Below are 57,671 nucleotides of genomic sequence, written 5' to 3'. Positions count from 1 at the left end.
AAATAGGGCACATTTATCTTGCTATTTGCTTGTCTTTGTATCCTGTAACAGCCTTATTTTTCTTGATTGTTAAGCTACTACCCGAAGCATATCAAACTCAAAAAATGAGCATTTTATACACTTGGTTTTTTGTTGTTTGGTTATTAGCAACCCTCTTTTTTAGATTTAAACGAGATAATTATTTCACAAATAAAACTACTTTGTTAGCAGGCGCTATCCTTGGATTTTTAATTCCTATTGTTAATGGTGTTGTTTCTAACAACTGGGTTTGGAACACCTACAAAGCTAAGCAGTTTGACATTCTTACAGTTGATTTATTATGGATAGCCATCTCAATTACTGCATTATTTATATACCTTAAAATTAAACCTGAAGTAAAGACTAAAAGTGCTTTTACAAAACATCCTATAGATTATAAAAACCGTAAAAAACTGTTAGCTGAGGAGGCTAAAAAAACGGCTCAAACTACAGAAAAAAATAAATTATTAAAAGATAAAAACCACATACCGATGAGAACAAAAATTAGTATCCTTTGGATATTTTTAGCAATTGGCTGGATAGTTCACCATATATATGGGCTATTCAATATATACTACAATGAAACTTTAGTAATGGAGGGTGCAACAGGTGAAGCTCCTATTGTACATCACTTATATCGTATTTTATTTGAAGGAATGTGCTTACTTTTTGGTTTGCTAACTATTGAGCTTTCTAAAAAATGGTTCAAGATAACTTCACTGGTTTGGGCGAGTATTGCCGGTTTATATAATGTGTACCATTTCTTTGAAGCTATTCTTCATGAAGCTAATAATATATCTGAGATATTTATGCTTCTTTTGGTAGCAATAGCTAGTATATTTTTAATTATTAATATTTATAAGTGGATTAAAGATTAATTCCTTCTTAGTATAGGCTCATTCCCCATTTCCTATATCCCCCGTATTTATGGAAATAGTTACTGCCAACAATAAAAAGTCACAGTTAAAAAAATTTCTGTGCCTTAAAATAAAAAGTATGGACTGTGGTATAAAAACTTCAGTCTATACTATTAATTCTCTTTATGGTAAAGGGACGATAATAAGTTATTATTTTGATGGCTTATTAATCAATTTGATTAACGCTAAACTCAAAGAAGATTTTCTTTTTATCTCTGGCAACAATAATAATCGTTTTAATACTTTAGAACTTTCTGTTTTAATAGATGGAGAAAAAATTATTCGTTTTTCTAATCTAGAAAATGATCTTATTATCGAAAAAAGTGAAAGTTATTTATTACATGATAATGGTGATGATAAAATTGTTTTTTACAGAAATAAGCATATAAATGAAGTTAAAATTAAGATGCATGATTCATTTATTAAAAAACATAAAATGCAAGCACTTTTTTCTAGTAACAAAGTTTCTAACTTAAGTACTACACAGCAGCTAACTTCAAATATGGAAAGAATAGTTAATGATATGCTCACTAACTCGCAAAAAGGATTGTTAAAACGTCTTTTTTTAGAATCAAAAGTATTAGAATTAACACATTTACAACTAAACATTCATTCTAAAAAAGGAAATAGTTCTAATGAAAAAGTTCTTAAAAAAATATATAAAGTAGAAGCTATACTTCAAACCAATATTCATGAGCAAATATCAATTCAGCAACTTGCTCGTAAAGTACTATTGAATCAAAATGTTTTAAAAAATGAATTTAAGAAATTGTTTGGTGAAACTATTTTTAATTACACCAAAAATTTAAGAATGAATAAGGCAAAAGACTTATTAGCTTATACTCAAAAACCTATTTATGAAATAGCTGACATAGTTGGATATAAAAACCCTACACATTTTACAGCTGCTTTTAAAAAATTTGAAAAAACAACGCCAAAAGAATTTCGGAAAAATTATACTTACAAATCCTAAATTAGGGTTTTAACTCATACTTTAACTTTCTTAATTGTGCATTTATAACTAATTCCATTCTACGTAAACTCTTACTTTCTAAATTCAAACAAGCATCTACCCACATGGCAGTAATGTCTTTCAACTCTTTCTTTTGTAAAGGAAAAACTCTTTTTATACATTTATAGTGATTGTATTGAAAGCTAAAGTTTGATTTTTTCATATAATTTATAACAGATGATATTCCCGTTTCTTCATTAAAAACACAATCTACCAAACCCATTTCTTCTAATTCTTCGGCCTTGTATATGTTTCCTGTGTATAACACTTTAAGAGCTGCTTTTATATTTAGTTTTCTACATAAAAAACTATAAGCTCCCATACCTGGAAAAAGATGAAACTTGTTTTCTGGTAAACAAAATTTAGCTGACTTATGAGATAGTATAATATCATGTGCCATTACACATTCAAAACCTCCTCCGTAAGCATTTCCCTCAACCAAAGCAATACTTAGTACAGGCAGCCCAAAAGTATTATAGATGTTGTAAATAGCATCTATACATAAATTAGCATATTCTGATAATACTTCTTTATTTTCAGATTTGATGTTTTTTAAAAAATAGGGTAAATCTCCTCCTAAATTATATATCTCTTTATGTGTAGAGGCAGATACAATATATTTTAATGGATAAACCTTGTCTGCAAACATCATTTTTAAATCTTTAGCAAAGTCTTTAAATTCCCATAATATTTCTGGTGAAAAATTAGGAACACCTTTTGACTTAATACTCCAAACAATCATCTCATGTTCTGGATAATAGTCTACTTTAAAATTTTCATATTGCTTTATCATCCTTTTTTATTTTTAGCGTGTACTTAATGAGTTCTTTTTAATCCTAAATTTCCATGCTTCGTCTCTATATTCTTTTGCTTTTTTTCCTCCATCAATGTGATTCCAGCCTGGGGGCATAAAAAGGTATTTTACTTTATCTAGTAAGGTAGGAGCTTTTTTTATATCCAACCATAATTCTTTCCATAGTAAAAACTGCACATGCCATAAGTTCTCACTATTAAGTTTCTCATGCATGATTCCGTAGACTATTTTTTCATTATCCAATTCTTTTTGAAACGTTTTAAATAAACGATCCCAAATACTAAAGGTTTCACCATAATTTCTATCTAAATAAATATGATTTTTTGCATGATGTACTCTATGGACTGAAGGTGTTATTAATAGTTTATCTAACCATTTTTGCTTTCCTATAACTTTTTCATTTACATGTGTTAGTGTTGCATAAAGGCGTGCAATGGGTTCAATTACAAAAATCATTAATGGGTGAAAACCTAATATTGGAAGCCATATAAAGTTGAACGGAGTGAAAAACACATCAAAAATTGATCCTCTAGCAACCACGGTTAAATTCATTTCTTCAGCCGTATGGTGTACTCCATGAACACACCATAAAACTCGAACTTTATGTCCTAAAAAATGAATAAAAAACACTGTAAAATCATACAACAAATATGCTGCAATCCATATATACCATTGAAAACCTAGAGTAAAAATTCTGTTTTCATACAACCAAAACATAGTGCCAACAATAAATATTTTTGATAATAAGAAGTAAGGAATACTTTGTATTAGATACGAAACAATACTTACGACTCCTTCTTTATTTTTTTCAACATAACTTGTTACAATTAGTATTCCCCATTCAACAAGCATTAAAACGAGTACTATTAGACTCATATGTTCTAGTTTTCCTGCAAGTATTTCTATAGATGATAAATTCATATTTAAACTATTTTTTAGAAAAATTCTTTTTTAAAAACGTAGCTATTTGTGCTACTGCTGCCTTTGATGCTACTGTTTCTCGCAAGGAGTTTAGTACAATAAAATCATGTATTGTTCCCCCATATCTAGTTGAAACTACTGGTACACCTGCCATTCTTAGTTTTCTTGCATAGGCTTCTCCTTCATCTCTTAAAACATCATATTCTGCAGTTATTAAAAGTGTTTTAGGTAAGTTTTTAAGCTCTTCTAAAGTTGCTTTTAACGGAGCTACAGTTGCTAATGAGTATAATTTTTTTTCTGGTACGTAAACATTCCAAAACCATTTCATTGTTGCTCTCGTTAAATAATGCCCTTTTGAGAATTGTTCATACGACTTCGTATTTAAATTGGTATCGGTAACTGGGTACAATAATAGTTGTCCTAGCAACTTAGAAGTTCCTTTTTGTTTTGCCATCATAGCTACAACTGTTGCCATATTTCCTCCCACACTATCTCCACCAACAATAATTCTATTTGTATCTAACCCATATTGTTTTCCATATTTTGAAATGAACAAAGTTGCCGCATATCCTTCTTCATTTGCTATGGGGTATTTAACCTCTGGTGCTCTTGAATACTCTACAAAAACAATTGCTACATTTGCTTTTAAAGCTAAGTCTCGCATTAATCGTTTATGCGTTTTAAAACTATTAAACACCCATCCACCTCCATGAAAATAAAGTAATACAGGTAATAATTTTTTTGTTTTTTTTGGCTTTACAATTACTGTATTTACTTGTTTATCTTGTTCTTTAAAAGAAACCTTAGTAAAGGTTACTTTATCGTAGGTTAATGTGGAATCTTTTTGTATGTTTTCCATGGCATTCCTTCCTATCTCTAAAGGTAAGTCCTGCAACGGTGGACCTTGATAAGAATGAATAACTTCTAAAAATTCCTGAACATATAAATCTAAGCCATCGCTTCCTGCTAAGTTTACTTGTGTATACGTTTTTACTCCTATAAACAAGCTTAGTATCATAACTATTTTTTTCATAACTATGTAATTGCTTGTTTTACTCTTTTTGTAGATGAAGATTGTTTTTGCTTTGCTATTAGTTTAATTGCTCTTTTCTTTGTCCAAAGAACACCAAATGTTAGCAATGTAATTCCTATAATAATTGCTAATAGTTTTAACTGACTTGTTTGTGATGAATATCCAAAAAACAATACTCCCCAGTATATAAGTACCCACTGTACTAAATAAAATGTTGTTACATTTTTACTTGAGTAATAAATTACATCGTACAGTTTATTGTGTGGAATACAGGTTACTAATATATGCCCAAACCAAACTAAAAATAAATTCACTCCAATAAAAGCTATGGTTCCTCCTGGCCCTAAATGATAGTAATCACCAAAATGATATTCATAATTATAATAGCATAATACTACACCTATACACATAAATAAAACACCTGAAACTAGCATTCTTTTATATGTTAAAACAATATTATTATTACTTTCTTGATACCACATTCCAAAGAATAATCCTATTAAAATAAACGACATCCATGGAAATACAGGAAAGTAAACATTGTAGGTTTTTCCCCATAATAAATCACATATATAATCTACCCCAACAATGTTAGGTTTATAACCACTTAATTCTCCTGTGAAAAAAACAATAAGTAATGCTAAGGTTAAAGCTGCATACTTGTTTTTAATAAACTTGATTATAACTCCCATTATAATCAAGGAAATCCCAGCTAACTGCAAGATATCTCCCAATAAAATAAAAAACAGATAATTATATGAATCTCCTAGAGTTAGCCCATTACCTTCTATAAAAGCTCTAGGGAATCCTCCAAATAACAACATGGGTACTGCAAATCTTAAAATATTAAGTAAATACCCTTTTGCTAAAATGTTTATTCCTCTTTTAAAGATTTTAAACATGCTTAACTTACTTGAAAACACAAAAGAAAACCCCATCACGACTAAAAACATAGGAGTTCCTTTTTCTAATACTTGAGCTACCTTTCCTAAAAAAGAATTATTCCAAGTATCCATTGTCGAATATATAATCATGGAATGAACAGGTATCATAGATAAAACACTAATTCCTCTTGCCATATCTATGGCTAATACTCTCTTTTTTTGTTCCATTTTTTATTCTTTAAAATGCCAGCTTAATTTTTTAGATAGTGGCTTTCGTTTTCTATTTACTTTAGGAAGATTTTCTTTTACATGTCCTATAAAAAAAACACCTAAAAATTGTTCATTTTCTTCTAAGCTAATTTCTTTTTCACCATACTTTATAGTTGCTATACTGGTATCCCAATAGCTTCCTAAATTTAGACTTGTACAGCTTAACCACATGTTTTGTACTGCGCTTGAAATAGCTGCAATTTCTTCCCATTCCGGGAGTTGTGCTCTCTTACTAGGTTTAAAAATCACTCCTATCATGCTGGCTTTACTGGCATACCTTTTTGTTTCTTTATAACGTTCGTTAGAAAATTCTTCTTCTGAATATATTTTTCGATAATAATTAGCCATAAACTCACCTAATGCTTCTCTATGTTTTCCTTCTAACACTACAAACTTCCAGGGTTGGGTTAATTTATGAGTTGGTGCCCATAGCGCATTGGTTACAATTGCTTCAATCGTTTCCTTCTCTATTTTTCTATCCGAAAAATCATACGCGTAGGTGGTTTTTCGTTCTTGTATAATTTTAGTTATCTGTTTAAAACTCATATTAAATACTTTCTAAAGATTGTACCGTTTTTACTGTTTCTTTTTTAAACCTTGCAAGTGGGTTTTTTAATACTCCTTCTAACTTTAGACTTTCAATCGGATTAGCTAAACTGAGCATTTGCTTGGTATTACTTAACTGCAACCTGTTCAAACAACAGCGATCAAATTCTTTAACAAATAAATCGTATTGCTTATATTTTTCTGAAAACTCAGGATGTTGTTCTTGATATTCATACACACAATCTGCCACTAATTGCCAAAAATTATCCTCTGAAAAACTTGAATAACAATCTAACTGTTGAGCCATAAAACGGAAGAAGCAATCAAACACATCAGTAAAAATTGAAAGCACTTTCATTTTATCTGAAGTCTTAACAAACAATCTTTTAGCATGCTCAGGTAAGTGCATTGTTTCGTTAAAAACAATAACCTCTTCTGTAATATCTTTCATTAACACATGCACTGGTGTATTTTCTTCTAGCACTAGAATTAGGTTTTCTCCATGTGGCATAAACACAAATTCGTACTTATAAAAACAGTGTAATAAAGGTGCTAAATAGGCTTTTAAATAACGTTGAATCCAGGTAGTTGTGTTATAAGGTGAAATTTCTATTAAAGCCGCTAACAATGATTTGTCTTGGTAATCTATATGCAATAAAGCAGCCATCGTAAACACGCGTTGATTAGAGCTTATTTTTGTAAACGGGCTCTCACGCCACAAAGCTGATAACATTTTGTTATGCGGATTCGTTTTCCCTAAAGTTTCATAATAATGATTGTGATACCCCGCTGTTGCCACTTCTCCTAACATGGTAAACCCATTGTTTTGTAGGTAAATATCATCTGCTAACAAATCTGTTATCCATTGAGTAATATGCGGCGTACTTTGCATGTAATATGGAGAAAGTCCACGCATAAAGCCCATGTTTAAAATAGACAGAGCTGTTTTTGTGTATAACTTTTCTGGATGTGACGCATTAAAAAGTGTTCTAATAGATTGCTGCGCAGAGAATTCATCATCACTTTCTCCTACTAAGATGATATTTTTTTGAGCAATATCTGCTCCAAAAACAGCTACAATTTTGTTTTTCCATTGCCATGGATGCACAGGCATAAAAATGTAATTTTCAGTAGCTACATTTTGCTTCTTTACAACTTCTTTAAATGATGCTAATTTTTCTTTTCCTAATTCGCTCTCTAAAAGTTTTTCATATTCATAATTTTTAACAGCCGTGTAGGTAGCATATTTTTTATGAGCTGCTATCCATAAAAGTTTAAACGATTGATTACTTTCTGGTGCATATTTTTGATAATCTTTAATATTGAACCCTATTCTCCCATTGTTCGCTACAAAACAGGGGTGACCTTCAGTCATCGCGTGTTCAATTTCTTGAAAGGTTTTTTCAGCCAATGAATTAGCTGAAAATTTCTCGTTAACATACTTATATGCTGCTCCTGAAAGTATACTTGTTATTTCCTCTAAATAAGTTGCTAAAAACTCATCAGGAATACCAAGAGTATTTTGAAACTCTGTTATAAAATGTAGTGCATCTAAATAAACTTCATTCGATATATTATTTTTTTTAATAATGCTTTTTTCATCAACCAACCAATGATCGAGAGCATACTTTTTTGCTTTAAATTGATACGTGAACTCATTATTATCTGAGGTAATCAGGTATATACAGCCATCTGTTTCTTCTAAAATAAACTCAGGAGTTAAAATAAGCTCATGTGAAAATTCACTGATTGCTTTTTTTATTAATTGACGATTTACAAAACTCCATACCTTTGGTTGTAAATGGGCTATATTATTTGTCATGTTGTTCTAGTTTAATTAAAGCTGATTGATACGTCTCTCTTGTACAAAAAGCTAAGGCTGCTTTTTTATGAGGTAACTCAATTTCTTTTTGGTATTTAAAACCAGCTTTTTTATTTAGCGCATGAATTTTTTCATTATTCACATCGGGTTCTACAACAATTCTTTCCACTTGTGGTAAACTGAAAAAATAATCGATAATAGTTGAAAACACATGCCATGTAAACTGTGGTATTCTTTTTTCTACAGGCGCTACTAAAACATGCATACCATAATCATTTTCTTGTACATCGTAATAGTCTGCTATGTTATCTTTTGAAGCTTTGTAACGCTCCATTAAAAACACTGGGGTACTCCCTATCATTCCTACATAACTATAATGATGCGGATTATTTTCTATTTCTTGGTATTCAGCATGTACTTCTTCTACAGACTTATTTAACATTCCCCAGTATTTTGCATAGGGTTGAGTTACCCAACGATGTAACATTGGTGTATCTGTTTCTAATTGAAATGGACGAATGTTGATTACCCCCAACCCAATAATTTCTTTACTAAATATTTTTTGATACGTTTGAACCATAATTATACTTCTTGGTTTTTAAATACCGCTATAGGGTTTTTTAACTTTCCTGCAAATTGGAGTAGGGCAACAGGGTCATCTAAATCAATCATTTGTTTATGATTATTTAATTGCAACCTATTTAAACACGAAAGTTTAAAATCTTCAGCAAACAAATCATACTGTTTAAACTTGCCTGACAGTTCAGGAAACTGCTCTTGATATTCATGAATATTTTCTGCTACGAGTTCCCAAAAACGATGCTCTCCATAATTCGCATGTTTTTCTAAAATTGGAGCTAAAAAGCGAAAGAACCCATCAAACATATCTGTAAAAATGGATAGTAATTTGACATCTTCTGGTACTGGCGCATACATTCTTTTTAACTCTTCTGGTAGCTCAACTTCAGGATTTAAAATACATGCTTCTTCCGTAATATCCTTTAGTAAAGCATATACAGGAATGTTATTTTCTAATACCAAAATAATGTTTTCCCCATGTGGCATAAATACTAAATCGTAATAGTAAAAACAGTGTAACATTGGGCTTAAGTACGCTTTTAAATAGCTACGTAACCAATTATCTATTGAAATACCTGAGTCTTTAATCATTTCCAGCAACAATGCTTTTCCGTAATAATCTACATGTAATAATGCTGCCATCGTTAGTGGTTTTTGGTTTTCTTTAACCACGGAATACGGACTTTCTCTCCATAATGAAGCTAGCATTTTATTGTAATCGTTATGTGGTCCAAACTCTTCAAAATATGGATTCACATAGCTAACCGAACCTATTTCACTTAACATTCTAAATCCATTTGTCTTTATATAAGCATCGTTATATAATAGGTTTTCTAACCAAACTGCCATTTTTGGAGCTGTTCCTAAGTAGTATAAAGGCAATCCTCTCATAAAGCCCATGTTTAAAATAGATAATGCCGATTTGGTGTAAAATTTCTGCGGATTGCTTATATTGAATAACGTTCTAATTGATTGTTGTGCTAAGTATTGATCTGGTCCGTATCCTAAGCAAATTAAATCTCCTTTGGCTACTTCTGAAGCAAAAATTGTAGCTAGTTTGTTAAACCATTGCCATGGATGAACAGGTATAAACAAGTAGTCTTTTGGACTGAAGCCTTTTTCTTCAATTATTTTGTTGAATTGTGCTATGGTATCAACATCTAATTCCTGATGTATTAGGCTTTCATAAGGCAATGCTTCTATCGCTGAAAAAACTGCTTTTAACCTATGTCCTGCCAACCATAATAACGAAAAAGAATTTCCCGCTTCTGGTGCATAAGAACGATAATCGCTGCTGTCAAACCCTATTCTACCATTATTTGCTACAAACCCTGGATGCCCTTCGGTCATAGATTGTTCTATCGTTTGAAAATCGGCCGTTGCTAATTCTTCTACAGTAGGGTTTCCTTTGGTAATTTTAAATGCACTTCCGTATAGTGTACTTATAACTTCTTCTAAATACACAGGCATTTTTTCATCAGCAATTCCTAACGCTTTTCTAAATTCTTTTATAAATGTAATTGCATCAATTTCTTCTTCAACTTCTTTTATATATTTTCTTATGGAGTTTTCATCAATCATCAAATGATTCAAAGCCATTGGTTTTGCTTTAAACTCATATTGAATTTCTGTGTCATCTGCATAAACTTTATACAGTTTATATCCGTTATCTACTTCTTGAATTATTACTGGTTGTATTAATAGTTCATGCGAAAACTCACACAATGCTTTTTTCACTAGTAATAAGTTGGCTTTTTGCCACACTTTTGGTTGTATATGTTGTGTTGATTGTTGTGGAGAAACCACATTATCTAAGGTATTCATGGCACTTCTTTTAAATGGTGAAAAGGATTGGATTTTTTGTTGGTAATTGGTCTTGGTTAAAAATGCTAATTGTGCTGTTTTGTTAGGAAGTTCTATCACCTTTCCCAGTTGAAAACCTATGCGTTGACACAGCGCAAACATTTTTTTGTTTCGAATATCTGGCTCTACTACTATTCTGTTAATAGTTGGGTTTGTAAAAACAAAATCCATAATTGCTCGAAACATAAACCACGTAAAGTTTGGTGTTTTAGTGATTTTTGGCGGTGCTACAATAATATGTACACCACAATCGGATATTTTAGCTTTATAAAAACCATTAATAATATCTAATTGCGGGTTGTAACGTTCTACTATAAATGCCGGTTCACCATTAAACATTCCTACAAAAACATCGTAATGTTCTGGGGCTATAAGTTGAGTATATTCTTCTTCAACTTCTTTTACTGTTGCGTTTTGCATCCCCCAAAAAAAAGCATATTCTTGAGTTACCCATTGCTGTAAAAAAACACTGTCTTTTTTTATTTGAAAAGGACGAATGGTTATTGTTCCTAAACCTTTATACTCTTTTGAAAAAACTATGGCATCAGTTGTTATCATAATTTAGGTTTTAGCTAGTTGTTTATGTACTTTTCTTACCGATTTAAATACAATAAAGCACAAGACCAATGTGAGTGTAAATCCGCCTAATGCAATGATAAAAGGCATTCGTAAATCGAAACTATCGACTATAACTCCTACATTTAAAGAAGCTAGTAATACACCTAAGTTTTGGAAGAAATGTATTTTACTATAATCAACCGAGTATGATTCTGGCGTGCTTAATTCAAATAATAAAATGTCGAATTTCACAACTCCTTGAAAAATTGCCCAGCCATAAATAATTCGCCCTAAAACAACTACTAATTCATTGGGTATTCCTTGTAGCATAAGTCCAATTAGCCCTATAAACAAGGCATTTATAATTCCTTCATGCCCTTTTGATTTTCGCTTATTATTAATCCACAAGGCTACTAAGGCTACAAAGCCCGGGATAGCGTATATAGTGCCTGAAACCAATTTGCTTTTGTACGTTGAAAAACTTTCCCAATATGATGAAAAGAAAGGCCTAATTAAAAAGTCGCTGAAGTATAATATCAACGTAATTAGTCCTAATTTCAAGATAAATCCTTTCGGAATTATCTTTTTATCAGTAGCGGTAGATTCTTCTGAAATGATTAAATCGGTAGCATACTTTTTACTTTTTAATAAATAACCACTCATAGCCATTTGAATAAAATCTCCTGCTGCCATTATTAAAAAAATGCTACTTGGGTTTATATAATCTACCGTTATACCTCCCAGCACAGCTCCTAAAATACCTCCTAAATGTACCACTACTGAAAGCAATCCGATTGTACTTGGATGTTCTTCTTTTGTAATGATTTTTAAAATGTACGGATATACCAGTAAATAACTTCCTTTAAATAGTACCATGATAAGAGATACTACCCAAAAATTAATGTACGATGTAGTGTAGTAACAATACAATGCTAATACGCCTGCAACTGCTTGGGTGTACACTAGAATATTTAATTCTGATATTTTTTTAGAAATATATGCCCAAAATGGAAATGCAATCATTACCATAAAACAGATGGCTGCAAAGTAATATCCTACATTTTTAGGGTTTGTCATTCCAAAACGAAGCTCAAAAAATTGTGGATAAAATGGATGCAGTAAATAATCACTTACTACTGCAACCAACGTCATTACTATTAAAAATGTTTTTAACTTCATACCTTTATGCAAAGACATTGAGCTCTATTTCTTCCTCTTGTGTAACCTCAAACTGCTGAAATGCTATCTTTTGCTCAATAGGATAATGCTCTACTCCTGTTATTTCTTTGATTATATAAGAATTTCTGTAAGCAGCCATCCCTAAATCTGGTGTAACAAATCCATGTGTATATAATTCTACATTTTGAACAAAAATTTCATTATGATTTTCATCAATTGAATAGTTACGCTGTACATCAAATCGATTTTTAACATCCCATAGAATTCTATTTGAAATTCCTTCAATAAACTCTGGTAATTTATATTCATATCCTGTAGCAAGGACAAGTCCATCTGTTTCATGTTCAAAATATTTGTCTTGTTCTACTTGGTGAAGTTCTAGTTTAATGCCTTCATCTGATACCTTGGTAGTTTTCAATTCAGAGTTAGTACGTAATGAAATTTTTAATGGTTCTTTTGATAGGACTCTTTTTGCGTATAATGTATCGTGAATAGCTCCTATTAAATCTTGATTTATCCCTTTGTATAAATGCTTTTGATTTTTAATGAGTGCATCTCTTTTGGATGCTGGTAAGTTGTAAAAGTAATCTACATACTCTGGAGAAGTCATTTCTAATGTTAGCTTAGCATACTCTAAAGGAAAGAAACGTGGTGAGCGGGTAATCCAATTCAATTCATATCCTTTAGTATCTATTTCTTGTAATAAATCAAAAAATATTTCAGCAGCACTTTGTCCGCTTCCCAATACTGTTATCCTTTTTTTATTTTGTAGTTGTTCTTTGTTAGGTAAGTATTGTGATGAATGAACAGCAATATCTTTTAACTTTTTACAACAAGCAGGAGTGTAAGGTTGTGTTCCTGTTCCTAGAACCAGTTTTTTTGCTTTATAAATTTTAATTTCTTGTGTTTTTGTGCAAACACTAGTAACTACATAAATGCCGTCTTTTTGATCGTAGTCTATATTCGTTACTTCTGTATTAAAATATATATTAGAAAGTTTACTAATTACCCACTGACAATAATGATTGTATTCGTTTCTAAGTAACAAGAAATTTTCTCGTATGTAAAAAGAATATATTCTGCCCTGTTCTTTAATATAATTTAAAAAACTAAAAGGATTTGTAGGATCAGCAAGAGTTACTAGATCTGCCATGAAAGGAACTTGTAAAGTTGTATCTTCTAATAACATTCCTGGATGCCAATCAAATTTTTCTTTTTTATCAAGAAACACTCCATTTAAATCTTCAATTGGTTCTGATAAGCAAGCTAAACCTAAGTTAAAAGGTCCTACACCTATGGCTATAAAATCAACTGTATTATTCTTCATTTTTTCTAGTTTGTTATTTTGTATTGTTCTCCTGTAGTTTGAATCATTTCTATAATGTATAGGAGATTGTTAATTGTATTTTTAGGGTTTAGTAGCGTAAATTTTAGGTATATGTTACCATTTAATTTGGTACTTGCTATGGATGCTTTTCCTGCTTTGTATAAAGTGTTCTTTATATATAAATTTATAGCATCATGAATCCTGTTCTCTTTAATACCTTGTGCTTTATACCTAAATACTAGTGTGCTTAATTCTGGTTCATGTACAGTTTCAAAACAGTCTTTATCTTTAATTTCTAAGTATACATTTTTAGCTAGGTAATGTACTTCTTCTAAGTAGTTAGCAATTGTTTTTGTTCCTAGAGTTTTTAAAGTTAACCAAACTTTTAAGGCATCGAAACGACGTGTCGTTTGAATAGATTTTTCTATAAGATTTGGTCTTTGAGAATCTTTCTCTTCAATAGGGTTTAAATAATCTGCATAATATGATACGTACTTAAAATATTGTTTATTATTTACCAAAAAAGCACTACAACTTACTGGTTGAAACAGAGTTTTATGAAAATCAACCGTTATTGAATTAACCATTTCAATACCATTAAAATATTCTTTATGCGTGTTCGTTAGTGCATAGGCTCCTCCATATGCTCCATCTGCATGTAGCCACATTTGATTTTCTTTAGCAATTTTCCCTATGATTTTAATTGAATCAAAACTACCGTAATCGGTAGTTCCTAATGTAGCTACTATTGCAATTGGAATATTATCTTCTTGTTTTGTTTTTTCTATAGCCAAGACTAACTCGTTAGTATCCATTTGCATTCTTTCATCTACTCTTACTGGAATAACAGCATCATATCCCATACCTAAAAGAGCTGCACTCTTTTGAATACTAAAGTGGGCTTTTTCAGAACAAAAAATTCTAAACTTACTTATTTCATTACTCCACCCATGTTGCTTAATGTTTATGCCAAAATGTTTGAAAGCATAATCGTCTCTGGCCATTAACATTGCCATAAAGTTAGACTGTGTTCCTCCACTTGTGAATACTCCATCTGAATTATCAGACATATTAAATACTTTTGAAGTCCATTGAATTACTTCTTCTTCTATAAAAGTTGCCGAAGTACTCTGATCCCATGTTTCAACGGCTGTATTAATTGTAGTTGCAATCATTTCTGCTACAATAGAAGGGAGTGTAATTGGACAATTTAGGTGTGCTACATAAGTTGGATTGTGAAAAGCAATAGCATTTTTTATATATAAATTGTTTAGCTCTTCTAAAACACTATCTATCGCTTGTGTTTCCTCAATATTTATTAGCTTAGCTTGTTCTTTGTTTTTTAGAATTTCTGCAAGCTCATCTCCTTTATAAAAAGTTCTGTTAGATAAAAACCGCTCTATATAAGAAAATGTTTTTTGAATGTATTCTTCATATAACTTTACAGACTCATCACTAAACAAATAACTATTTAATGACAATTCTTTTAATGAAGGGGGAGTTTTTAGAATCATTTATTTTTATTTAGTCTTAATAATTTGAAGCAAAAATATATTTAGACCAAACAAATTAAATGACGCAAATGGAATTTAAAATGACGTAAGTGGTATATTTTATAAAAAGAAAGCGCAGTATTTAGTGTACACTAAATACTGCGCTTTAAAAATTTTATTCTTTTGTTCTTAACTCTCTGGAGCTAACTCAACTTCTAAACCATCTAAATCTGGGGTCATTTGTATTTGACACCCTAATCGGCTATTATCTTCTACATAAAAAGCCTCTGCTAACATTGCTTCTTCATCATCTCCCATTTCTGGCAATTCATGATCTGATTTTACATAGCATTGACAAGAAGCACACATTGCCATTCCACCACAAATTCCAATAGTTCCTTCAGGAGCTAATTCGTACGAACGAACCACTTCCATCAAATTCATTGCCATATCTGTGGGTGCTTGTATCTCATGCGTTACCCCGTCACGATCAGTAATTTTTATAGTAATATCTTGTTCCATTTTATTTTACAGGTTCATTTTTTTTCGAAGTGTTTTTGCTCTTTTATCTTCGCCATCATGTGTCCAACCGGGTGAGTTAAAGATATAATTTAGCTTATCACTCCATGTATCAGCTCTTTTAACATCCTTCCAAATTGCAGCATATTCATGAGTAGCCACTTTTACTGGATTAAACGTTTCAATATTTACGGTTAATCCATATACTGGTTTATCAATTTCTTTTAATTCTTCAGAGAAAGTACCAAAGATACGATCCCAAATAATTAAAATTCCTGCATGATTACAATCTAAATAACGAATATTAGATGCGTGATGTACTCTATGATGTGATGGTGTATTGAAAATTAACTCAATAGGCTTTGGAAGTTTATCTACCAATTCTGTATGCACAAAAAACTGATAAATTAAACTGATTCCCATCATAGTAAACATCATTAATGGATCAAATCCTAATAAAGGAATCCACATCCAAAAGAAAAATTTATGGATACGTTCACCGACTCCTTGACGCAATGCTGTTCCTAAATTCATATGCACCGATGAATGATGTGGTACATGACCTGCCCAAAACAAACGTACTTCGTGATTTAATCGGTGAAACCAGTAATAAGCAAAATCATCAGCCAATAACAATAAAATCCATGCCCACCATTGACGTTGAACTATACCTTTTAACGGACTCATCTCATACAAATAGAAAAACGCTATGAAGGCTAAAATTTTCGGAATAAACTCAACAATAGCAGAAAATACCATCATTAGCATTGATACTCCAGTGTCTTTACCATGGTATTTTTCTTTTGCTATTCGGTATTCTACCAACATGCAAATGAAAAATACAGGTAAGGCGAAGTACAATAATTTATCTTCTGATAACTGCTGTATATATTCAGTTAATGTCATGCTTAATTAATCGCTTTAACTACTGCTTTTGGGGCTTCTTTTCTAGTACCATCAAATCCATCAACACCACCTACCGTCGTATACTTCATCACATATTTTTTATCTGGATGAATACGTTTGTAAGCACTCTGGCACATTAAGGTTGCTTCATGGAATCCGCATAGAATTAATTTTAACTTTCCTGGATATGTATTTACATCTCCAATTGCATAAATTCCTTCTACATTTGTTTGATAGTCTAATGCATTATTTACTTTTATGGCATTCTTCTCAATTTCTAATCCCCAATTTGCAATAGGGCCTAATTTTGGAGACAATCCAAATAACGGAATAAAATGTTCACAAGGTAATGTAAATGGTTCTTGATCTTTTTGCTCTACTACTACGCCTTCTACCTTTTCTTCTCCTACAATACCTTTAACTTCTGCTGGTGTAATTAACATTAGTTTACCTTCATTTTTTAACTCTTGTACTTTATCAACAGAGTCTAAAGCTCCACGGAATTCATTTCTTCTGTGAATTAACGTTACAGATTTTGCCACATCTGTTAAGAAGATAGACCAATCTAAAGCAGAGTCTCCTCCTCCAGCAATTACCACGTTTTTGTCACGATAAATTTCTGGTTCTTTAATCATGTATTCTACTCCTTTGTCTTCAAAATCTGTAATATTAGGAATCGGTGGTTTACGTGGTTCAAAGCTTCCTAAGCCTCCTGCAATTGCTACTACGGGTGCTTGGTGCTTTGTTCCTTTATTAGTAGTTACAATAAACGTTCCGTCTTCTTGCTTTTCAATAGTATCAGCACGTTCACCTAGTGTAAAACCTGGTTCAAATTGTTTAATTTGTTCCATTAATTTATCGGTTAAATCACCTGCTAAAATTTCTGGATATGCTGGAATATCGTAAATTGGCTTTTTGGGATAAATTTCTGAACATTGCCCTCCTGGTTGCGGTAAGGCATCAATTAAATGGCAACGTAATTTTAACAACCCTGCTTCAAAAACAGTAAAAAGCCCAGTAGGCCCTGCTCCAATAATAAGTATATCTGTATTTATCATTTTGTAACAAAATTTTCTTTTTATATTGAGATTCCCACCTTAAAAATAAGGCAGGAATTGTATGTGTTAATAATTGAAAGGCCTGTTTAAGTGTTACTTATTGTATAAAAAAATAAGTAAAGGAAACGCTTAAAACTCAAAAATATGATACTTTTGTTAATCAAAACCTGATATAAATCAGGTTATTCAACATTAATTACCTCTTTAATTTCTGGTGCGTATTTTTTTATTGTTGCCTCTACTCCATTTTTCAGAGTCATTTGATTAACAGAACATCCACTACAAGCTCCTTCTAATTGTACTTTTACTGTACTGTTTTCTATAGATAATAATTTTATATTACCTCCATCACTTACTAAAAAAGGGCGGATTTCTTCCAACGCTTTTTCTACGTTATTTCTTATGTCTTCTGTTGCCATAACTGCTTATTTTGAGCTACAACCACTCATAGTAGTAATTCGTACTACTTCTGTTGGTGGTAAGTTTGCATTTCTTTTTAATAGTTGCGAAACCATTTCTTTAGTTACCTCTGTAAAAGCTTCTGCTAGTGGTGTATTTTCTTGTAACGCTACTGGGTGTCCAACATCACCTGCTTCTCGTATGCTTTGTACTAATGGTATTTCTCCTAAGAAACTAGTTTCAATATCTTCTGCTAAATTTTTAGCACCTCCTTCTCCAAAAATATAATATTTATTGTTAGGAAGTTCTGCTGGTGTAAAATACGCCATATTTTCAACGATACCTAATACTGGTACGTTAATACTTTCTTGTTTAAACATTGCCACTCCTTTTTTAGCATCTGCTAAGGCAATGTTTTGAGGTGTACTTACCACGACCGCACCGTTAATTGGTACTGCTTGCACTATTGATAAATGTACATCTCCTGTTCCTGGAGGTAAATCTATTAATAAGAAATCTAACTCTCCCCAATCTGCATCAAAAATTAATTGATTTAACGCTTTTGAAGCCATTGGTCCACGCCAAATCACTGCCTGACTTGGATCTGTAAAGAAACCTAATGATAATAGTTTTACTCCATAACTTTCAATCGGCTTCATTTTTGAACGCCCATTTACGTTTACCGCTAATGGTTTTTCTCTTTCTACATCAAACATTAAGTGCTGTGATGGTCCATAAACATCGGCATCTAACACTCCTACTTTAAAGCCCATTTTTGCTAATGAAACTGCCATGTTTGAGGTAATGGTAGATTTTCCTACTCCACCTTTACCTGAAGCTATAGCTATGATATTTTGAATATTGGGAATTTCTTTCCCTCTAATTTGATTTGGATTTTCTTTTTGTTGAACTTCCACCTTCACATTCACTTTTACATCGATTTTTTGATCAACGTGTTGGTGAATTGCTTTCATTATCTCAACTTCTACCTTCTTTTTTGCTTGTAATGATGGATTTGAAATAGTAACATCTACAATAACCTCATCTCCAAATGTAACTACATTTGTTATATTTTCGTTTTCTACTAAACTTTTACCTTCTCCTGGTGCCGTTATGGTTTCTAACGCTTTGTATATATCTTGTTTTTTAAAACTCATGTTTTATGCTATATGCTTTAAACAGCAAGCGACAAGCTTGTTGCTTATTTTTATTTAATCTTAACTGCAAAGATACGTTTTAGCCCTCAGAAAATAAAGTCTTTAGATTGGTAATATTTATAGGTTGATAAGTTGGTTTTATAGATGATTTTAAACTTGATTTTTTTAGAAAAAATCAAGAAATATAACCTTTCTCAAACCCGTATGTTAATAACACTTCATACGGATTACCCTCTAGACCTAAAAGTTGCGCAAACGCTGGTTCAGTTTTAAATCCTTGTTGTTTTAGAGCTATAATTTTAGACCTGAATTCTTTTCCTTCTTTTAACAATACTTGATATTCGATAAGCATATGTAGATATGAGTCTTGCTTTTCTGGCTGTTTATTCTGCACAAAAATCTCTATTGGAAAGGTTTTATACTCAAGTGTAATGATTGTTGTTTTTAAGTTTTTGTATGATGGTATCGTCTTTATTTCAAACCTTGAAAACTCTCCATAGTTTTCGCTCACAACTTTTACAAACTCTTCATGATTATCACTTTGACAAATAATATCTAAATCACTTGAGTCTACATCAATATTTATGGGTATAGTACCCACTAAAATAGGATTGAAGTGTTTTAATAGTTCAAAAATATTCAGCTCTAATAATACTTTATGAGCTTCTTTTTGACGGACAGTTCCTTCTTTTAAGTATGTTATATCTCTGAAGTTTATCACAATTCTTCACTTGGATTCCAAAATACCTTTTCAAAATCTTGAATTTGATTCTCAACCACCTCTATTCCTTCACTTTCTAACAATTGTTGCATAAGATTTGTTCCGTCAAAATGATGTTTTCCTGTTAATAATCCTTTTCTATTAACTACTCGATGCGCTGGTACTTCTTTTTCTGAAGAGTTATTCATTGCCCAGCCAACCATTCTTGCTGAACGAGCTGCTCCTAAATAGGTAGCTATGGCTCCATAACTTGTAACTCTTCCATGTGGTATTAAACGTGCTACTTCGTACACTTTTTCGAAGAAATTTTTATCTGCCATGTGGTAAAGATAGGATTCTTTTAAAAAATATACGAATATGGTTCTCGATACAATTTTCACTCATTTCAATCTTGAAAATCACTCGAACGGACATTTATCAAAAAATCAATACGTTAGCGGTTACAGCAAGCTACCATGTAACTCGGAAAGCACGACCCAAAAGGAAACGTCCGAGGCAAAAAATCCTGCAAAAAGCAGGATTAGTAATTAAGTTTAAATTTTATATAAGTAATCGGTTTTCCGATTTCTAAATATTGTTTTTCGTAGAATGTTTGCGTACCGGTTACCTCTTCTGGACTGTACACATTTTTATACACATCGTGATTAGCGTGCAAAATTTCGTGACCTTCTCCATGCAATAAACCTAAAGTGTAACCATGCATGAATTCACTATCAGTTTTTAGATTAACTGTTCCTTCTGAATTTAAAATACCATGGTATTTCTTTAAAAACTCAGAATTCGTCATACGATGTTTAGTACGCTTATATTTTATTTGAGGATCTGGGAAAGTAATCCAAATTTCAGAAACTTCATTTTCAGCAAAAATATAATCTACTAACTCTATTTGTGTTCTAATAAAAGCTACATTTTCCATGTTATTTTCTAGTGCTGTTTTAGCTCCACGCCAAAATCGTGCGCCTTTAATATCAATTCCAATAAAGTTTTTATCAGGATTTTTTTCTGCTAAAGCAATCGTGTACTCACCTTTACCACAACCTAGCTCTAAAACTATTGGATTGTCGTTTTTAAAAAAAGTATTCCATTTTCCTTTATAAGAAAAATCGTTAATTACTTCTTCGCGTGTTGGTTGAATAACGTTAACAAACGTTTCATTTTCTTTGAAACGTTTTAATTTATTTTTGCTTCCCAAAGTGTGTAGAAATTAGGCTCTATCTTCTGTTCCTTCTCTTTTAAAACGAGCAGCTTCTTTCATCCAATATGCAAATAACACTAATAACACTAATAAAAAGAACCAGTTTACAGCGTTTGAAGTCCACCAACCTGCATCTGATTTAGCTAACGTTAAGCGTAACCAATTGAATGGTGCAAATAAAAAGTCGGTAAATAAACTACCAATCCATCTAAAAATATTGCCTGCTATCATATCTTAAGTATCTTTACAGCTGCAAAAATATAAAAAGAAACAATGTTAGCCAATTTTTTCGGTAAATCTAAGCCTATAAATTTTATTGTACTGTTTGTACTGTTTTTAGGGTATTTTGTTTTAAGTATTTTTTCTAAGCAATTATCTTTTAATTTAATTAAAGAACTTGGTTTGTTTTTAGTTGTTTTTTCTGTATACAACTTTATTCTTGCCAAGAATTTATTGACTTATGATAATTCTTTTGCTTTTTTGTTTTTTGTTATACTAATAGGTTTTTTTCCTGATACTATACAGATAAATAAAACTTTTTATGCTAACTTAACTATACTTCTTTTTTTACGAAAAGTATACAGTTTACAGTCTTCAAAAAACATGCTGCATAAATTGTTTGATGGTGGTTTATGGCTTGGAGTATCGTTTTTAATAGAACCTTATGCTCCTTTATTATTAATATTACTTTACCTATCTATATTTTTGCATCAACGATTTACTTATCAAACATTATTAACTCCTATAATTGCTTTTTGCTCTCCTGTTTTTTTATACTTCACCTACTATTTTTGGTATGATAACCTTGAAAAATTTTGGTTACTTTTTGATTGGGATTTTTACCCTGATTTAAGCTTTTATTCTCATGAAAAGTATTTGTTCCCTATTCTTTTCATAAGCTTTTTTTTAATAGCTTCTATTTTTTTAAAAAGCCCAAAGGCACTTGCTATTAAAAATAAATTTAGAAAAAACTGGATATTAATTCTTACTCATCTTGTAATAACTACAGCTATTTTACTTTTAGTTCAAGACGGTTCTGGAAGTGAGTTTTTATATGTATTATTCCCTGTTTCTGTTATTTTAGCTAATGGAATTGAGTTTTTTCAAAAAAAATGGTATGCTGATGTTATTATTCTCTTATTCTTAATAGTATCTTTTACAATGAGTGCTATTGCATAAACTACATTTTTGCTCCATAAGCTAAATCACCTGCATCTCCTAAACCTGGCACTATATAGCCTTTATCATTTAGTTTTTCATCAATATCACCAATCCATAAAGTAGTGCTCTCTGGTAAGTGTTTAGCTACATATTCTACACCTTGAACTGAACCAATAACCGAAGCTATTATTATTTCTTTTGGCGTTCCATACTTTTTTATGCCCTCATAAACCTCAACCATTGAACGGCCTGTTGCCAACATAGGATCTATAAGTAATAATGTTTTTCCATCTATTGAAGGCGAAGCAAAATACCCTACCACGATTTCAAACTCTTCGTCATTGTTTGGGTGATGGCGATATGCTGATATAAATGCATTCTCTGCATCATCAAAATAGTTTAAAACTCCATTGTGTAGTGGTAACCCTGCTCTAAGAATAGAACACAATACTATATCATTTTCTGGCAATTCTACCTTTTTTGTTCCTAAAGGCGTTGTTATTTCTTTAACCTTATAGTTTAACTCTTTACTTAACTCGTATCCTATCACTTCACCTATTCGTTCGATATTTCTACGAAAACGCATTGAATCTTTTTGAACTGATGTGTCTCTGAGTTCAGCTAGGAATTTATTAAGAATAGAATTTTGTTTGGCTAAATGATGAGTTTTCATGAGGTGTATTCTTTTTGTACGCTACAAAAGTAACAGATTTTATCAAGCTTTTATAAAGTTGGTTAGTGCTTTTAATAGTTCCTCTTTTGCTTCAACATGACTCATATGTCCGTTTGGTATTGCAATTAATGAGGTATTAGTTCTCTTTGCTTCTTCTTCAACAGTAGTATAATTTAATATTGGGTCATTTTTTCCTGCTATCATCAATCTCTTTTCTATTGTTTGTAAAACAACTTCCTTGTTTTCTCGCAAACGCATTCCCTCTGTTGCTGCAATATATCCTCTAACATGTGTTTTTAAGGCTTCTTCTCTTATTTTTTCTATTTCTTCGGATAACTGTAAACGCATATTCTCTGCAAACAAGTTGCTAATTGACATTTTCACCAATGTTTCGTAATTTTCCTTAGCCATTTCAACAGCTCTGAGTCGCAACTTTTTTCGTTCTTCACTATCTGCTTGAGAGGTAGAGTTCATCAAACAAATTCCTTTTACATTTTTTTGATATTTTTCTGCAAATGCCAAGGCAACATATCCCCCCATGGAATGTCCAATAAAGGTAGCTCGACGAATTTTTAATTCTCTTAAAACAAATTTTACTGCTTCTGCCATTTCTTCCATCGTATGAATATACCCAACACATCCTGTTTTTCCATGCCCTAATAAGTCAATACAAATCACGCGATTTTTTCTGGATAACTCATCAACCACCTCATTCCACATAGTCCTATTTTCTAAAAACCCGTGTAATAAAACAATACTACTTCCCTTGCTAGTATCTGTATAAAAAACAGTTGTTTCCTTAAATTTTGCAATCATTTTTTAATGTATATTCGTCGCTTATTAATTTGTTAAGCAATGCACAAAACTAAGGAGATATTTATAAACGGATTCGCTTTATTTTCAATGTTTTTTGGGGCTGGTAATTTAATTTTACCTCCATTTTTAGGAAAAAATGCTGGAAGCTTATGGTTTTGGGTAACTATTGGCTTTTTTATTACTGCTGTTTTTATACCTATGATAGGTATTTTAGCCCATGCCAAACTACAGGGTACTATGTATGATTTTGGTAAAAAAGTATCTCCTACTTTTAGCCTTATATATTGTTTTGTTGTATACACTATTTGTATTGCTTTACCTGCACCTAGAACTGCTTCGGTTACTCATGAAATGGCCATTGCTCCTTACTTTAGTAACAGTAGTTCTTTAGTTACTAGTACAATTTATTTCGGACTTGTTTTTCTTTTTACCATGAACCGGTCAAAAGTACTAAACCTACTAGGCAAGTTTTTAACTCCTCTTATTATATTCATTTTATTGGCTATTATTTTCGTTGGTTTTTTTACAGCTCCAGATATGATTACTCCAACGACCCTTAAAGCTCCATTTGTTGATGGTTTGCTAGAAGGATATCAAACTTTTGACGCTATTGCTTCCATAGTTGTTGGTGGTGTTTTAGTCATTTCAATGAATTTTAATACGAATACAACTTTTGAAGAGAAAAAAGAGCTTATTACCAAAGCAGGTTTTATTGCTGGTATAGGCTTATTAATTATTTATGCTGGCCTTATTTATAATGGAGTTTTATTTAGTTCTACCTTTTCTGAAAGTGCTAATAGAACAGAAATCTTAAACTCTCTGAGCAATCAAACTTTAGGAAATATTGGAAGTGTTTTTCTTAGTGTTTTAGTTGCTTTGGCTTGTTTTACAACAGCGGTTGGAATTATTACTGGAACTGCCGATTATTTTAAAGGAATTAACAATAACTCTCAAAAGGTCTTTACAGTTACTGCTATTATTAGCTGTTTATTAGGAATTGCTGTTGGCCAATTTGATGTGAAATATATTATCAATATTGCACTACCTGCTTTGATGTTTATTTATCCAATTACTATTGTTTTAATTGTACTAAATGTACTACCTGAAAAATATACTTCAACTTTAGTTTTTAAAAGTGTAGTAGCAGTAACCTTTTTATTTAGCATTCCAGATTTTTTAGGTTTTATTATCAACCCTAATTACTTAGTTGAAATAAAAAACAACATTCCCTTTGCTAATCATAATTTAGGTTGGGTATTACCTGCTATATTGAGTTTTGTCTTTTCTAATTTGATTAAAAGCAAAAAGCAAATTTCAACCGAATAAGTTACTTAATTAGTGTATATAAACTAAAAAAAGCTCGTGATTACGAGCTTTTTGTTTTTATTTAAGTTGAGCACCTTAAAAACGATACCCTAAATTTATTCCTACTCTTGGCACAATTGATCGAGCTTCTGAAGTAAATAGGTTCCTCCCTAAACCTCCATATACATCAAGTACAAATCCTCCAGACGATACGTATTTTGAACCAAAGGCTAAACCTAAAGCTCCGTCAGTATATTCCTTATATTTTTTTATTGTACTCCCTTGAACTTCAACTTTTCTTTCTCCTGTATTTATTCCCATAAAAACTTCTCCAAAATAGTTCCAATTGCTATTGTTTGTAAAGTAATGACGAAAAAAAGGAGTAAACATTCGTTCTTCATTGTATCTAAAATCTGCTGATTTTTTTTCAAAGTTAAACAAAGCTGAAATACCAACCGAAGAACGATCAGTTGTATAATACTCATAAGACACCTCTAGCGTTTTAAAAGCCAATGCGTCTAGTAAATCTACTTTTACCTCTTGCTGTGCATACGTGAGAGAACTGACAAAAACTACAGCTGCTAATACTATTTTTTTCATTTTAGTTTTTTACTAATTATAATTTATCTACTTCCTACAAGGATGATACCACAAACATACATCTTTTGTAAAAAACAGTTTGGTTATTTATCATTTCTTGCTTAAGAACAGTTACAGTTTGTATCACAGCTGCTATTTTTTTTAGGCTTAAAAAAGAACTTTTTCACTAAAAAAATAACGGCTCCACAAACGACTAGATATGTTAAAACTTCTTGCATTAACTTAAAAATTGATAGGCTATAAATGCTGATAAATAAGCCAAAACTCCCATACTTGCTAGTTGAACCATTGGCCACTTCCAACTTTTTGTTTCCCTTTTTACTATTGCTAGTGTTGCCATACATTGCATTGCAAACGCATAAAATAACAATAAAGAAATTCCCGTAGCAAGGTTGAATCTTTTTTCTCCTGTTTCCGGGTTTATTTCTGACCTCATTTTTTGTTTTATAGTCGTTGTATCTTCTCCATCGTCTTCTACGCTATAGATAGTAGCTAATGTTCCTATAAACACTTCTCTTGCTGCAAAAGAACTAATTAGTCCAATACCTATTTTCCAGTCATAACCTAATGGTTTAACAACTGGTTCTATTGTTTTTCCTGCAATTCCTATATATGAGTTTGCTAACTTAGCAGATGCTATTTTTTTAGCTAAATCTTCTTCTGAAAGATTTTTATTTGCAGTATTCTCTATAACACTTTTCTCAGCATTTTCATAAGATGATGGTCCATGAGACGCTAAAAACCAAAGTACTATTGAAATTGCTAAAATGATTTTTCCTGCTCCAAAAACAAATGCTTTTGTTTTATCTAAGACATCAAAAAACACATTTTTTACTGATGGTATCTTATAATTAGGCATTTCAACCACAAAAAGTGAGTTGTTTTTTATTTTCAATGTTTTATGCAAAATATATGCTGCGATAATTGCTGCAGCAAAACCTAAAATATATAATGCTAATAAAGTAAACCCTTGTAAACTTAAAAAACCAAACAACTTAGTATCAGGAATAATTAATGCTATTAAAATTGCATACACCGGTAATCGTGCTGAACAGGTTGTAAAGGGTGTTACCAAAATAGTGATTAATCGTTCTTTCCAACTAGCAATAGTTCTAGTTGCCATAATTGCTGGAATAGCACATGCAGTACCTGAAATTAATGGAATTACACTTTTACCACTCATTCCAAAGCGACGCATAATTTTATCCATTAAAAATACTACTCTACTCATATAACCTGTTTCTTCAAGAATAGATATAAACAAGAATAAAATAGCTATTTGAGGTATAAAGATTACTACACCACCTACTCCAGGAATAATTCCGTCAGTTAATAAATCGGTGAACATTCCTGCAGGTAGTTGCGCTTTAGTAAACTCTGCGATATCAGCAAATAAACCATCAATAAGATCCATGGGAGTAGAAGCCCAATCGAAAATAGATTGAAATATCAATAATAACAATCCAAAGAAAATAACATACCCAAATATTTTATGAGTAAAAACTCTATCTAGTTTACTACGTACATCCGTAGCTTTAGAAGCATCTACCTTGTAGGTTTTATTTAAAACAGCATTTATTTGCTGATATCTATATATAGTTTCTTTATGTTGATACTTTTTTTGCTTTGTAATTTCTCCTTCAAATTCTTTTATTGCTTCTTTTTCTGAGGAAGAAAGTAATGGTTTATGATTTTTTGTAAGCATCATCCACAACTCATAAGCTGTAAATTCATTACTTACTTTAGCTAACTTTTCAAAGTAAGCACTATCTATCTTTTGAGATAATTCGTTGAAAGTTGAGTGTACTTTTAACGAATTATAATTAGCCACTTCTTTTTTTAAGTCATCAACTCCCTCGTTAGTCCTTGCCGACATTAACACTACTTTGGTATGTAGTTCTTTTTCTAAGGCTGGCACATCTATAGAAATCCCTTTTCGCTTTAGTTGATCAGCCATGTTTAAAGCTAAAATCGTCGGAACTTCTAAATCTTGAATTTGCGAAAAGAGTAATAAATTCCTTTTTAAATTTTCAATATCAGCAACTACAACAATTACATCTGGTTTTTCTTCTTGATGCGTAGTCATCAAAGTTTTTAAAACAATACTTTCATCTATAGAGGTAGGATTAATACTATAAGTACCAGGTAAATCAGTAATCGTTGCATTTTTATCATTAGGCAATTTACAAACCCCTTGTTTTTTGTCAACCGTAACACCAGGGTAATTTCCTACTTTTTGGTTTAACCCTGTTAACTGATTAAACAATGATGTTTTACCTGTATTAGGATTTCCAATTAAGGCTACATTAATACGATTACTCATCAGCTATAGTTTTATAATTGAAATTTGACAAGCTGTTTCTTTTCGAATCGCTAAATGACTTCCGTTTACACATATATACATTGGGTCTTTTAATGGAGCTATTTGAAGCAACTCTACTTCACTTCCGGGTAAACACCCCATTTCTAATAATTTCAACGGAATCTTATCTAAGCACTCTTCAGATATAATTCCTTTTTCCCCTAAATGTAACGATGCGATAGTACTCAAAAGATATATTTTTAGCTTGCAAATATACTAAAATAGAATCGTTCTAAACAGTATACCTACACAATATTATGATTTATTTAATAGGTTGCTCTCTCTATTTGATATCTTATATTTGTAGTATGACTTTCGACGATATTCTTGGGCAAGAACATATAAAAAACCACCTACAGCAATCGGCTGAAAATAACAGAATTCCGCATGCACAACTCTTTGTTGGTAAAGAAGGTAGTGGTACTTTACCAATGGCAATTGCCTACGCTCAATTCTTATTATGTAACTTCTCCGACAATATAGAAGCTTGTAATATTAAATGTAGCAAACTACAGCATCCAGATTTACATTTTGCGTTTCCTGTAACTACAAATGATTCTGTTAAAAAGCACCCAGTTAGTAATTTATTTTTAGATGATTGGAGGTCTTTTATAGAGGAGCAACCTTATGGAAGTTTGTTTAATTGGTTACAACATATTGGTGTTGAAAATAAACAAGGACAAATTGGTGTTGATGAAGCGGAAGACATTGTAAAAAAATTACAGTTAAAATCATACGAAGGTGGTTTTAAAGTAATGATTATTTGGATGGCAGAAAAGATGAACATTGCCGCCTCTAACAAATTATTAAAACTGATTGAAGAGCCACCTAGTAAAACTATTTTCATCCTTATTACTGAAGATGAAGAGCAAATTATTAATACCATAAAATCTCGATGTCAGGCATTGCACTTCCCAGCACTAAGTGAAAGTGACATAGCCAATGCTCTAACACAACAAAAAGAAATATCAGAGAACGAAGCAATAAAGATTGCTCATCAATCAGAAGGGAATTATAACAAGGCTCTACACATTTTAAACAACAATTCAAACGATTTAGTTTTTGAACAATGGTTTATTACTTGGATTAGGGCTGCATTTAGAGCCAAAGGAAATGCCGCTGTTATTCAAGATTTAATTGGTTGGTCTGAAGAAATTGCTAAATCTGGTAGAGAAACTCAAAAACAATTCTTACAATATTGTTTGCAATTTTTTAGGCAAGCTTTACTTCTAAATTACGGAACGCCAGATTTAGTTTTTTTAGAAACTCAGTCTGCAAACTTCGAACTCGCAAAATTTGCTCCGTTTATTCATAGTGCTAATATCTTAATCATAGAAAAAGAAGTAAGTGACGCACAGTATCATATTGAAAGAAACGGAAATGCTAAAATTATTTTGTTAGATTTATCTATTAAACTAACGCGTCTTCTACACACTAAAGAAGAAAAAATCCAATCTTAACCATGAAAACAAAACACATAATTACCGCGCTTATTTTCGGAATACTTTTTGTTTCTTGTAAACAAGAAAAAAAAGGACCGCAATTACAAGAATATTTGGTTGGAAATTGGGAAACAACATATTTGAAAATTGAATATTTAACTGCCAACGAAACCGATAGCACTTCTGTTTTTGAAGACGATTTTAGCAAACCTAATTCAGGAAAAGCACAATCTACCTATAACAGCGATGGTACTTTTTCTGCATGGTTTGTACAAGCCGATGGGAAAAAAGTTGGTGAAACTAACGGTAAGTGGAAAACTAGTGGAGATAGTTTATTTGTTGATTATCCGTATTTAGGAAAGCAAGTACAAGCTTGGTATAAAATTACACAAACTAACAATGGTTTTAGCGCTACCTCTACTTATGACTGGGATAATGATGGAGAAACAGATGATACTTTGCTTATGAGAACTAAAAAAATTGAATTATAAAATTGCGTATTTTCAATAACATATCACTTCGAATTAGAATTTTCCTGTCAATGATACTTTTAGTGCTATTGGCATCAATTTTAATTGTAATGGTTACCATATACCAATATGATGAGCAAACAAAAGATTATAATACTGCACGTTTTGAACGTAAAGAGTTTTCTACAAAACAAGACATTGAAATAGAACTCAAACGCAGAACCACATATCCAGTAACTACTGAGAATTTAGCTAAAATTTTTCAAGATAGAATTTACGATATAGCATACGTTCATAAACTTACAATTTCTATGTATGATATGGATGGAAAGTTGCTAAAATCTTCCATTCCTTATAATTTTGATAAAAAAGAAGGACAAGATCTTCCTAATGAAACTGTTAAAGATTTAGCCAACAACTCAAATCATAAAATTTTAAAAAGTAGAACTGAAAAAGGTATCACTTACCAATCTTCATACACTTACTTAAACGACCCTCGTTTTAAAAGGATTGGAATTTTAGAATTACAAATTGCACAAGATAATGAAGAGCAAAAACATGAACTACGAGAGTTTATTTCTCGTCTATCATTAGTTTATTTGCTAATGCTCATTATTGCCATTGTTTTAGCTTACTTTTTATCAACTTATATTACTAGATCCATTCAAACTATCTCGCAAAAAATAAACGAGACCCGTTTAAATAAGCGTAACGAAAAAATTACTTTAAACTCTGCTAGTTCAGAAATCAATTCGCTGGTTGCCGCTTATAACAACATGATTGACCAGTTAGAAGAAAGTGCTGTAAAACTAGCGCAAAGTGAGCGAGAACAAGCCTGGAGAGAAATGGCCAAACAGGTAGCTCACGAGATTAAAAATCCGTTAACACCTATGCGCTTGTCAGTACAAAGTTTTGAAAGAAAATTCAATCCAGAAGATCCTAATATCAAAGAAAAAATGTCTGAATACAGCGAAACACTTATTCAGCAAATTGATGTAATGAGTTCTATTGCTTCAGCTTTTTCTGATTTTGCTAAAATGCCTACACAACGTAGAGAAAAGTTAAATGTAGTTGATATCGTTAAACATTCTTTAGATATTTTTACTGAAGATTACATACATTATTTCCCCCAAGAAAAAGAGTTGTATGCCAGTTTAGACAAAACACAGTTGATACGAATTGTCACGAACTTAGTTAAAAACTCAATTCAAGCAATAAAAGACACTGATAAAAACCCTAAAATAGAAGTTAAAGTTGCTTCTGAAGGAAATAGTGTTAAAATAACAGTTTCTGATAACGGAAAAGGTATTAGCGAAGAAAATAAGGAGTTAATTTTCGAGCCTAAATTTACTACTAAAACTAGTGGAATGGGCTTAGGACTATCTATCATAAAAAATATAATTGAAGCGTATGACGGTACAATATCCTTTACTTCAACTAAAGGGGTTGGAACTGTTTTTACTGTAATATTACCTAAAACATAAACATAATATGAATTTTGAAAATATTTTAGTTGAACAAACTAATGCATTAGCAACTATTACCATTAACCGACCAAAAAAATTAAACGCTTTAAACAAAGCTACTATTGAAGAGCTTCATAATGCTTTTAAAGCCTTGGAAGAAGACGCTACTATTAAAGTAATTATTATCACAGGTAGTGGAGAAAAAGCATTTGTTGCTGGGGCAGACATCTCTGAATTTGCACATTTCTCTGTTGAAGAAGGAGGAATGTTAGCAAGAAAAGGACAGGAAATCTTATTTGACTTTGTTGAAAATTTATCAACTCCTGTTATTGCTGCTGTAAATGGTTTTGCTTTAGGTGGCGGACTAGAATTAGCAATGGCTTGTCATTTTAGAGTAGCTTCAGACAATGCTAAAATGGGGCTACCTGAAGTTTCTTTAGGAGTTATCCCTGGTTATGGCGGAACACAACGCTTGCCTCAATTAGTAGGTAAAGGAAAAGCCATGGAGTTAATTATGACAGCAGGTATGATTTCTGCTGATGAAGCTAAAGAAACTGGATTGATAAACCATGTAACTTCGCAAGAAGAATTATTACCTTTAGCTCAAAAAATAGCTTCAAAAATTATGCGTAACTCTTCTGTTGCCATTAGTGCAGCAATTAAAGCTGTAAATGATAATTTTAAAGACGGTGTGAATGGTTTTGAAAGCGAAATTACAGAGTTTGGAAACTGTTTTGGAACTGAAGACTTTAAAGAAGGGACTACTGCTTTTTTAGAAAAACGTAAACCTGAATTTCCAGGAAAGTAATTTTTTTACTAAAGAAACAACTACAAAAAAATAGCATCTAAATTAAAACTTAGATGCTATTTTTACAATAAGGGGATTACATTAATAAAATGGGGGTTATTAACTGAAGCAAATATATACTAAATTCAACAACATCCAAATTTTAACATAAAATTTTTATTAAAATAACATATATTTTACATTCTAAACATAATAAATACTAAATAATTCCATTCCATTCTTTATAGAATTGTTCTAAAAAACCTTCCATATAAGCATGTCTTTGCTCCGCGATTGCTTTTCCTGTTGTAGTATTCATTTTATCTTTTAACAACAATAATTTCTCATAAAAATGATTAATAGTAGGCGCTGTTGATTTTTTATATTCTTCTTTTGTCATTTTTAAATTAGGAGGAATTTCTGGATTGTATAATTCTCTATTTTTAAATCCACCATAATTAAAACAACGAGCTATTCCAACAGCCCCTACGGCATCTAATCGGTCTGCATCTTGGATAACATTTAACTCAGGAGAAGTGAAACTTTGTTTAAAGTTTCCTCCTTTAAAAGAGATATTGGTGATAATTTTTTCTATATGAGTAATTATTTCTTCTAATACTTGTTGACTTTCAAGAAAAACTCTTGCTTTTTGCGGACCAACAGTTTCATCACCATTATGAAATTTACTATCCGCTATATCATGCAACAATGCACCTAAAGAAACCACAAACTCATCAACATTTTCATTTTTTGCAATTAATAAGGCGTTTTTATATACACGTTCAATATGAAAAAAATCATGTCCTCCTTCTGCTCCTTTCAAGGTCTCTTTTACAAACTCAATAGTATTCTGTATTATTTGTTCTCTGTTCATATTTCAAAAATAAAAATCCTGCACATACAAGCACAGGATTTTAAACGTATTATTATAAATTTATACTAAGCAATAACCGATGGCTTAACTAAGCCCTTAGCCACTAAATATTCTGCTATTTGAACTGTATTAGTTGCCGCTCCTTTACGCAAGTTGTCAGCAACAATCCACATATTTAACGTATTTGGTTGAGATTCATCTCTTCTAATCCTACCCACAAAAACCTCATCTTTATTATTTGCTAAAATAGGCATTGGGTATACATTATTTTGCACATCATCTTGTACAACCACACCATTAGTTTTACCAAGTAATTCACGTACTTTGTCTAATTCAAAATCGCCTTCAAATTGAACATTTACCGATTCTGAATGCCCTCCAGCTGTAGGTATTCTAACCGCTGTAGCTGTTACTGCAAAAGAATCGTCTCGTAAAATCTTTTTAGGTTCTTTTACCAGCTTCATTTCTTCTTTAGTATATCCATTTTCTAAAAATACATCACAATGTGGTAATGCATTTCTTCCAATAGGGTGCGGATATGCCATTTCGCCTTCAACTCCCGCTTCTTCATTATCTAATTGACGAACCGCTTTAACACCAGTTCCCGAAACTGATTGATACGTTGAAATTACCACACGCTTCATTTTATACTCTTTGTGTAACGGAGCTAATGCCATTACCAATTGAATCGTAGAACAATTTGGGTTTGCAATGATTTTATCTTCACTGGTTAATACATCTCCGTTAATTTCTGGAACAACTAATTTCTTCGTTGGATCCATTCTCCAAGCAGATGAGTTATCAATTACCGTTGTACCAACAGCTGCAAATTTAGGAGCCCATTCTAAAGAGGTATCTCCACCTGCTGAAAACAATGCAATGTCTGGTTGCATAGCTACTGCCGTTTGTAAACCTACTACTGTATAATTTGTTCCTTGAAACTCAATTTGATTTCCTACTGAACGCTCTGACGCAACAGGAATTAATTCTGTTACTGGAAAATTACGTTCTGCCAATACTTGTAACATTACATTACCTACCATTCCGGTAGCTCCTACCACTGCTACTCTCATTTTTTTGATTTTTGAGTATAAAATTTATTGTTTGTATGCTACAAAGGTTTAAAAAAAACAAATTGGTTGTATCTCTTTTGTTAGAAAAAATACGTTAAAATTTAAAAAATATACCATTTAGGCTTAAATAGTATTGTTTTAAACAGTAAAAATCAAAAAATCAGTACATTTGCACCGGTTTTCTAGAAAAACCACAACATTTTTGTTTAACTTAAAAAAGTATAGCATGCAACTGTACAACAAGTTAAGCGCAGAAGAACGCGCTAAATTAATTGATGATGCGGGTAAAGACCGTATTACTATCTCATTCTATCAATATCATAAGATAGAAAACCCAACTTTATTTAGAAATAAATTATTCCTTGAATGGAACGAACTAGATGTTTTAGGAAGAACATACGTTTCATACGAAGGAATCAATGCTCAAATATCTGTTCCCTCAGAAAACTTTCTAGCGTTAAAAAAACAACTAGATAGTATTTCTTTTTTAAATGGAATTCGTTTAAACGTAGCTATTGAGCACGATAATAAATCGTTTTTAAAACTAAAAGTAAAAGTTCGTAACAAAATTGTTGCTGACGGATTAAACGATGACACTTTTGACGTTACTAACAAAGGAGTTCATTTAAATGCAAAAGAGTTTAATGAAATGCTAGCAGATCCAAATACGGTTTGTGTAGATATGCGTAACCATTACGAAAGTGAAATTGGACATTTTGATGGTGCAGTAACCCCAGATGTTGATACGTTTAGAGACTCGTTAGATATTATTGAAGAAGATTTAAAAGACCATAAAGAAGATAAAAACTTATTAATGTATTGTACAGGTGGAATTCGATGTGAAAAAGCCTCTGCCTACTACAAACATAAAGGCTTTAAAAATGTTTTCCAACTTGAAGGTGGAATTATTGAATATACTCGTCAGGTAAAATCAGAAGGTTTAGAAAACAAGTTTTTAGGTAAGAATTTTGTTTTTGATCACCGAAGAGCTGAAAAAATTTCTGATGATGTAATTGCCAATTGTCATCAATGTGGAAAACCTTGTGACACACATACCAATTGTGCTAACGAAGGTTGTCACTTATTATTCATTCAATGTGATGAATGTGCTGAAAAAATGGAAAACACCTGTTCTCCTGAATGTCAAGACATCATTCATTTACCATACGAAGAGCAAAAAGAATTGCGTAAAGGGAAACACGCAAGCAATAAGATATTTAAAAAAGGACGTTCAGAAGCTTTAAAATTTAAAAAGTAATGCAAAAGATTGAGTTAATGGCTCCTGCTGGTAATTTTGAATCGTTACAGGCAGCTTTAGACAATGGATGTGATTCAGTATATTTTGGTGTGGAGCAATTAAATATGCGTGCTCGAGCATCTATTAATTTTACCTTAGATGATTTAGAAGAAATATCACGTAGATGTTCAGAAAAAAATGTTCGTACCTATTTGACTTTAAATACGATTGTTTATGATCATGATTTATCGATTGTAAAAACTTTAATCAAAAGAGCCAAAGAAGCTAATATTACTGCGGTAATTGCAATGGATCAAGCTGTAATTGCAATGGCTAGAGCAGAAGGTATGGAAGTCCACATTTCTACTCAAATTAACATTACCAATATCGAAACGGTTAAGTTTTATGCCATGTTTGCTGACACTGTGGTATTGAGTAGAGAATTGAGTTTACGTCAAGTAAAAAAGATTACCGAACAAATTGAAAAAGAAGAAATCAAAGGACCTTCTGGTCGTTTGTTAGAAATTGAAATTTTTGGTCACGGAGCACTTTGTATGGCTGTTTCTGGGAAATGTTATATGAGTTTGCATTCACACAACTCATCTGCAAATAGAGGAGCCTGCAAACAAAATTGTCGTAAAAAATATACAGTGATTGATCAAGAATCTGGTTTTGAAATGGAATTAGATAATGAGTACATCATGTCTCCAAAAGATTTATGTACTATCGATTTCTTAGATCAAGTTGCAGATGCTGGGATTAAAGTATTGAAGATTGAAGGTCGCGGTCGTGCTCCTGAATATGTAGCTAAAGTTATCAAATGTTACCGTGATGCCATTGATAGTTTACACAATGGAACTTACGATAAAGAGAAGGTTATTAGCTGGATGCAAGAATTGGAAAAAGTATACAATCGTGGTTTTTGGAATGGATATTACTTAGGTCAAAAATTAGGAGAGTGGAGCAAAGAACCTGGTTCACACGCTACTCAAAAGAAAGTATACTTAGGAAAAGGAATGCACTATTTTCCTAAAGCTGAAATAGGTGAGTTTAAAATTGAAGCATACGATTTAGCAATTGGCGATACTATTCTAATCACAGGACCTACTACAGGTACTCAAGAAATGGAATTAAAAAGCATGTTTGTAAATGATAAGGAAGCACAAACTGCTACCAAGGGTGATGAAGTTACTATGAAACTAGACTTCAGAATTCGTCCATCAGATAAATTATACAAAATTGTAAAAACTGAATTTGCTAAAAATTAATGGTTGTAATTACGTTACAAAGAAACAAATGTATTGGCTGTAATTATTGTGTAGAGTTAGCTCCAGCACAATTTCAAATGTCTAAAAAGGATGGAAAATCTGTTTTATTACATTCTACAGAAAAAAAAGGTTTCTTTACCATAAAATCACACGATGATAGTATTTTTGAAGCTTCTTATGAAGCAAAAAAGGCCTGTCCTGTTAAAATTATTGAAGTAAAACAAGTATAGTTTTAGAGAAAAGACCGCTTCGCTGTTAGAAAAAAGAATCAAGACTAACAAAAAGCTCTCTTACGAGGGCTTTTGTTATTTTTACAGAATGGAATTACAACCTCCTTTTCGTAAAATTATTCATGTAGATATGGATGCTTTTTATGCATCTGTTGAGCAATTGGATAATCCTGAACTAAGAGGAAAACCAGTTGCTGTGGGTGGTAGTGAGATACGAGGTGTGGTTTCTGCTGCCAGTTACGAAGCTAGAAAATTTGGAGTTCGTTCTGCCATGAGTGGTGTGTTGGCTAAACAAAAATGTCCACACATCATCTTTGTACCTCCTAGATTTGATCGTTACAAAGAAATTTCTTCTAAAATTAGGAAGATATTTTACGATTATACCGATTTGGTAGAACCTCTATCGCTAGATGAAGCTTACTTAGATGTTACTGAAAACAAAAAAGGAAATCCGTCGGCTAGTATGATTGCCCAAGAAATTCGTCAACGAATTTGGGAAGAATTAGAGCTACGAGCATCCGCAGGAATTTCTATTAATAAATTTATAGCCAAAGTAGCTTCAGACATTAATAAACCTAACGGACAGAAAACTATTAATCCAGAAGAGGTTCTTGAATTTTTAGAGCAACTTCCTGTGAATAAGTTTTATGGAGTAGGTAAAGTTACCGCTGCAAAAATGCATAACCTTGGTATTTTTACAGGCCTAGATTTAAAACAAAAATCATTAGAAGAGCTTTCCAAGTTGTTTGGAAAATCGGGAGTACATTATTACAATATTGTTAGAGGCATTCATAATTCAGCAGTAAAACCTAATCGAATTCGAAAGTCAATCGCTGCTGAAACTACTTTTAGAGAAAATCTATCTTCAGAGGTTTTTATGTTAGAACGTCTTGATAAAATTGCTGACGAACTAGAACGTCGAATGAAAAAATCAAATACTAAGGGAAAAACCGTAACTCTTAAAATTAAATACAGTGATTTTACGCAACAAACACGTAGTAAAACTACCAACCATTACCTACAATTTAAAAAAGAGTTCTACCCTATTGTAAAAGAGTTATTGTACCAAGATACACTTAATAACTCTGTTAGGTTATTAGGAATTTCTTTTAGTAATTTAAACACAGAGAAAACTGAACCTGTTTGGGTACAGTTACGATTTGATTTTTAAAGTATTGGTATTTTCAACGAAACTTTGGTGCCTTTAGGGTTTCCTTCTTTGTCAATTATATCTGTATAAATTAATGAATAATTATTAGCATATTCGTTGGCAAAGTTTCGTAATCGTTCTTTGGTTAAATCTATACCTATAGATCTGCGATTTAGCGACTTGTTTTTTCTAATTTTCATAGCCGCGTCCCTACCAATTCCATTATCTACAATATCAATTTGTATAAATTCGTCTGATATTTTTGTAACTGACAACGAAACTTCTTTTTTTCCTTTCTTAGATGAAAGTCCATGCCAAATAGAATTTTCTAAGAAAGGTTGCAATATAAGTGGTGGAACTTTTATTCTTTCAATATTTACACCTTCATCTACTTTTTCTATATAGTTTACTTCGTTAGATAATCGAATATTTTCAATACTCATATATAAATTCATTGTTTTTAGTTCTTCACTTAATGTTACCTCCTTTACAGATGAAGATTCTAAAATACTTCGAATTAGTTTTGAAAACTTATTTAAGTAATATACAGCATTTTTCTGCTCATTATTAATAACGTATAGTTTTATTGAATTTAATGCGTTAAACACAAAGTGTGGATTCATTTGAATTCTTAGAGCTTCTTGCTCTAACATTAGTATTTTCTTATCATTATTCAATAAGCGTTGCCTGTAAATTGAGTATAATAACACCCCTAATAAAGCTATTGAAACTAATGCTATAATTAAAACATTTCTATTTCTTAATAGTTTTAATTTAGCTATTTCATTCTCTTTTGCTAGACTCTTTATTTTATTATTACTTACTTCATTATCATACTTATTAATAAGGTTATTAACGTATAAAATGTTCTTATCGTTAAATGTTTTTCTCTCTCCTTCTATAGCTTTTTTATAAAAGCTATATGCTTTTTCATAATTCTTCTTTTTTTCATATAATTCTGATAAATATAGATTAGAATGGTTTACTCCTGATGGAATTTTATGTTTATTAGCAACTTCTAAACTTTCTTCTAAGTATACTTTTGCTTTATCTAAACTATCTAATTTTAATAATACGCTTCCAAATGTAACATAGACATCTGAAGTATAATAATGATTACCAATACCTTCAGAAACAGATACTACTTCGTTTATGTATTTGTATGCCTCCTTATATTTACCCTGTAATAATAAAACCTTGCTAATACTAGTATGACAAATTACCTTACCTATACTCGAATTATTTTCAACATTATATTGTAATGATTTATTATAATGTTCCAAAGCAGCATCTATATCACCAAGGTTTTGGAAAGCAAGCCCTATATTTTGATGATTAATAGCTAAACCTCTTTTATCATTTGTTTTTTCTTGAATTAAAATTGATTTTTTAAACTTTTCTAATGCTAATTGATATTGTTTAAGAGCTAAGTATATATTACCAATACTATTATTTGATATACTAATACTAATTTTAGTATCAACATCAGGAAACTCAATCTTATCAGCTAACTCCAGTGCCATTTGATGATAATTCAATGCACTCCTAATCTTATCTTGTCGTCGATATACTACGCCTATTTGATTTAAGGTAACAATTTCTGCGTTTACATCCTTAATTTCTTTTGATAAATCAAGTGCTCTAATATGGCTTTTTATAGAACTATCAAAAAAAGAATTATTTCGATAATATTTACCTAACAAGTTATAGGCATGTATTTCCCCTAATTTATAACCTACTTTTTTACTTTTATTTAAAAGAAAAGTTATTTCTTCTTCCTCAAAGTTTTTACGTTTAAAAAGGCGCTGTAAGTCATAATAATTATCTATTTTTTTTTCAGTAGCTAATTTAATTAAACTATCTATTGTGTTTTTGTCTCTTTGTGAAAACCCCAAAAAAACAATGAAAAATAAAAAGGTTGTAATTATTAATTTTTTCATTTAAAACTTCTCAAGAAAATCAGATTTTCTCTGTCTAGAAACAGGAATCTTATGGTTATTTTCTAACACAACATAGCCGTCAGACTTCAAAAATTCTTTTATTTTATTCAAGTTAATAATATATGAGTTGTGTATTCTAAAAAAATGATCTTCGGGGAGTAATTGATTTATTTCTTTTAGTTTTTTTGTTACTACTATTTTTTTATTAGTTCCTGTAGTATATATTGTTGAATAATTACCATCAGATTCTACAAATAAAATCTCATCTTGAGCTAGAAAAACTAATTTTCCATCAGTATTAATGGTAATCTTTCTTCTATTAAATTTTTTATTAAAACTTGATAATATTTTTTCTACCTTTTCAGTATTATTATTCTTCTTATAATGTTGTTTAATTCTTCCTATTGTTTCTTCCAAATCATCGGAATCAATAGGTTTCAGCAAATAATCTATAGCTTGGTTTTTTAAAGCCTTTATAGCATACTCATTATATGCTGTAGTAATGATTATAGCGAAATTTTTATTCTCTAATTTTTCTAGTAATTGAAACCCATCCATCGTAGGCATTTCAATATCTAAAAAAAGACAATCGATAGTATTCTCGTTAATAAATTTAATTGCTTTTTCTGCTATTGTAAATGTTTCTATGATTTCTATATCATTTTCAAAGGTTGACAATTCCCAAGAAAGTCCTTGTATTGCTTTAGGTTCATCATCAACTATAACTGCTCTCAACATTTTATATACATTTGTACCAAATGTAACAGATAATATTTTAAAAAAGAAATGTCAAGCATAGCTTTTGTTACAAAAAATTAAAGCTAAATGATTTCTGTATATATTTTTTACCATTTACACATAAAAGCACACCATTTATACATCCTTTACTCTAAAAAAGATTCTTTTATATGATATTTGTAGTGTAATACACAAGGGGAATCATATTGATAAATTGGGGGATTAATCAATAATGATATTAAGTTATAAAAACACCACTTTAAAGTGGTGTTTTTTTATATATAAATTTCAATGTTCGTTTAATTTATATGCACAAAAAAAGCTCAACTAAATTAAATTTAGTTGAGCTTTTTATCTTATCCTAATCAGTTAGTTTCCTAAGCCTCAAATGGAGTAACAGAAACGTATGATTTATTATCTCTTTTCTTTTGGAATTTTACAACACCATCAACTTTAGCATGTAAAGTATGATCTTTTCCCATGTAAACATTTTCACCTGGATTGTGTTGAGTTCCTCTTTGACGAACAATAATGTTACCTGCAATAGCAGCCTGTCCTCCAAAAATCTTTACTCCTAATCGTTTCGATTCTGATTCACGACCGTTCTTCGAACTACCGACACCTTTCTTATGAGCCATCTTTGTAAGTTTTTAAAGTTAATTATTTACTTAATGCTTCAATTAATTCTGCTTTCTTTAAAGAAGTGTATCCTGAAATACCTTTTTCTTTAGCTAAAGCTTTTAATTCTGCAACAGTCATTGAACTTAAATCTGTCGATTCTTCTTTAACCTCTGTTTTAGGAGTTTCTTTTTTAGCTGCTGCCTTTTTAACTCCTGATGCAGAAATTCCTTCGATTTGGATTTCAGTTAAATACTGTCTGTGTCCATTTTTCTTTTTGTAACCTTTTCTTCTTTTCTTTTTGAAAACGATTACCTTATCACCTTTTAAGTGACCTAAAATCTTTGCAGTTACTCCTGCACCTTCTATAGCTGGGGCGCCAATAGTTACGTTTCCTTTATCTTCAATAAGCATTACATTATCAAAAGTTACTTTTGATCCTTCTGCTTCTGGTAAACGGTGTACGTATACTTTTTGGTCTTTTGCTACTTTAAATTGCTGCCCTGCTATCTCTACGATTGCGTACATACTATTTGTTTTGCGTTTATACTTTATTCACACTTTCTTAAGAAAAATGCGGGTGCAAATATACATTTTTTACTTCAAAAAAAAATGTATTACTCAGAAAATTACTCTTTTAAGATAAAAAAGTTTAATTTTTATTGTTTTGAATGTAACAATTACTATAACTTCACGTCACATACACGAAAATATTAAAAATTAAACTTTAATCAATGAGAAAAAGAGTTATCACTCTAGCTTCAGCTTTTATAGCATTTCATTTTACGTATGCTCAAAAAGTTGATTTTGAAGAGTATGATTTAAGCAATGGAATGCATGTTATTTTACATCAAGATAATACAGCACCAGTAGTAACAACATCTGTTATGTACCATGTAGGCGCGAAAGATGAGCAACCAAATAGGACAGGAATGGCTCACTTTTTTGAGCATTTATTATTTGAGGGTACAAAAAACATAAAAAAAGGAGAGTGGTTTAAAATAGTTTCCTCTAATGGAGGTACTAATAATGCTAACACTACCGATGATAGAACTTATTATTACGAGGTTTTTCCTTCTAATAATTTAGAATTAGGCTTATGGATGGAGTCTGAACGCTTATTACATCCAATTATTGGTCAAGAGGGTGTAGATACACAAAATGAGGTTGTAAAAGAAGAGAAGCGCTTACGTGTAGACAACCAACCTTACTCTCGTTTTTTAGAAAATGTTAAGAAAAACATGTTTAAAAAACATCCATATAAGGGAACTACTATAGGTAAGATGGAACATTTAGATGCTGCTACCTTAGAAGAATTCTTAGCATTTAATAAAAAATATTATGTTCCAAACAATGCTACTTTGGTAGTTGCAGGAGATTTTGAGCTTAAAGAAGCTAAACGACTTATAAAAGATTATTTTGAGCCTATACCTAGAGGTAAAGATATAGTAAGAAATTTTCCGAAAGAAGACCCTATTACAAAAGAGTTTTTTGCCAAAGCTTACGACCCTAACATTCAAATACCTGCAATTATGGCTGCTTATAGAACTCCTTCTATGAAAACCAGAGATGCTAGAGTGTTAGATATGATTTCTACTTACTTAAGTGGTGGAAAAAGCTCTGTACTTTATAAAAAATTAGTTGATACTAAAAAAATGGCTTTACAGGCTGGTGCAATAAACCTAAGTCAAGAAGATTATGGGACCTATATTTTATTTGCACTTCCGCTAGGAAATAACTCTTTACAAAGTTTAGTAAAAGAAATTGATGAAGAGGTTGTAAAACTTCAAACAAATTTAATTTCAGAAAAAGATTATCAAAAGCTACAAAATAAATTTGAAAACAACTTTGTGAATGCAAACTCAAGTGTAGAAGGTATTGCTAATTCATTAGCTCGCTACAATGTATTGTATGGTGATACTAATTTAATAAATACTGAAATTGATATTTATAGATCAATTACACGTGAGGAAATTAGAGACGTAGCAAAAAAATACTTAAACACTAACCAACGTTTGGTAATGGAATATTTACCAGAATCAAAAAAATAATTCAGTAATAAGACATTCAATATGAAAAAAATAATAATAGCAGCATTAGCAGTTGTAAGCATGTCTTTTGCTGTAAATGCTCAAATAGATAGAAGTGTACAACCAAAGCCAGGGCCAGCTCCTAAAATTAAGTTAGGGAAAGCCGAAAAGTTCAAATTAAACAATGGTTTACAAGTAATTATGGTTGAAAACCATAAATTACCAAGGGTTTCTGCTTCATTAACAATTGATAACCCTATTTATTTAGAAGGTGATAAAACAGGTGTTTCTCAGGTTATGGGAGACATGCTAGGTAACGGCACAACAAATATGCCTAAAGATGAGTTTAATGAAAGGGTTGATTACCTTGGAGCAAATGTTTCTTTTAGAAGCAATGGAGCCTCAGTAAGATCATTAACAAAGTATTTTGGAGAGGTTTTAGGTTTAATGGCTGACGGGGTTAAAAACCCTAAATTTACACAAGAAGAGTTTGATAAAGTAATTGAACGTACTTTAGAAGGAATTAAATCTAACGAAAAAAGTGTAGAAGCTGTTGCTAGAAGGGTTGAAGATGCTTTAGTATATGGTAAAAATCATCCGTATGGCGAGTTCATAACTAAAGAAAGTATTAAAAATATTACACTACAAGATGCAAAAAACAATTATAACACCTACTACAAGCCAAATAACGCATACCTTGTAATAGTTGGAGATATTAACCCTACTGAGACTAAAAAATTAGTTAAGAATTTATTCAGCGATTGGAAAAAAGGAACCATACCTACCACTAGCTACAATGTACCTACCAATGTTGAAACTACTGAAATTAATTTTATAAACATGCCAAATGCAGTACAATCTCAAGTAGCTGTGATTAACACAGTTGATTTAACATTAGGTGATAAAGATTATTACGCAGCTCTATTAGCAAATAATATTTTAGGAGGCGGTGGTACTGCACGTTTATTCATGAACTTGCGTGAAGATAAAGGCTACACATACGGGTCTTATTCGAATCTTTCACAAGATAAAAATAAAAATGCTGGTGTTTTTAAAGCAAGTGCAGCTGTAAGAAATATAGTTACAGATAGTGCTGTTGTAGAAATTCAAAAAGAAATTAATAAAATTCGTTATCAAAAAGTAACACCTGAAGAATTAAAAAATTCAAAAGCTGAATATATAGGTAGTTTTGTACGTAATGTTCAAAAACCATCTGTAGCAGCGAATTTTGCATTAAATATTGCTCGTTATAATTTGCCAAACAATTTTTATGAAAAATATTTAGAAAATATCAACTCTGTTACTTTAGACGATGTACAAAACGCAGCAATTAAACATTTCAGAGGAGATAAAGCTCGTATAATTATTACAGGTAAAGGAATTGATGTTTTAAAGAACTTAGAAAAAACATCAGAATATAAAATAAATTATTTTGATGCGTATGCTAACCCTACTAAAAAACCTGAAATGAGCTTACCTATTCCTGAAGGAACTACATCAAGTTCAGTTATTAACAATTACTTTAAGGCTATTGGAGGATTAGATAAAGTAGGAAACGTGAATTCTTTAATGATTTCTTCTGAAGCAAAAGTTCAAGGAATGCAATTAAGTTTAGTCCAAAAAAGCGCTACACCTAATAAATCTTCTGTAGTCGTTTCTATGATGGGCAACGTAATGCAAAAAGTAATTTTTGACGGAACTAAAGGATATCAAGAAGTTCAAGGTCAGAAAAAAGAAATGACAGGTGAAGATTTAGAAGAAGTTAAAAACACTGCTGCTCCTTTTGCTGACAAAGCTTATAAAACAGGCACTTTGGACAGAATTGAGCCTATAGACGGAAACAATGCTTATGTGATTAAACATGGTAAAAAAGAAATCTTTTATGATGTAAAATCTGGGTTAAAGGTTAAAGAGGTTAAAACCGCTAAAGGACCACAAGGAGAAATGAAAGTACCTGTTGTTTTTTCAGATTACAAAGAAGTAAATGGAATTAAATTCCCTCATAAAATGATTCAAAAGAATGGACCAATGACTTTTGAGTTCATCACGAAAGAAATTAAAATTAATGAAGGGGTTTCTGACGCTGATTTTAAATAATAGTTAGACTTAAATCTATAAAAACTAAAAAAAGAGCCAAAATATTATATTTTGGCTCTTTTTATTTAAGTCATTTTTAAAATTATCTTGCTTTATTTACCAACCAAACTCCAAGCAGAATAATTCCTCCCGCTAACAACTGAATTAAACTTAATTTTTCTCCATCAATAATTCCCCACATTACAGCAACTGCTGGAATTAAATATGTTACAGAAGCTGCAAAAACAGGAGATGATAAATGCACCATTTTATTAAATAACACTTTTGCTACTCCTGTACCTACAACAGCTAATATTGCTACATAACCCAATGCAGAAGTTGTTTCTGCTGTTATTGCAAAAGTTGAAAAAAAGCCAGAAAACGCTAAAACGATAAATGCTGGAACAGTAAGCACTACAAAATGTCCAACTGTTATTGCTAAAGCATCCAAATCAAATAAGTATTTTTTTATTGTATTAACGTTAAAAGCATAACCTATTGACGCAACTACTACTAATAATGCATACCAGTAATTTTGGTTAGGATTTAACTCTGCTCCTTTTAAAATTAAAATTAAAGTACCTATTAAACCTATTAAAATTCCAACTAATTGTTTCTTTTTAAAAGAAAACCCAAAAACTAATGCTCCAAAAACAAAAGTGTTAAAAGGGGTAAGCGAATTTAAAATAGCAGCTATTGAGCTATCTATTCCCTGTATTGCAAATGCGAATAGAAATACAGGAAAAAAAGTTCCTAAACCAGCCGTAATTATCACATACTTCCAGTGTTTTTTTTGAATTCTTTTTAAACTCTTAAACCCAACTAACAATAAAAAAAATGCTGTAATTAACATTCGTAAAGCACCTACCTGAATTGGAGTTAATCCTATCAAGGCTTTTTTCATTAAAATAAAAGAACTTCCCCAAACTAGCGAAAGCACAATTAAAAACAACCATTTTTGTTGTTGATTATTCATTTTCAATAATTTTAAGCACAAAAGTCGTTTATTTCTATTTTTAATTTTGATTTTATTGATAAATTTGCTGAATAACTCAATAAATAAAAATGATGAAAATTCAGAAAATACTATTTGCTTTAGTTATCGTAAGTTTTTTAGCTGTTGGATGTAAAAATGAAGCTAAAAAAGAGGAGGTTACTCAAGAACAAAAAACTGAAATTGCTGCTAATGCTAAAGAACTTTCTTTAAGTATTTCAGGAATGACTTGTGAAATAGGATGTGCTAGAAAAATAGCTTCTGACTTAAGTAAGAAAGAAGGCGTTTTAGAAGCAAACGTTGTTTTTAATGATAGTATTGCAACTATTAAATATGATGCTAACAAAACAAACAAAACTAATTTAATTGCTTTTGTTGAAGGAATTGGTAGCGGTGACATGTACAAGGCTTCAGAGATTACAAAAAAAGAAGAAGAATAACCTTGCTACATCTTAATTTGGCGTAAATAAGATTCAATTTAAACAATATCGAAAGCTCCTTAATAAGGAGCTTTTTTTATGCCTTTTAAGTATCTTTGCTAAAACTTTTCGTCAGATGAAGAAACATTTTCCTCTCATTGTAAAAATCTCGTTGATTGCTGTATATGTTATTTTTCTAGCCGGTTCTGTTGTTCGTATGACAGGTTCAGGAATGGGGTGTCCTGATTGGCCAAAATGTTTCGGGTATTACATCCCACCAACTTCTGAAGAAGAAATTACTTGGCAACCTAATTACGAGTACAAAAAAGGAATGATTATCGTAAAAGATGAAGCCTTATTTGTAGCAGGTCACAATATTAAAACCACTGATGAATTTAATGCTAATAACTGGGAAAAGTACACCAAACACGATTACGCTAAGTTCAACAAATTTCATACTTGGACAGAGTATATTAACCGATTAAGTTCTGCTCTGGCAGGAATTCCTTTTTTGTTTTTAATTTTTGTTTCTGTTAAGTTTTGGAAAGAAAACAAACAAATAACTCTTTTATCATTCGGAGCTTTCTTTTTAATGTTGTTTGAAGCTTGGCTAGGAAAAACTGTTGTAGACTCAAACCTAAAACCAACAATTATCACCATTCATATGGTTGGAGGTTTAGTTATTGTTGCTTTATTATTATGGCTGCTTTACATCGTTTCCGATCGAAAGAAAACATCTTACAAATACAATTCATTATTTAGTAAGTTAGTAATTCTTTCAGCTATATTTTCGCTAATACAAATTGCTTTAGGAACACAAGTACGCCAATTTATTGACGAACAAGTAAAACTACACGGATTTGAAAACAAGCACTACAGCTTAATGGATCCTAACCTTAAATTTTATATTCATCGTTCGTTTACTATTGCTATTGTATTGGTAAATCTTGGATTATTCTACTTAAATCAAATAAAAAATTTAGGATATAAACTAGTAAATTGGATAGTTTTCTTAATCTTTTTAGAAACGATTACAGGTATTTTAATGTACTATGCAGAATTCCCTTTAGGCACGCAAGCTGTACACTTATTATCAGGTGCTATTTTATTCGGATTACAATTTTATTTGTGGTTACAGAGTAGGAAAGTAACGATTCAATAGCTTAATCTTTCCATTCAAGCGTTTCCATCATATGAATCATATCTTTTTTGATGTATTCAACTGCTGGTAAAATAGAATCGTAATTTGGTTTGGTATAAAAGAATAAAGACCCTTTTAAAAAGTGTTTAGAGCTATCTGTTGCGTGAAACTGCACTTGTGATGCAGCATTCCCTAAAATTTGGTATAAACTTCCGTAAACTTTTGTATTTGGATTTGCATATTCTACTGGAGCAGTAATTTGATCTGCTTTAATAGCATGTTCAAATACTAGTTTTTCAGATTCTATTAATAATTCTCTTAAATTTCCTTCAATAGGGCGATATGTGATATCTACCGATGCTTTTAAACTTGGATACTCAATTTTTATCCAGCCTTTCGGTAAATCTTTGGTTTGAGCTATTTGAGCTATTTCAAACGCATATGGTTTATTTAAATTTTCTTTTTTATAAACCTTATCAGGATACTCTAAACTTAGATAACCTTTTGGCTTAGGTAAGGTTTCCTCACCACAACTTATTAAAAATATTGCTGATATCAGCAAAGAGAGTTTACGCATTTCGGGTAACTTTTACTTGTTTTATACGTTTTTTAGCCAACGCTTCAATAGTAAACGTATAATTACTAAAGTTTATTTTTTCACCTTTTTTTGGAAATTTACCTGAGACTTCTAAAATAAAACCTGCTATAGTTTCACTTTCTCCTTTAGCCTCTTCAAATTTTTCCTCATCTTCATCTTCTAAGACACGGCAAAAATCTTTAATAGTTATTTTTCCTTCAAAAATATAATTATTTTCATCAAGTTTCGAGTAAGTAAGGTCTTCATCGTCAAATTCATCATTGATATCACCTACTATTTCTTCTATTACATCTTCTAATGTTACAATTCCGCTTGTACCACCGTACTCATCAACTACAATTGCCAAATGTTTTTTCTTTTCTTGAAACTCTACTAGCAAATCATCTAGTTTTTTATTTTCTGGCACAAAAAATGGTTCTCTCAACAACTTTTGCCACTTAAACGTTTTCTTACTCAAGTGCTCTAATAAATCTTTAGCATATAAAACTCCAGTAATATTATCAATACTTTCATGATATACTGGATTTCTTGAATATCCGTTTTTTAAAATAGTTTGTAACACCTCTTCGTAACTAGTATCATCTGCTATTGCACACACATCTGTTCGAGGCTTCATAATTTGTACCGTTTCAGTATTCCCAAAACTTACAATCCCTTCTAAAATCTTTTGTTCTTCTTTAGTCGTTGCGTCATCAGATGTTAACTCCAATGCTTGTGACAAACGCTCTACAGAAAGGTTATTATTCTTATTGCCAAGCTTGTTTTCAACAACACTTGTTAATCTAATAAGCGGTAAACTTAAAGGTGTAAGTAAAGTGTTTAATGCTAAAATAGGTTTTGACATAAACTCTGCAAACTGTAATGATTTTCTACTAGCATATACTTTAGGTAACACTTCACCAAATAATAAAATTAAGAAAGTAACAAGAATCACTTCTACCAAAAACCTCAAAACATCTGATAAACCAATAAAAAACACTCTACCAATACTTGCAAAGAGTAATACAATAAGAATATTAATAAAGTTATTTGTTATTAAAATGGTCCCTAATAACTTTTTAGGATCTTGAAGCAGTTTTACTACAGTATTTTCTTCTTTGGTGTTTGTTGACAACTCATCTAATTCTGTTTGTGAAATTGAAAAGAAAGCAACTTCAGTTCCTGAAACTAATGCAGAACAAATCAATAATAAAAGTAACAACAAACAGTTGATAGCAGTCAACCAATCAAAACTTGATAATACTAAAAGTAAAGGTTCGGGTTCTGGGTCCAATTTTTAAAATTTAATTAAACTAAAACGGTAAATCATCATCTTCTTCATTACCTACATTTGGTGGTGTATGATTAGGAGCTACTTGAGTAGGCACCACATTTGGTTGTGCATTGTTTGGATCTTTTTTTGTTGATAAAAACGTCATGTCTTGTACATGAATTTCGGTTGTATACCTTTTTTGTCCATCAACTTCATACTGTCGTGTTTTTATACGTCCTTCACAATATACTCGATCTCCTTTAGTTAAGTATTTTTCACAAATTTCTGCTAGTTTATTACGTACAACTACATTATGCCATTCAACATTTGTTATTCTTTCTCCTGTTTGTCGGTTGGTGTAGGTTTCATTGGTTGCTAAAGGAAATCGCCCTATTGAGTTTCCTCCTTCAAAATAATGCATTTTTACCTCATCGCCTAAATGCCCTATTAAAATGACTTTATTTATTGTTCCTGCCATAGCATTATAATTTTGCGTAAAATCAAATATACAAATTTTAAGATTCTTTGCTTAAATATTCCTCTAAAAACTTATCAATTAACACTGGTACTGGATATTTTTTTACTACAGCCCAATCCATCATTTGTTCATTAACTTTCCTAGTTTTTACTATCCAAAACTTAGTAATTAAGTGTTGATGCGATAGTTTATGAATAATATCTTCAGTATTAAAAAGAGAAATTGTAGTTTCTTCTGGGAAAAGCATTGTAAACTGTTTATTTTTCACTAATTCTTCTTCGCTTGTTTTCTTTTGTGTCTCCACTAAAGGAAATTGATACAATCCTTGCCAAATACCTTTACCCTTTCGCTCTTCTAAAACAGTTTTATTTTCTTCTGTTATTGGAACCAAATAATTAAAATATCTTTTTTTTATTTTTGTTTTTTTCTCTTTTACTGGAAGCTCTTTTATTTGATTTTTTGCTAAAGCCACACAGCCATTAGCTAATGGACATTTATTACACAGAGGATTTTGAGGTTTACAATGCATCGCTCCAAAATCCATTATAGCTTGATTATACACATCCGGTTGTGAGGTATCAATAAGTGTTTGCGCCAACTCCTTAAACTCTTTAATTCCCTTAGTAGAATTTATTGGGGTACTTATGCCGAAATAACGAGAAAGAACTCTGTACACATTACCATCAACAACAGCAACTGGTTCTTTAAAACAAATGGAAGCAATAGCTGAAGCCGTATAATCTCCCACGCCTTTTAACTTAATCAACTCTTTGTACGAACTAGGAAACATACCTTTTAATTCATTTGCCACGAATTTAGCTGTAAAATGTAAATTTCTCGCCCTAGAGTAGTAACCTAAACCTTGCCATAATTTTAACACTTCACTTTCATCTGCTTTTGCTAAATCAAACACTGTTGGAAATGCCTTTGTAAACTTTAAGTAATAAGGCAAACCTTGCTCTACTCTGGTTTGTTGTAGCATTATTTCACTCAACCAAATAAAATAAGGATTCTTTGTCTCTCTCCAAGGAAGACTCCTTTTATTCTCACCATACCAACAAATCAATTTAAAAACCAAAAAAAAACACTATTTAAATTAAAAAAAACACAACAAACAAAAACACAATTACATTATAACCACTTAAAACAACAAAAAACAAACAAAAACATAATTTAGTTAGTTTTTTTTTACAAAAAAGTAGGGTAAAAATACTTTAAACTGTTATTACCTCTGATAATGAAGGGGAAAATTTATTTTTTTCCGGGTACTAATTTAAATAATTTAATTAATGAAATCTAAATTCATGCTAACACTATTTATAGTGTTACTTGGGCGAATAACATACGCTCAAGAAAAAAGTATTTCTGGTACAATTTCCGACACAACTGGACCTCTTCCTGGTGTTACTGTTTTAATTAAAAACACAACCAAAGGAACAGAAACAGATTTTGATGGAAATTATACCATTAGAGTAAATCAAGGAGATGTACTTGTTTTCAGTTTTATTGGAAAAAAGACTACTGAAGTAAAAGTACTAAACCAATCCGTAATTAATTTAGTATTAGAAGATGACGCTAACATTCTTAATGAAGTAGAAGTTATCGCTACTGGTTACGACAAAATAAACAAAAAAACCTTTACGGGTTCCGCCGTCTCTGTAGGGATAGATGATCTTAAATTAGATGGAGTTGTAGATGTAACTCGCATGTTAGAAGGTAGAGTTGCAGGGGTTAACATTCAAAACCTTTCAGGAACATTCGGTACTGCTCCAAACATTACCATTAGAGGGTCTTCTTCTATTTTTGGAAACAACACACCTTTGTATGTAATTGATGGTGTGGTACAAGAAGATGTTATTGAACAAAACCTAGATCAATTAACATCTGGTGACCCTTCAACCTTAATCAGCTCATCTATAGCAGGTATAAATGCCAATGATATTAAAAAAATAGATATTTTAAAAGATGCTTCAGCTACATCTATTTATGGTGCTAGAGCAAGAAATGGTGTAGTAGTAATAACTACTAAGTCTGGTAGAAAAGATTCTCCTTTAAAACTTAATTATAACCTAGAACAAACAATACGCGACATACCTTCGTATAGTAATTTTGATTTATTAAACTCTAAAGAAAGTATGGCTATTTTTAGAGAAAATGAAAGTAGGGGTTTTTTTCAATTACCTAGCGTTTCTAGAGGCAGATATGGTGGTGTTTATTATATTAGAGCTACTGCTTTAGATAATTACAATGAATCTACTGGAATGTTTGAACTAGGAAATACTCCTGAAGCTAGAGAAGCTTTTTTACGTAAGTATGAGCTAGCTAATACTGACTGGTTTAAAACATTATTTAGAAATAGCTCTTTAATGCAAAACCACTCTTTAAGTCTTTCTGGTGGTAGTGAAAATAATTCTTACTATGCTTCTGTGAGTCTTTTGCATGATCCGGGATGGACGATTGCTGATAAGGTAACTCGTTTTACAACTAACTTAAAAAATACGTTCTATTTTTCTGATAAGTTTAATGCTACTCTTGCTGTTAACGCATCCATAAGAAAACAAAAAGCACCAGGTACATTCAGCAGAGAATCAGATCCAGTAACAGGAGACATATCTCGTGAATTTGATATCAACCCTTTTAGTTACGCTCTTAATACCTCTAGAACATTAAGACCATATAACGATACTGGAGGTTATGAGTATTATAGAAACAACTGGGCTGACTTTAATATATTAGAAGAGTTAGCTAACAACTCTATTGACATCAACCAAAGAGATATTCGATTCCAATTAGATGCATCTTATAAAATAACAGACAACATTACTTACGATTTTAATGGTGCTGGTCGTTTTGTTAATACCGTAAGAGAACATAACGTTAGAGAAAATTCAAATGTTGTAAGAGCTTATAATGCTGATTCTTCAACTGTTTTAAGAGATGATAATATATTTTTATATCAAGACCCTACAGATTCTGATGCTTTACCTGTTGCGGTTTTACCAAACGGTGGTATCTATTTTAAAAACGACGACTACTTAACGACTTTTTATGCTAGAAATAGTTTTAAGTACGACAATACGTTTAATGAAAAACATAATTTTAATGCATTGTTAGGTCAAGAGATAAGATTTGTAAATAGAAATTCAGACAGGTTTACAGGATATGGATTACAATACGACAATGGTTTAACAGCATTCACAGACCCTAGAATTCTTGAAAAACTGATAAATGGAGGCGAAGCTTATTTTGGATTAACTAAAGAAAGAGAAAGAACAGTAGCTTTCTTTGGTAAGGCAACTTATTCTTATGACGATAAATATGTTTTCTCTTTAACAGGAAGATATGACGGGTCTAACAGACAAGGGCGCAGTAGTAGCTCAAGGTGGTTACCAACAGGAACTGTTAGTGCTAAATGGAACGCTAGTAAAGAGTCTTTCTTAGAAAACTCTAACACTTTTAGTAACTTACAGTTTAGAACTTCATATGGTTTAGTGGCAACTCCTGGTAACGCAACAAATGCATTAGCTATATTTACAAGTCAAATAGCAGACAGACTTTTACCAGCAGATAGAGAAAACTTCTTAAATATAACTGCATTACAAAATTCTGAGTTAACATGGGAAAAGCAATATGAATTAAACTTTGGTGTCGACTTAGGCTTATTCAACAATAGAGTTAATTTAATAACAGATGTTTACAAAAGAGATATATTTGATAATATTGATTTTGTAAGAACTTCTGGTATCGGTGGGCAATTTATAAAACAAGGAAATAACGCAGATGTTGAAACTTATGGTATAGAATTTACTTTAGACACTAAAAACATAGTAACAGATAACTTTACATGGTCTTCTAACATTAATTTCTCATATTTTGATCAAGAAATTACAAAATTAGACAATACACCTATTGCCTTTGATTTAGTAGATCAAACTGGAGGTAATGTTGTAGGGTACCCTATCAACTCAATGTTTTCTTTTCAATTTGCAGGTTTAAATAACGAAGGATTACCACAGTTTATAAATAAAGATGGTGAAGTAGCTTCTGTTTTAGACTTTCAAAACAACGAAAACTTAACTGACTACTTAAAACACGAAGGTTCCGTAAACCCTAATATATCAGTTGGTTTTTCTAACAATTTCACTTACAAAAACTGGGATTTAGGAGTATTGATAACTGGTAGCGGAGGAAATAAAGTAAGGTTAAACCCTGTATTTAGCTCTACTTATTCTGATACAAGCATTTTTTCTAAGAGTCATGTAAACAGATGGCTTAACCCTGGAGATGAGAATATAACCAACATCCCTGTATTACCAGACCCTTCTGCTTTTCAAAGAAACTCAAACTTAAGAACGGTTTATAATGCTTACAACTATTCTACTGAGCGAGTAGCAGATGGGGATTTTTTACGTATGAAAAACATTTCATTAGGATATAAGTTTAATAATGAACTAGTTGAAAAACTAGGCCTTTCACATTTAAAAGTTAAATTTCAAGGAACAAACTTGTTTTTATTATACTCTGACTCTAAACTTAACGGTCAAGATCCAGAATTCTATCAAACAGGTGGAGTTGCATTACCAATTACTAGGCAATATACTTTTTCATTAAATTTAGGATTTTAACAAAATAATAGTATGATTAAAAATAAAATAAACAAAGTTATACTATATGCTACATTAGCCTTTACTTTTGTAGGATGTAGTGAATACTTATCTGAATTACCAGATAACAGAACATTAATTGATTCTCCTGATAAAGTTTCTCAATTAATTACAGCAGCATATCCAGATCAAGATTATGCACTAATGGCAGAAATAATGTCTGACAATGCTGATGATAAAGGTAATGTTTCAAATGTTGAACAATTAGATCTACAACTATATCAATGGCAAGACTCTAATTTAGAAGAAAGAGGCTCTCCTGTTAACTATTGGAATTCTTGTTATGAAGCAATTTCACAAGCAAACCAAGCATTAGCTTCTATTGAAGAATTAAAAAATAAGTTTGACTTAAATGCTCAAAAAGGTGAAGCTTTAATTGCCAGAGCTTATGCTCATTTTATGTTAGTTAATTTTTGGGCAAAACACTATGATGCTAATACAGCTTCTACCGACCTAGGAATTCCTTACGTATTAGAACCTGAAACTGTTCTTTTTAAAACCTACAAAAGAAATACAGTTCAAGAAGTATACGATCTTATTGAGAAAGATTTAACTAAAGGACTTTCAATGGTTGGTGATAATTATAACTCTCCTAAGTTTCATTTCACTAAAGATGCTGCTAATGCCTTTGCTGCTAGATTTTATTTATACAAAGGTCAATGGGATAAAGTAATTGAGCATGCAGATAAAGTAGTTACCAATCCTGTTTCTGAAGCTAGAAATATGGTTGCTTATGGAAATATGAATTTAACAGGAATAAGAATGTTATATAATAGTGTTGACGAGCCTGCCAATTTATTAATCATTTCTACAAACTCAATATGGGCAAGAAGACATAGATCTTCACGATTTGGGTTATCGGTAGACAAAATAAGGCCTCAATTATTTACAGGATCATCAAACCCATTTAAAAAGAATTGGGCTTATGACACATATAGATCTAATCAGTACACTTATTTTACTCCAAAATATAACGAATATTTCAAGTATACAAATGAAAGTGCTGGTATCGGCTTACCTTATTTAGCACAAACAATGTTTGATAAAGACGAAGTAATACTAAATAGAGCAGAAGCATCTGTTATGTTAGAAAATTATAATGAAGCCTTAAATTACTTAAACGCTTACATAGGAAACAAAACAGAAACCTATGATCCTAAAACCGATATACTAACAGAAAGCTTAATTCAATCAGAATATCCTGTTATTGCTAATGAGTACACACCAGCTTATGGCTTAAATGATAAGCAAACCTCTTTCATTAAAGCTATAGCTGAGTTTAAAAGAAGACAGTTTTACCACGAAGGCTTCCGTTGGTTCGATGTAAGACGTTTTAACCTAAGTATTACACACGAACTAGATAATGGTTCAAATGTTGTGCTTGAAAAACAGGATTTAAGAAAACAATTACAAATACCTTTAACAGCTCAAAACGGAGGTTTACAGCAAAATCCAAGATAAAACAAACAGTATGAAAAAAATAAACAAATTATTATTAGGTATTGGCGTGCTGGGATTAATTTGCTCATCATGCACAACAAAGGAGGAAGATTTAGGTTCAAGTAATATAAATATCTCTACACCTGTACTGAATGAAACCGACAAGTGGTTACGAGATAATTATACTACACCCTATAACATAGAGGTTTCTTACAAATGGGGACCAGGGAAAGTTGATTTAAACAGATATTTACACCCACCTAAGATAGAGAATGTTAGACCTGCAATGGAGGCTATTAAAGCAGTTTGGGTTGAACCTTACTCACAATTAGGAGGTGAAAACTTTATTAAAAATATAGCACCTAGAGAAATTCTTTTAGTGGGTGGACAAAACATAAACCCAGGTGGAGCAACTTCTGTTTTAGGTTTAGCCGAAAGTGGAATGCGAATCGTGTTTTTTGAAGTAGATAATCAAGACTATAAAAACAAAGATCAATTAATACAATTCATTGGAACAATTCAACATGAATATATACATATTTTAAACCAAAGAATTCCCTTTGATGAAATAGCTTATAGAAACATTACTCCGTCTGATTACACAGGGCAATGGTTCGAGATATCTGATGCTGAGGCTAGAGAATTAGGGTTTATTTCTGCTTATGCAAGAGCAAACGAACATGAAGATTTTGCTGAAATGATAAACGCTATGCTATCTTCAAACAAAGCAGATTATGATGCAAAAGTAAACGGTATTACAAGCACTAAAGCAAAAGAAGATATCAGAAAAAAGGAAGCTATTGTAGTTAAATACTACAAAGATAATTTTAATATAGACTTGTATGAACTACAAGAGTTAGTAGCAAAAAATGTTGATGAATTCACTAAATAATTAAAATGATAAAAAAACATATAACTAAAATACGTGTGCTTTTGGCTTTATTTACTCTATCTCTTTTTATTACATCTTGTAATGAAAATAAAGAAGAGGAGTTATTTAATCAATCGCCAACCGAACGTATGAATCAAAGAGAGAAAGAATTAAGAGATTTACTTCTTTCTTCAGAACACGGATGGAAAACAGTATACTTTACTGATAATAATAACCTAGGAGGATATACTTTCTTATTTGATTTTTTAGATGAATCTAGAGTTAGAACAATAGGTAACTTTAATAA

56 protein-coding genes (2 of these 56 only partly in view) are annotated in these 57,671 nt (G+C 31.4%); 20 read left to right on the top strand and 36 right to left on the bottom strand.

Annotated features, from left to right (window positions below):
* A protein-coding gene (locus D6200_RS11465; RefSeq protein ID WP_073182279.1) for a PepSY-associated TM helix domain-containing protein crosses the window boundary here: on the top strand, positions 1–896 show its 3' end. The gene continues 1,168 nt to the left of window position 1, outside the view; 896 of the gene's 2,064 nt are visible here — the last part of the coding sequence; its start codon lies beyond the left edge, outside the window; it ends in the stop codon at positions 894–896.
* Positions 897–1,014: 118 nt separating this feature from the next.
* Positions 1,015–1,908 (top strand): helix-turn-helix domain-containing protein, encoded by an 894-nt coding sequence (locus tag D6200_RS11460; protein ID WP_159432116.1) that lies wholly within the window; start codon positions 1,015–1,017, stop codon positions 1,906–1,908.
* Between the two features lies 1 nt (position 1,909).
* On the opposite strand, the gene D6200_RS11455 is transcribed toward D6200_RS11460, so the two are convergent.
* The 20 genes from D6200_RS11455 to D6200_RS11360 all read right to left on the bottom strand — a co-directional run bounded on the left by D6200_RS11455 (position 1,910) and on the right by D6200_RS11360 (position 21,422).
* Positions 1,910–2,740 carry a crotonase/enoyl-CoA hydratase family protein gene (locus tag D6200_RS11455; RefSeq protein ID WP_240627176.1) on the bottom strand — a complete coding sequence of 277 codons (831 nt, stop codon included), beginning with the start codon at positions 2,738–2,740 and terminating at the stop codon, positions 1,910–1,912.
* Between the two features lie 12 nt (positions 2,741–2,752).
* Complete coding sequence (locus D6200_RS11450; RefSeq protein WP_073182281.1) at positions 2,753–3,682, bottom strand: sterol desaturase family protein; 930 nt, start codon at positions 3,680–3,682, stop codon at positions 2,753–2,755.
* Between the two features lie 7 nt (positions 3,683–3,689).
* A complete protein-coding gene (locus tag D6200_RS11445; protein WP_083574780.1) occupies positions 3,690–4,715 on the bottom strand; it encodes an alpha/beta hydrolase in 1,026 nt (341 codons plus the stop codon).
* A gap of 2 nt (positions 4,716–4,717) precedes the next feature.
* Positions 4,718–5,827, bottom strand: coding sequence for a heparan-alpha-glucosaminide N-acetyltransferase domain-containing protein (locus D6200_RS11440; RefSeq protein WP_047787941.1), 1,110 nt, complete (start codon positions 5,825–5,827; stop codon positions 4,718–4,720).
* A 3-nt stretch (positions 5,828–5,830) separates the two neighbouring features.
* Entirely contained in the window at positions 5,831–6,415 is a 585-nt protein-coding gene (locus D6200_RS11435; protein WP_047787942.1) for a nitroreductase family protein, read from the bottom strand.
* 1 nt (position 6,416) lies between these two features.
* On the bottom strand, positions 6,417–8,237 hold the full coding sequence (locus D6200_RS11430; protein ID WP_083574781.1) for an IucA/IucC family protein: 1,821 nt from the start codon (positions 8,235–8,237) through the stop codon (positions 6,417–6,419).
* Positions 8,227–8,817, bottom strand: coding sequence for a GNAT family N-acetyltransferase (locus tag D6200_RS11425; protein ID WP_047787944.1), 591 nt, complete (start codon positions 8,815–8,817; stop codon positions 8,227–8,229). Before D6200_RS11425 ends, D6200_RS11430 begins: the two co-directional genes overlap by 11 nt.
* Before the next feature lie 2 nt (positions 8,818–8,819).
* Positions 8,820–11,237 carry a GNAT family N-acetyltransferase gene (locus D6200_RS11420; protein ID WP_073182282.1) on the bottom strand — a complete coding sequence of 806 codons (2,418 nt, stop codon included), beginning with the start codon at positions 11,235–11,237 and terminating at the stop codon, positions 8,820–8,822.
* 3 nt (positions 11,238–11,240) lie between these two features.
* The gene (locus D6200_RS11415; protein WP_240627175.1) at positions 11,241–12,434 is read right to left on the bottom strand and encodes an MFS transporter; all 1,194 of its coding nucleotides are present in this window, start codon (positions 12,432–12,434) and stop codon (positions 11,241–11,243) included.
* Entirely contained in the window at positions 12,421–13,743 is a 1,323-nt protein-coding gene (locus D6200_RS11410) for a lysine N(6)-hydroxylase/L-ornithine N(5)-oxygenase family protein (protein WP_073182283.1), read from the bottom strand. The genes D6200_RS11415 and D6200_RS11410 overlap by 14 nt, the downstream gene beginning before the upstream one ends.
* Positions 13,744–13,748: 5 nt before the next feature.
* Positions 13,749–15,257 (bottom strand): pyridoxal phosphate-dependent decarboxylase family protein, encoded by a 1,509-nt coding sequence (locus tag D6200_RS11405; RefSeq protein WP_047787947.1) that lies wholly within the window; start codon positions 15,255–15,257, stop codon positions 13,749–13,751.
* A gap of 168 nt (positions 15,258–15,425) precedes the next feature.
* A complete protein-coding gene (locus tag D6200_RS11400; protein ID WP_073182284.1) occupies positions 15,426–15,758 on the bottom strand; it encodes a 2Fe-2S iron-sulfur cluster-binding family protein in 333 nt (110 codons plus the stop codon).
* Between the two features lie 6 nt (positions 15,759–15,764).
* Complete coding sequence (locus tag D6200_RS11395; protein WP_073182285.1) at positions 15,765–16,661, bottom strand: sterol desaturase family protein; 897 nt, start codon at positions 16,659–16,661, stop codon at positions 15,765–15,767.
* 2 nt (positions 16,662–16,663) lie between these two features.
* Positions 16,664–17,719 carry an NAD(P)/FAD-dependent oxidoreductase gene (locus D6200_RS11390; protein ID WP_047787950.1) on the bottom strand — a complete coding sequence of 352 codons (1,056 nt, stop codon included), beginning with the start codon at positions 17,717–17,719 and terminating at the stop codon, positions 16,664–16,666.
* A 182-nt stretch (positions 17,720–17,901) separates the two neighbouring features.
* Entirely contained in the window at positions 17,902–18,138 is a 237-nt protein-coding gene (locus D6200_RS11385) for a NifU family protein (RefSeq protein WP_047787951.1), read from the bottom strand.
* Positions 18,139–18,144: 6 nt separating this feature from the next.
* The gene (locus tag D6200_RS11380) at positions 18,145–19,275 is read right to left on the bottom strand and encodes an Mrp/NBP35 family ATP-binding protein (RefSeq protein WP_047787952.1); all 1,131 of its coding nucleotides are present in this window, start codon (positions 19,273–19,275) and stop codon (positions 18,145–18,147) included.
* A 175-nt stretch (positions 19,276–19,450) separates the two neighbouring features.
* Positions 19,451–19,996, bottom strand: a complete 546-nt coding sequence (locus D6200_RS11375) for a DUF4269 domain-containing protein (RefSeq protein WP_073182286.1) — start codon at positions 19,994–19,996, stop codon at positions 19,451–19,453.
* Positions 19,993–20,316 carry an MGMT family protein gene (locus D6200_RS11370; RefSeq protein ID WP_073182287.1) on the bottom strand — a complete coding sequence of 108 codons (324 nt, stop codon included), beginning with the start codon at positions 20,314–20,316 and terminating at the stop codon, positions 19,993–19,995. Before D6200_RS11370 ends, D6200_RS11375 begins: the two co-directional genes overlap by 4 nt.
* A 200-nt stretch (positions 20,317–20,516) precedes the next feature.
* The gene (gene trmB / locus D6200_RS11365; RefSeq protein ID WP_073182288.1) at positions 20,517–21,188 is read right to left on the bottom strand and encodes a tRNA (guanosine(46)-N7)-methyltransferase TrmB; all 672 of its coding nucleotides are present in this window, start codon (positions 21,186–21,188) and stop codon (positions 20,517–20,519) included.
* Between the two features lie 12 nt (positions 21,189–21,200).
* Positions 21,201–21,422, bottom strand: coding sequence for a DUF6341 family protein (locus D6200_RS11360; protein WP_047787956.1), 222 nt, complete (start codon positions 21,420–21,422; stop codon positions 21,201–21,203).
* Between the two features lie 42 nt (positions 21,423–21,464).
* Here D6200_RS11360 and D6200_RS11355 point away from each other — a divergent pair, with 42 nt between their 5' ends.
* Positions 21,465–22,370 carry a DUF6427 family protein gene (locus D6200_RS11355; RefSeq protein WP_073182289.1) on the top strand — a complete coding sequence of 302 codons (906 nt, stop codon included), beginning with the start codon at positions 21,465–21,467 and terminating at the stop codon, positions 22,368–22,370.
* Between the two features lies 1 nt (position 22,371).
* On the opposite strand, the gene upp is transcribed toward D6200_RS11355, so the two are convergent.
* Entirely contained in the window at positions 22,372–23,025 is a 654-nt protein-coding gene (upp, locus tag D6200_RS11350) for a uracil phosphoribosyltransferase (protein WP_073182290.1), read from the bottom strand.
* 42 nt (positions 23,026–23,067) lie between these two features.
* A complete protein-coding gene (locus D6200_RS11345) occupies positions 23,068–23,841 on the bottom strand; it encodes an alpha/beta fold hydrolase (protein WP_073182291.1) in 774 nt (257 codons plus the stop codon).
* Positions 23,842–23,880: 39 nt separating this feature from the next.
* Here D6200_RS11345 and brnQ point away from each other — a divergent pair, with 39 nt between their 5' ends.
* Entirely contained in the window at positions 23,881–25,167 is a 1,287-nt protein-coding gene (gene brnQ, locus D6200_RS11340) for a branched-chain amino acid transport system II carrier protein (RefSeq protein ID WP_073182292.1), read from the top strand.
* Between the two features lie 75 nt (positions 25,168–25,242).
* On the opposite strand, the gene D6200_RS11335 is transcribed toward brnQ, so the two are convergent.
* The 3 genes from D6200_RS11335 to D6200_RS11320 all read right to left on the bottom strand — a co-directional run bounded on the left by D6200_RS11335 (position 25,243) and on the right by D6200_RS11320 (position 28,297).
* Entirely contained in the window at positions 25,243–25,746 is a 504-nt protein-coding gene (locus D6200_RS11335) for a DUF3575 domain-containing protein (RefSeq protein ID WP_047787961.1), read from the bottom strand.
* A 217-nt stretch (positions 25,747–25,963) separates the two neighbouring features.
* The gene (feoB, locus tag D6200_RS11325) at positions 25,964–28,069 is read right to left on the bottom strand and encodes a ferrous iron transport protein B (protein WP_047787962.1); all 2,106 of its coding nucleotides are present in this window, start codon (positions 28,067–28,069) and stop codon (positions 25,964–25,966) included.
* A gap of 3 nt (positions 28,070–28,072) precedes the next feature.
* The gene (locus tag D6200_RS11320) at positions 28,073–28,297 is read right to left on the bottom strand and encodes a FeoA family protein (protein ID WP_047787963.1); all 225 of its coding nucleotides are present in this window, start codon (positions 28,295–28,297) and stop codon (positions 28,073–28,075) included.
* Positions 28,298–28,416: 119 nt separating this feature from the next.
* Here D6200_RS11320 and D6200_RS11315 point away from each other — a divergent pair, with 119 nt between their 5' ends.
* The 4 genes from D6200_RS11315 to D6200_RS11300 are packed head-to-tail and all read left to right on the top strand — an operon-like array spanning position 28,417 to position 32,294.
* On the top strand, positions 28,417–29,568 hold the full coding sequence (locus D6200_RS11315; protein WP_047787964.1) for a DNA polymerase III subunit: 1,152 nt from the start codon (positions 28,417–28,419) through the stop codon (positions 29,566–29,568).
* Positions 29,569–29,570: 2 nt separating this feature from the next.
* Positions 29,571–30,041, top strand: a complete 471-nt coding sequence (locus D6200_RS11310) for a hypothetical protein (RefSeq protein WP_073182293.1) — start codon at positions 29,571–29,573, stop codon at positions 30,039–30,041.
* A gap of 50 nt (positions 30,042–30,091) precedes the next feature.
* On the top strand, positions 30,092–31,504 hold the full coding sequence (locus D6200_RS11305; protein ID WP_073182294.1) for a sensor histidine kinase: 1,413 nt from the start codon (positions 30,092–30,094) through the stop codon (positions 31,502–31,504).
* A gap of 7 nt (positions 31,505–31,511) precedes the next feature.
* Positions 31,512–32,294 carry an enoyl-CoA hydratase/isomerase family protein gene (locus D6200_RS11300; RefSeq protein ID WP_073182295.1) on the top strand — a complete coding sequence of 261 codons (783 nt, stop codon included), beginning with the start codon at positions 31,512–31,514 and terminating at the stop codon, positions 32,292–32,294.
* 199 nt (positions 32,295–32,493) lie between these two features.
* Here the strand turns inward: D6200_RS11300 and D6200_RS11295 are convergent, their stop codons facing one another.
* Together D6200_RS11295 and D6200_RS11290 are read right to left on the bottom strand one after the other, a co-directional pair.
* Complete coding sequence (locus D6200_RS11295; protein WP_073182296.1) at positions 32,494–33,147, bottom strand: HD domain-containing protein; 654 nt, start codon at positions 33,145–33,147, stop codon at positions 32,494–32,496.
* Between the two features lie 65 nt (positions 33,148–33,212).
* A complete protein-coding gene (locus D6200_RS11290; RefSeq protein ID WP_073182297.1) occupies positions 33,213–34,220 on the bottom strand; it encodes an aspartate-semialdehyde dehydrogenase in 1,008 nt (335 codons plus the stop codon).
* Positions 34,221–34,446: 226 nt separating this feature from the next.
* On the opposite strand from D6200_RS11290, the gene trhO reads away from it, so the two are divergent.
* The 4 genes from trhO (at position 34,447) to dinB (ending at position 38,126) form a co-directional block, all read left to right on the top strand.
* Positions 34,447–35,478, top strand: coding sequence for an oxygen-dependent tRNA uridine(34) hydroxylase TrhO (trhO, locus tag D6200_RS11285; protein WP_073182298.1), 1,032 nt, complete (start codon positions 34,447–34,449; stop codon positions 35,476–35,478).
* Positions 35,478–36,725: a peptidase U32 family protein gene (locus tag D6200_RS11280; protein WP_073182299.1), complete on the top strand. Its 1,248-nt coding sequence runs from the start codon at positions 35,478–35,480 to the stop codon at positions 36,723–36,725. The genes trhO and D6200_RS11280 overlap by 1 nt, the downstream gene beginning before the upstream one ends.
* On the top strand, positions 36,725–36,955 hold the full coding sequence (locus D6200_RS11275; RefSeq protein WP_073182300.1) for a ferredoxin: 231 nt from the start codon (positions 36,725–36,727) through the stop codon (positions 36,953–36,955). Before D6200_RS11280 ends, D6200_RS11275 begins: the two co-directional genes overlap by 1 nt.
* 88 nt (positions 36,956–37,043) lie before the next feature.
* A complete protein-coding gene (dinB, locus tag D6200_RS11270) occupies positions 37,044–38,126 on the top strand; it encodes a DNA polymerase IV (protein ID WP_073182301.1) in 1,083 nt (360 codons plus the stop codon).
* Here the strand turns inward: dinB and D6200_RS11265 are convergent.
* From D6200_RS11265 to rplU, 4 genes are all read right to left on the bottom strand, one after another.
* Complete coding sequence (locus tag D6200_RS11265; RefSeq protein ID WP_073182302.1) at positions 38,123–40,045, bottom strand: tetratricopeptide repeat-containing sensor histidine kinase; 1,923 nt, start codon at positions 40,043–40,045, stop codon at positions 38,123–38,125. The genes dinB and D6200_RS11265 overlap by 4 nt on opposite strands.
* Positions 40,046–40,783 carry a LytR/AlgR family response regulator transcription factor gene (locus tag D6200_RS11260; RefSeq protein ID WP_047787975.1) on the bottom strand — a complete coding sequence of 246 codons (738 nt, stop codon included), beginning with the start codon at positions 40,781–40,783 and terminating at the stop codon, positions 40,046–40,048.
* Between the two features lie 377 nt (positions 40,784–41,160).
* A complete protein-coding gene (gene rpmA, locus D6200_RS11255; RefSeq protein WP_028891690.1) occupies positions 41,161–41,421 on the bottom strand; it encodes a 50S ribosomal protein L27 in 261 nt (86 codons plus the stop codon).
* Positions 41,422–41,443: 22 nt separating this feature from the next.
* Positions 41,444–41,929 (bottom strand): 50S ribosomal protein L21, encoded by a 486-nt coding sequence (gene rplU, locus D6200_RS11250; protein ID WP_047787976.1) that lies wholly within the window; start codon positions 41,927–41,929, stop codon positions 41,444–41,446.
* Positions 41,930–42,135: 206 nt separating this feature from the next.
* On the opposite strand from rplU, the gene D6200_RS11245 reads away from it, so the two are divergent.
* Positions 42,136–43,452: a M16 family metallopeptidase gene (locus tag D6200_RS11245; protein ID WP_073182303.1), complete on the top strand. Its 1,317-nt coding sequence runs from the start codon at positions 42,136–42,138 to the stop codon at positions 43,450–43,452.
* Positions 43,453–43,473: 21 nt separating this feature from the next.
* On the top strand, positions 43,474–45,528 hold the full coding sequence (locus D6200_RS11240) for an insulinase family protein (protein WP_073182304.1): 2,055 nt from the start codon (positions 43,474–43,476) through the stop codon (positions 45,526–45,528).
* Between the two features lie 82 nt (positions 45,529–45,610).
* Here D6200_RS11240 and D6200_RS11235 read toward each other — a convergent pair whose 3' ends face one another.
* Positions 45,611–46,483 carry a DMT family transporter gene (locus D6200_RS11235; RefSeq protein ID WP_047787979.1) on the bottom strand — a complete coding sequence of 291 codons (873 nt, stop codon included), beginning with the start codon at positions 46,481–46,483 and terminating at the stop codon, positions 45,611–45,613.
* Positions 46,484–46,572: 89 nt separating this feature from the next.
* On the opposite strand from D6200_RS11235, the gene D6200_RS11230 reads away from it, so the two are divergent.
* Together D6200_RS11230 and D6200_RS11225 are read left to right on the top strand one after the other, a co-directional pair.
* The gene (locus tag D6200_RS11230; protein WP_231128367.1) at positions 46,573–46,941 is read left to right on the top strand and encodes a cation transporter; all 369 of its coding nucleotides are present in this window, start codon (positions 46,573–46,575) and stop codon (positions 46,939–46,941) included.
* Positions 46,942–47,056: 115 nt separating this feature from the next.
* Complete coding sequence (locus D6200_RS11225) at positions 47,057–48,082, top strand: COX15/CtaA family protein (RefSeq protein ID WP_047787981.1); 1,026 nt, start codon at positions 47,057–47,059, stop codon at positions 48,080–48,082.
* A gap of 1 nt (position 48,083) precedes the next feature.
* Here D6200_RS11225 and gldD read toward each other — a convergent pair whose 3' ends face one another.
* From gldD to mutY, 4 genes are read right to left on the bottom strand one after another with little or no spacing between them, the layout of a single operon-like run.
* The gene (gldD, locus tag D6200_RS11220) at positions 48,084–48,638 is read right to left on the bottom strand and encodes a gliding motility lipoprotein GldD (protein WP_073182305.1); all 555 of its coding nucleotides are present in this window, start codon (positions 48,636–48,638) and stop codon (positions 48,084–48,086) included.
* The gene (gene gldE / locus D6200_RS11215) at positions 48,631–49,932 is read right to left on the bottom strand and encodes a gliding motility-associated protein GldE (protein ID WP_047787983.1); all 1,302 of its coding nucleotides are present in this window, start codon (positions 49,930–49,932) and stop codon (positions 48,631–48,633) included. Before gldE ends, gldD begins: the two co-directional genes overlap by 8 nt.
* Before the next feature lie 19 nt (positions 49,933–49,951).
* On the bottom strand, positions 49,952–50,389 hold the full coding sequence (locus D6200_RS11210; protein ID WP_073182306.1) for a single-stranded DNA-binding protein: 438 nt from the start codon (positions 50,387–50,389) through the stop codon (positions 49,952–49,954).
* A 37-nt stretch (positions 50,390–50,426) separates the two neighbouring features.
* On the bottom strand, positions 50,427–51,467 hold the full coding sequence (gene mutY, locus D6200_RS11205; protein ID WP_073182307.1) for an A/G-specific adenine glycosylase: 1,041 nt from the start codon (positions 51,465–51,467) through the stop codon (positions 50,427–50,429).
* Positions 51,468–51,678: 211 nt separating this feature from the next.
* Here mutY and D6200_RS11200 point away from each other — a divergent pair, with 211 nt between their 5' ends.
* The 4 genes in view from D6200_RS11200 to D6200_RS11185 are tightly spaced (at most 12 nt apart) and all read left to right on the top strand, a layout consistent with a single transcriptional unit that may run on beyond the window.
* Complete coding sequence (locus D6200_RS11200) at positions 51,679–55,014, top strand: SusC/RagA family TonB-linked outer membrane protein (RefSeq protein WP_073182308.1); 3,336 nt, start codon at positions 51,679–51,681, stop codon at positions 55,012–55,014.
* 12 nt (positions 55,015–55,026) lie between these two features.
* The gene (locus D6200_RS11195) at positions 55,027–56,514 is read left to right on the top strand and encodes a RagB/SusD family nutrient uptake outer membrane protein (RefSeq protein ID WP_073182309.1); all 1,488 of its coding nucleotides are present in this window, start codon (positions 55,027–55,029) and stop codon (positions 56,512–56,514) included.
* 10 nt (positions 56,515–56,524) lie between these two features.
* Complete coding sequence (locus tag D6200_RS11190; RefSeq protein ID WP_073182310.1) at positions 56,525–57,385, top strand: substrate import-associated zinc metallohydrolase lipoprotein; 861 nt, start codon at positions 56,525–56,527, stop codon at positions 57,383–57,385.
* 5 nt (positions 57,386–57,390) lie between these two features.
* Positions 57,391–57,671, top strand: partial view of a DUF4302 domain-containing protein gene (locus D6200_RS11185; protein WP_073182311.1) — the 5' portion only. 958 nt of this gene lie beyond the right edge of the window; only the first 281 of its 1,239 coding nucleotides appear in the window; it begins with the start codon at positions 57,391–57,393; the stop codon falls past the right edge of the window.

Source organism: Tenacibaculum mesophilum (assembly GCF_003867075.1).
GTDB lineage: Bacteria > Bacteroidota > Bacteroidia > Flavobacteriales > Flavobacteriaceae > Polaribacter > Polaribacter mesophilus.
This window is presented reverse-complemented; position numbering and strand designations above follow the sequence as displayed.

What these genes read in the sequence shown, in the direction of transcription:
- D6200_RS11460 (WP_159432116.1), top strand. Translation starts at nt 1,015, where the DNA reads ATGGACTGTGGTATAAAAACTTCAGTCTATACTATTAATTCTCTTTAT.
- D6200_RS11455 (WP_240627176.1), bottom strand. Translation starts at nt 2,740, where the DNA reads ATGATAAAGCAATATGAAAATTTTAAAGTAGACTATTATCCAGAACAT.
- D6200_RS11450 (WP_073182281.1), bottom strand. Translation starts at nt 3,682, where the DNA reads ATGAATTTATCATCTATAGAAATACTTGCAGGAAAACTAGAACATATG.
- D6200_RS11445 (WP_083574780.1), bottom strand. Translation starts at nt 4,715, where the DNA reads ATGAAAAAAATAGTTATGATACTAAGCTTGTTTATAGGAGTAAAAACG.
- D6200_RS11440 (WP_047787941.1), bottom strand. Translation starts at nt 5,827, where the DNA reads ATGGAACAAAAAAAGAGAGTATTAGCCATAGATATGGCAAGAGGAATT.
- D6200_RS11435 (WP_047787942.1), bottom strand. Translation starts at nt 6,415, where the DNA reads ATGAGTTTTAAACAGATAACTAAAATTATACAAGAACGAAAAACCACC.
- D6200_RS11430 (WP_083574781.1), bottom strand. Translation starts at nt 8,237, where the DNA reads ATGACAAATAATATAGCCCATTTACAACCAAAGGTATGGAGTTTTGTA.
- D6200_RS11425 (WP_047787944.1), bottom strand. Translation starts at nt 8,817, where the DNA reads ATGGTTCAAACGTATCAAAAAATATTTAGTAAAGAAATTATTGGGTTG.
- D6200_RS11420 (WP_073182282.1), bottom strand. Translation starts at nt 11,237, where the DNA reads ATGATAACAACTGATGCCATAGTTTTTTCAAAAGAGTATAAAGGTTTA.
- D6200_RS11415 (WP_240627175.1), bottom strand. Translation starts at nt 12,434, where the DNA reads ATGTCTTTGCATAAAGGTATGAAGTTAAAAACATTTTTAATAGTAATG.
- D6200_RS11410 (WP_073182283.1), bottom strand. Translation starts at nt 13,743, where the DNA reads ATGAAGAATAATACAGTTGATTTTATAGCCATAGGTGTAGGACCTTTT.
- D6200_RS11405 (WP_047787947.1), bottom strand. Translation starts at nt 15,257, where the DNA reads ATGATTCTAAAAACTCCCCCTTCATTAAAAGAATTGTCATTAAATAGT.
- D6200_RS11400 (WP_073182284.1), bottom strand. Translation starts at nt 15,758, where the DNA reads ATGGAACAAGATATTACTATAAAAATTACTGATCGTGACGGGGTAACG.
- D6200_RS11395 (WP_073182285.1), bottom strand. Translation starts at nt 16,661, where the DNA reads ATGACATTAACTGAATATATACAGCAGTTATCAGAAGATAAATTATTG.
- D6200_RS11390 (WP_047787950.1), bottom strand. Translation starts at nt 17,719, where the DNA reads ATGATAAATACAGATATACTTATTATTGGAGCAGGGCCTACTGGGCTT.
- D6200_RS11385 (WP_047787951.1), bottom strand. Translation starts at nt 18,138, where the DNA reads ATGGCAACAGAAGACATAAGAAATAACGTAGAAAAAGCGTTGGAAGAA.
- D6200_RS11380 (WP_047787952.1), bottom strand. Translation starts at nt 19,275, where the DNA reads ATGAGTTTTAAAAAACAAGATATATACAAAGCGTTAGAAACCATAACG.
- D6200_RS11370 (WP_073182287.1), bottom strand. Translation starts at nt 20,316, where the DNA reads ATGGCAGATAAAAATTTCTTCGAAAAAGTGTACGAAGTAGCACGTTTA.
- D6200_RS11360 (WP_047787956.1), bottom strand. Translation starts at nt 21,422, where the DNA reads ATGATAGCAGGCAATATTTTTAGATGGATTGGTAGTTTATTTACCGAC.
- D6200_RS11355 (WP_073182289.1), top strand. Translation starts at nt 21,465, where the DNA reads ATGTTAGCCAATTTTTTCGGTAAATCTAAGCCTATAAATTTTATTGTA.
- upp (WP_073182290.1), bottom strand. Translation starts at nt 23,025, where the DNA reads ATGAAAACTCATCATTTAGCCAAACAAAATTCTATTCTTAATAAATTC.
- D6200_RS11345 (WP_073182291.1), bottom strand. Translation starts at nt 23,841, where the DNA reads ATGATTGCAAAATTTAAGGAAACAACTGTTTTTTATACAGATACTAGC.
- brnQ (WP_073182292.1), top strand. Translation starts at nt 23,881, where the DNA reads ATGCACAAAACTAAGGAGATATTTATAAACGGATTCGCTTTATTTTCA.
- D6200_RS11335 (WP_047787961.1), bottom strand. Translation starts at nt 25,746, where the DNA reads ATGAAAAAAATAGTATTAGCAGCTGTAGTTTTTGTCAGTTCTCTCACG.
- feoB (WP_047787962.1), bottom strand. Translation starts at nt 28,069, where the DNA reads ATGAGTAATCGTATTAATGTAGCCTTAATTGGAAATCCTAATACAGGT.
- D6200_RS11315 (WP_047787964.1), top strand. Translation starts at nt 28,417, where the DNA reads ATGACTTTCGACGATATTCTTGGGCAAGAACATATAAAAAACCACCTA.
- D6200_RS11310 (WP_073182293.1), top strand. Translation starts at nt 29,571, where the DNA reads ATGAAAACAAAACACATAATTACCGCGCTTATTTTCGGAATACTTTTT.
- D6200_RS11305 (WP_073182294.1), top strand. Translation starts at nt 30,092, where the DNA reads ATGATACTTTTAGTGCTATTGGCATCAATTTTAATTGTAATGGTTACC.
- D6200_RS11300 (WP_073182295.1), top strand. Translation starts at nt 31,512, where the DNA reads ATGAATTTTGAAAATATTTTAGTTGAACAAACTAATGCATTAGCAACT.
- D6200_RS11295 (WP_073182296.1), bottom strand. Translation starts at nt 33,147, where the DNA reads ATGAACAGAGAACAAATAATACAGAATACTATTGAGTTTGTAAAAGAG.
- D6200_RS11290 (WP_073182297.1), bottom strand. Translation starts at nt 34,220, where the DNA reads ATGAGAGTAGCAGTGGTAGGAGCTACCGGAATGGTAGGTAATGTAATG.
- trhO (WP_073182298.1), top strand. Translation starts at nt 34,447, where the DNA reads ATGCAACTGTACAACAAGTTAAGCGCAGAAGAACGCGCTAAATTAATT.
- D6200_RS11280 (WP_073182299.1), top strand. Translation starts at nt 35,478, where the DNA reads ATGCAAAAGATTGAGTTAATGGCTCCTGCTGGTAATTTTGAATCGTTA.
- D6200_RS11275 (WP_073182300.1), top strand. Translation starts at nt 36,725, where the DNA reads ATGGTTGTAATTACGTTACAAAGAAACAAATGTATTGGCTGTAATTAT.
- dinB (WP_073182301.1), top strand. Translation starts at nt 37,044, where the DNA reads ATGGAATTACAACCTCCTTTTCGTAAAATTATTCATGTAGATATGGAT.
- D6200_RS11265 (WP_073182302.1), bottom strand. Translation starts at nt 40,045, where the DNA reads ATGAAAAAATTAATAATTACAACCTTTTTATTTTTCATTGTTTTTTTG.
- D6200_RS11260 (WP_047787975.1), bottom strand. Translation starts at nt 40,783, where the DNA reads ATGTTGAGAGCAGTTATAGTTGATGATGAACCTAAAGCAATACAAGGA.
- rpmA (WP_028891690.1), bottom strand. Translation starts at nt 41,421, where the DNA reads ATGGCTCATAAGAAAGGTGTCGGTAGTTCGAAGAACGGTCGTGAATCA.
- rplU (WP_047787976.1), bottom strand. Translation starts at nt 41,929, where the DNA reads ATGTACGCAATCGTAGAGATAGCAGGGCAGCAATTTAAAGTAGCAAAA.
- D6200_RS11245 (WP_073182303.1), top strand. Translation starts at nt 42,136, where the DNA reads ATGAGAAAAAGAGTTATCACTCTAGCTTCAGCTTTTATAGCATTTCAT.
- D6200_RS11240 (WP_073182304.1), top strand. Translation starts at nt 43,474, where the DNA reads ATGAAAAAAATAATAATAGCAGCATTAGCAGTTGTAAGCATGTCTTTT.
- D6200_RS11235 (WP_047787979.1), bottom strand. Translation starts at nt 46,483, where the DNA reads ATGAATAATCAACAACAAAAATGGTTGTTTTTAATTGTGCTTTCGCTA.
- D6200_RS11230 (WP_231128367.1), top strand. Translation starts at nt 46,573, where the DNA reads ATGATGAAAATTCAGAAAATACTATTTGCTTTAGTTATCGTAAGTTTT.
- D6200_RS11225 (WP_047787981.1), top strand. Translation starts at nt 47,057, where the DNA reads ATGAAGAAACATTTTCCTCTCATTGTAAAAATCTCGTTGATTGCTGTA.
- gldD (WP_073182305.1), bottom strand. Translation starts at nt 48,638, where the DNA reads ATGCGTAAACTCTCTTTGCTGATATCAGCAATATTTTTAATAAGTTGT.
- D6200_RS11210 (WP_073182306.1), bottom strand. Translation starts at nt 50,389, where the DNA reads ATGGCAGGAACAATAAATAAAGTCATTTTAATAGGGCATTTAGGCGAT.
- D6200_RS11200 (WP_073182308.1), top strand. Translation starts at nt 51,679, where the DNA reads ATGAAATCTAAATTCATGCTAACACTATTTATAGTGTTACTTGGGCGA.
- D6200_RS11195 (WP_073182309.1), top strand. Translation starts at nt 55,027, where the DNA reads ATGATTAAAAATAAAATAAACAAAGTTATACTATATGCTACATTAGCC.
- D6200_RS11190 (WP_073182310.1), top strand. Translation starts at nt 56,525, where the DNA reads ATGAAAAAAATAAACAAATTATTATTAGGTATTGGCGTGCTGGGATTA.